Origin of the sequence: Mycobacterium sp., assembly GCF_035697385.1 — a bacterium.
In the GTDB taxonomy this organism is placed as follows: Bacteria; Actinomycetota; Actinomycetes; order Mycobacteriales; family Mycobacteriaceae; genus Mycobacterium.
Genome location: NZ_DASSCY010000191.1, coordinates 1 through 44,759, shown reverse-complemented (window position 1 = coordinate 44,759; position 44,759 = coordinate 1). Strand labels below are relative to the sequence as shown.

40 protein-coding genes are annotated in these 44,759 nt (G+C 66.5%); 18 read left to right on the top strand and 22 right to left on the bottom strand.

The features are described 5' to 3' along the window. On the bottom strand, positions 1-632 hold a 632-nt coding region (locus tag VFH65_RS15550; protein ID WP_353322617.1), incomplete at its 3' end, for a glycosyltransferase. Positions 633-667: 35 nt separating this feature from the next. Between VFH65_RS15550 and VFH65_RS15545 the strand changes: the two genes are divergently transcribed. Both VFH65_RS15545 and VFH65_RS15540 read left to right on the top strand, forming a co-directional pair. Further along, positions 668-1,441, top strand: a complete 774-nt coding sequence (locus VFH65_RS15545; protein ID WP_353322616.1) for a class I SAM-dependent methyltransferase — start codon at positions 668-670, stop codon at positions 1,439-1,441. Positions 1,442-1,483: 42 nt separating this feature from the next. Beyond that, positions 1,484-2,971 carry an aldehyde dehydrogenase gene (locus VFH65_RS15540; protein WP_353322614.1) on the top strand — a complete coding sequence of 496 codons (1,488 nt, stop codon included), beginning with the start codon at positions 1,484-1,486 and terminating at the stop codon, positions 2,969-2,971. A 10-nt stretch (positions 2,972-2,981) separates the two neighbouring features. On the opposite strand, the gene VFH65_RS15535 is transcribed toward VFH65_RS15540, so the two are convergent. Beyond that, positions 2,982-4,817 (bottom strand): acyl-CoA dehydrogenase, encoded by a 1,836-nt coding sequence (locus tag VFH65_RS15535; protein WP_353322612.1) that lies wholly within the window; start codon positions 4,815-4,817, stop codon positions 2,982-2,984. 25 nt (positions 4,818-4,842) lie between these two features. After that, a complete protein-coding gene (locus VFH65_RS15530; protein WP_353322611.1) occupies positions 4,843-5,112 on the bottom strand; it encodes a hypothetical protein in 270 nt (89 codons plus the stop codon). Positions 5,113-5,564: 452 nt separating this feature from the next. On the opposite strand from VFH65_RS15530, the gene VFH65_RS15525 reads away from it, so the two are divergent. Beyond that, positions 5,565-6,140 (top strand): TetR/AcrR family transcriptional regulator, encoded by a 576-nt coding sequence (locus VFH65_RS15525; RefSeq protein ID WP_353322609.1) that lies wholly within the window; start codon positions 5,565-5,567, stop codon positions 6,138-6,140. On the opposite strand, the gene VFH65_RS15520 is transcribed toward VFH65_RS15525, so the two are convergent. The 3 genes from VFH65_RS15520 to VFH65_RS15510 are packed head-to-tail and all read right to left on the bottom strand — an operon-like array spanning position 6,137 to position 8,482. Then, positions 6,137-6,658 (bottom strand): dihydrofolate reductase family protein, encoded by a 522-nt coding sequence (locus VFH65_RS15520; RefSeq protein WP_353322608.1) that lies wholly within the window; start codon positions 6,656-6,658, stop codon positions 6,137-6,139. The genes VFH65_RS15525 and VFH65_RS15520 overlap by 4 nt on opposite strands. Position 6,659: 1 nt before the next feature. Next, positions 6,660-7,580 (bottom strand): helix-turn-helix domain-containing protein, encoded by a 921-nt coding sequence (locus VFH65_RS15515; RefSeq protein WP_414688431.1) that lies wholly within the window; start codon positions 7,578-7,580, stop codon positions 6,660-6,662. A gap of 47 nt (positions 7,581-7,627) precedes the next feature. Beyond that, the gene (locus tag VFH65_RS15510) at positions 7,628-8,482 is read right to left on the bottom strand and encodes an arylamine N-acetyltransferase family protein (protein ID WP_353322605.1); all 855 of its coding nucleotides are present in this window, start codon (positions 8,480-8,482) and stop codon (positions 7,628-7,630) included. A gap of 61 nt (positions 8,483-8,543) precedes the next feature. Between VFH65_RS15510 and VFH65_RS15505 the strand changes: the two genes are divergently transcribed. Then, positions 8,544-9,116, top strand: coding sequence for a hypothetical protein (locus tag VFH65_RS15505; RefSeq protein WP_353322604.1), 573 nt, complete (start codon positions 8,544-8,546; stop codon positions 9,114-9,116). Here VFH65_RS15505 and VFH65_RS15500 read toward each other — a convergent pair. Both VFH65_RS15500 and VFH65_RS15495 read right to left on the bottom strand, forming a co-directional pair. Continuing rightward, positions 9,113-9,448, bottom strand: coding sequence for a hypothetical protein (locus VFH65_RS15500; protein ID WP_353322602.1), 336 nt, complete (start codon positions 9,446-9,448; stop codon positions 9,113-9,115). The genes VFH65_RS15505 and VFH65_RS15500 overlap by 4 nt on opposite strands. A gap of 14 nt (positions 9,449-9,462) precedes the next feature. Next, entirely contained in the window at positions 9,463-9,660 is a 198-nt protein-coding gene (locus tag VFH65_RS15495; RefSeq protein ID WP_353322600.1) for a hypothetical protein, read from the bottom strand. Between the two features lie 156 nt (positions 9,661-9,816). On the opposite strand from VFH65_RS15495, the gene VFH65_RS15490 reads away from it, so the two are divergent. Continuing rightward, a complete protein-coding gene (locus VFH65_RS15490) occupies positions 9,817-10,491 on the top strand; it encodes a winged helix-turn-helix transcriptional regulator (protein WP_353322599.1) in 675 nt (224 codons plus the stop codon). Positions 10,492-10,495: 4 nt separating this feature from the next. Here the strand turns inward: VFH65_RS15490 and VFH65_RS15485 are convergent, their stop codons facing one another. Together VFH65_RS15485 and VFH65_RS15480 are read right to left on the bottom strand one after the other, a co-directional pair. Then, a complete protein-coding gene (locus VFH65_RS15485) occupies positions 10,496-11,275 on the bottom strand; it encodes a crotonase/enoyl-CoA hydratase family protein (protein ID WP_353322598.1) in 780 nt (259 codons plus the stop codon). Positions 11,276-11,297: 22 nt separating this feature from the next. Beyond that, positions 11,298-12,800, bottom strand: a complete 1,503-nt coding sequence (locus tag VFH65_RS15480; protein WP_353322597.1) for a protein kinase family protein — start codon at positions 12,798-12,800, stop codon at positions 11,298-11,300. 208 nt (positions 12,801-13,008) lie between these two features. On the opposite strand from VFH65_RS15480, the gene VFH65_RS15475 reads away from it, so the two are divergent. Genes VFH65_RS15475 through VFH65_RS15465 form a run of 3 tightly spaced genes read left to right on the top strand, consistent with a single transcriptional unit; the run spans position 13,009 to position 16,759 of the window. Then, positions 13,009-13,818, top strand: a complete 810-nt coding sequence (locus tag VFH65_RS15475; protein WP_353322596.1) for a lysophospholipid acyltransferase family protein — start codon at positions 13,009-13,011, stop codon at positions 13,816-13,818. Between the two features lie 6 nt (positions 13,819-13,824). Then, on the top strand, positions 13,825-15,486 hold the full coding sequence (gene fadD12 / locus VFH65_RS15470) for an acyl-CoA ligase FadD12 (RefSeq protein WP_353322595.1): 1,662 nt from the start codon (positions 13,825-13,827) through the stop codon (positions 15,484-15,486). Continuing rightward, complete coding sequence (locus tag VFH65_RS15465) at positions 15,479-16,759, top strand: alpha/beta hydrolase (protein WP_353322594.1); 1,281 nt, start codon at positions 15,479-15,481, stop codon at positions 16,757-16,759. Before fadD12 ends, VFH65_RS15465 begins: the two co-directional genes overlap by 8 nt. Here the strand turns inward: VFH65_RS15465 and VFH65_RS15460 are convergent. After that, positions 16,746-18,164 carry a WS/DGAT/MGAT family O-acyltransferase gene (locus VFH65_RS15460; protein ID WP_353322593.1) on the bottom strand — a complete coding sequence of 473 codons (1,419 nt, stop codon included), beginning with the start codon at positions 18,162-18,164 and terminating at the stop codon, positions 16,746-16,748. The two genes, VFH65_RS15465 and VFH65_RS15460, sit on opposite strands and share 14 nt — an antisense overlap. Positions 18,165-18,187: 23 nt before the next feature. Next, positions 18,188-19,390 carry an alpha/beta hydrolase gene (locus tag VFH65_RS15455; RefSeq protein ID WP_353322592.1) on the bottom strand — a complete coding sequence of 401 codons (1,203 nt, stop codon included), beginning with the start codon at positions 19,388-19,390 and terminating at the stop codon, positions 18,188-18,190. A gap of 163 nt (positions 19,391-19,553) precedes the next feature. Here VFH65_RS15455 and VFH65_RS15450 point away from each other — a divergent pair, with 163 nt between their 5' ends. Then, positions 19,554-21,716: an acyl-CoA dehydrogenase gene (locus VFH65_RS15450; protein ID WP_353322590.1), complete on the top strand. Its 2,163-nt coding sequence runs from the start codon at positions 19,554-19,556 to the stop codon at positions 21,714-21,716. A gap of 31 nt (positions 21,717-21,747) precedes the next feature. On the opposite strand, the gene VFH65_RS15445 is transcribed toward VFH65_RS15450, so the two are convergent. After that, complete coding sequence (locus tag VFH65_RS15445) at positions 21,748-22,578, bottom strand: AraC family transcriptional regulator (RefSeq protein WP_353322589.1); 831 nt, start codon at positions 22,576-22,578, stop codon at positions 21,748-21,750. A 91-nt stretch (positions 22,579-22,669) separates the two neighbouring features. Between VFH65_RS15445 and VFH65_RS15440 the strand changes: the two genes are divergently transcribed. Genes VFH65_RS15440 through VFH65_RS15430 form a run of 3 tightly spaced genes read left to right on the top strand, consistent with a single transcriptional unit; the run spans position 22,670 to position 24,934 of the window. Continuing rightward, entirely contained in the window at positions 22,670-23,551 is an 882-nt protein-coding gene (locus VFH65_RS15440; protein ID WP_353322588.1) for an NAD(P)-dependent oxidoreductase, read from the top strand. After that, complete coding sequence (locus VFH65_RS15435; protein WP_353322586.1) at positions 23,548-24,021, top strand: pyridoxamine 5'-phosphate oxidase family protein; 474 nt, start codon at positions 23,548-23,550, stop codon at positions 24,019-24,021. The genes VFH65_RS15440 and VFH65_RS15435 overlap by 4 nt, the downstream gene beginning before the upstream one ends. Positions 24,022-24,031: 10 nt before the next feature. Beyond that, entirely contained in the window at positions 24,032-24,934 is a 903-nt protein-coding gene (locus VFH65_RS15430) for an alpha/beta hydrolase (protein ID WP_353322584.1), read from the top strand. On the opposite strand, the gene VFH65_RS15425 is transcribed toward VFH65_RS15430, so the two are convergent. From VFH65_RS15425 to VFH65_RS15415, 3 genes are all read right to left on the bottom strand, one after another. Further along, positions 24,931-26,232, bottom strand: a complete 1,302-nt coding sequence (locus VFH65_RS15425) for an amidohydrolase family protein (RefSeq protein ID WP_353322583.1) — start codon at positions 26,230-26,232, stop codon at positions 24,931-24,933. The genes VFH65_RS15430 and VFH65_RS15425 overlap by 4 nt on opposite strands. Next, on the bottom strand, positions 26,226-27,341 hold the full coding sequence (locus VFH65_RS15420; protein WP_353322581.1) for a CoA transferase: 1,116 nt from the start codon (positions 27,339-27,341) through the stop codon (positions 26,226-26,228). Before VFH65_RS15420 ends, VFH65_RS15425 begins: the two co-directional genes overlap by 7 nt. Positions 27,342-27,435: 94 nt before the next feature. Then, positions 27,436-28,449, bottom strand: coding sequence for a MaoC family dehydratase (locus VFH65_RS15415; protein WP_353322580.1), 1,014 nt, complete (start codon positions 28,447-28,449; stop codon positions 27,436-27,438). Positions 28,450-28,470: 21 nt separating this feature from the next. Here VFH65_RS15415 and VFH65_RS15410 point away from each other — a divergent pair, with 21 nt between their 5' ends. Both VFH65_RS15410 and VFH65_RS15405 read left to right on the top strand, forming a co-directional pair. Next, positions 28,471-29,628, top strand: coding sequence for an acyl-CoA dehydrogenase family protein (locus tag VFH65_RS15410; protein ID WP_353322578.1), 1,158 nt, complete (start codon positions 28,471-28,473; stop codon positions 29,626-29,628). Continuing rightward, on the top strand, positions 29,628-30,356 hold the full coding sequence (locus VFH65_RS15405) for a GntR family transcriptional regulator (RefSeq protein WP_353322577.1): 729 nt from the start codon (positions 29,628-29,630) through the stop codon (positions 30,354-30,356). Before VFH65_RS15410 ends, VFH65_RS15405 begins: the two co-directional genes overlap by 1 nt. A 195-nt stretch (positions 30,357-30,551) precedes the next feature. Here VFH65_RS15405 and VFH65_RS15400 read toward each other — a convergent pair whose 3' ends face one another. Further along, a complete protein-coding gene (locus tag VFH65_RS15400) occupies positions 30,552-31,427 on the bottom strand; it encodes an enoyl-CoA hydratase/isomerase family protein (RefSeq protein ID WP_353322576.1) in 876 nt (291 codons plus the stop codon). Then, positions 31,424-32,950: a fatty-acid--CoA ligase FadD4 gene (fadD4, locus tag VFH65_RS15395; RefSeq protein ID WP_353322574.1), complete on the bottom strand. Its 1,527-nt coding sequence runs from the start codon at positions 32,948-32,950 to the stop codon at positions 31,424-31,426. Before fadD4 ends, VFH65_RS15400 begins: the two co-directional genes overlap by 4 nt. Positions 32,951-33,133: 183 nt before the next feature. Here fadD4 and VFH65_RS15390 point away from each other — a divergent pair, with 183 nt between their 5' ends. After that, complete coding sequence (locus VFH65_RS15390; RefSeq protein WP_353322572.1) at positions 33,134-34,792, top strand: GMC family oxidoreductase; 1,659 nt, start codon at positions 33,134-33,136, stop codon at positions 34,790-34,792. On the opposite strand, the gene VFH65_RS15385 is transcribed toward VFH65_RS15390, so the two are convergent. The 3 genes from VFH65_RS15385 to VFH65_RS15375 all read right to left on the bottom strand — a co-directional run bounded on the left by VFH65_RS15385 (position 34,743) and on the right by VFH65_RS15375 (position 39,069). Further along, positions 34,743-36,569 (bottom strand): phosphoenolpyruvate carboxykinase (GTP), encoded by a 1,827-nt coding sequence (locus tag VFH65_RS15385; protein WP_353322571.1) that lies wholly within the window; start codon positions 36,567-36,569, stop codon positions 34,743-34,745. The genes VFH65_RS15390 and VFH65_RS15385 overlap by 50 nt on opposite strands. A 209-nt stretch (positions 36,570-36,778) precedes the next feature. Continuing rightward, the gene (locus VFH65_RS15380) at positions 36,779-38,266 is read right to left on the bottom strand and encodes a hypothetical protein (protein ID WP_353322569.1); all 1,488 of its coding nucleotides are present in this window, start codon (positions 38,264-38,266) and stop codon (positions 36,779-36,781) included. Then, complete coding sequence (locus VFH65_RS15375; protein WP_353322568.1) at positions 38,263-39,069, bottom strand: hypothetical protein; 807 nt, start codon at positions 39,067-39,069, stop codon at positions 38,263-38,265. Before VFH65_RS15375 ends, VFH65_RS15380 begins: the two co-directional genes overlap by 4 nt. A 316-nt stretch (positions 39,070-39,385) precedes the next feature. Here VFH65_RS15375 and trmB point away from each other — a divergent pair, with 316 nt between their 5' ends. From trmB to VFH65_RS15360, 3 genes are read left to right on the top strand one after another with little or no spacing between them, the layout of a single operon-like run. Continuing rightward, a complete protein-coding gene (gene trmB, locus VFH65_RS15370) occupies positions 39,386-40,165 on the top strand; it encodes a tRNA (guanosine(46)-N7)-methyltransferase TrmB (RefSeq protein WP_353322567.1) in 780 nt (259 codons plus the stop codon). Then, the gene (locus VFH65_RS15365) at positions 40,162-40,848 is read left to right on the top strand and encodes an NYN domain-containing protein (RefSeq protein WP_353322566.1); all 687 of its coding nucleotides are present in this window, start codon (positions 40,162-40,164) and stop codon (positions 40,846-40,848) included. Before trmB ends, VFH65_RS15365 begins: the two co-directional genes overlap by 4 nt. A 45-nt stretch (positions 40,849-40,893) precedes the next feature. Further along, positions 40,894-43,986, top strand: a complete 3,093-nt coding sequence (locus VFH65_RS15360; RefSeq protein ID WP_353322565.1) for an MMPL family transporter — start codon at positions 40,894-40,896, stop codon at positions 43,984-43,986. Here VFH65_RS15360 and VFH65_RS15355 read toward each other — a convergent pair. After that, positions 43,983-44,759, bottom strand: a 777-nt coding sequence (locus tag VFH65_RS15355) for an AI-2E family transporter (RefSeq protein WP_353322564.1), incomplete at its 5' end; no start/stop codon positions are given. The two genes, VFH65_RS15360 and VFH65_RS15355, sit on opposite strands and share 4 nt — an antisense overlap.

The following is a 44,759-nucleotide window of genomic DNA, read 5'->3' as shown; positions in this document are numbered from 1 at the left end:
ACCAACCTTGACAGCACCGCGACTTTTGGCGTCGCCGACCGGTCCGCCGCCAGCGTGTGAGCCGGCGCCTCGTCAAGGCCGTTGCGCACCACGGCGATGTGGTTCGGGTTCACCCCGAGGCCGGTGAGATCCCTTGCCGATGGCAGCGACACGGTGACGTACTGGTTGCGACGGTGCAGCCATGGTGACAACCGCGACTCGACGAACCAACCGAAACGAGCCATCGCGGGCCCCGCTACCGGCCACTGCTCGCGGTGGCAGTGGTGCACGAGTACAGCGACGCGGCGGCCGTAGGCCAGGCGCGCCAGGAACGGGATTCCGTTCTGGGTGTCGATCACGACGTCGGGCCGGACCTTCCGCAGCGGTCCGAGCCCGATGCGCGCGAGGACCATCGCCAAGCCCGCCCAGATGTAGACCGAATAGGAGCCGCCCGCGCGATGGACCCGCACACCGTCGGTGACCTCGTGTCGCGGCACGCCCGGATACCGCGCGGTGCGCAGCGTGACCTTGATGCCGGACTCGGCGAGCTGCGCGCCGATGCGCTGAAGGTAGGCCTCGCTGCCGCCACCCTGAGGGTGGCCGGTGTCGCGCCAGCACAGCAGCAACACGGAACGGACGGGTCGGCCAGACATCCGTGCCAGCGTAGCCGCTGCGTATGGTCGGCTTGATGTCCGCTACCGAGCTTTTCGCGCGGCGTGCGACGTTGCCGCGGTCGCTGCGGCTGCTCAGCGAGTTCCGCTTCGAGCAACGCGACCCCGCCCGGTTCTACGGATCGCTCGCGAGGGACACCGCCGCGATGGTCGCCGATCTGTGGCGCTCGGCGAATGGAACGTCGCCGGCGGGCCGCACGCTGCTGGACGTCGGCGGCGGGCCCGGTTACTTCTCCGCCGCTTTCGCCGACGCCGGGATCGACTACATCGGCGTCGAGCCCGACCCAGCCGAAATGCATGCCGGACCGGGCGTGACCGACGGCTCCACCTACGTCAGGGCGTCGGGCATGGCGCTGCCGTTCGCCGACGCCAGCGTGGACATCTGCCTGTCGTCCAATGTCGCCGAGCACGTGCCGCAGCCGTGGCGGCTGGGCCGCGAGATGCTGCGAGTCACCAAACCCGGCGGCTTGGTGGTGTTGTCCTACACCGTGTGGCTGGGCCCGTTCGGCGGCCACGAAATGGGGCTGACGCACTATCTCGGCGGTGCCAGAGCGGCCGCGCGGTATGCCCGCAAGCACGGCCATCCACCGAAGAACAACTACGGCTCGTCATTGTTCGACGTGTCGGCTGCCGACGGGCTGCAGTGGGCCGCGTCCACCGGAGCATTGATCGCCGCATTTCCCCGCTACCACCCGCGATGGGGTTGGTGGATGACGAAAGTGCCGGTGCTCAGAGAGTTCCTCGTGAGCAATCTGGTGCTGGTCTTGCGGCCGCCAGCACCTGTTGACTGAAACAGGTTCTCGTTTCGTCGATCGCTAGGTAGGGTGGCGCACATGACGCAGGGCATCAAGGATCAAGCGACCGCCTACAAGACGGAGTACGACAAGCTGTTCATCGGCGGCAAGTGGGTGGAGCCGTCGACCTCCGAGGTCGTCGATGTGTATTCACCGGCGACCGGCGAGAAGGTCGGCCAGGTGCCGCTCGCCGCCGAGGCCGACGTCAACGCGGCCTGCGCGGCCGCACGTAAGGCGTTCGACGAGGGCACGTGGGCCGAAACGCCTCCAGAGGAACGGGCCGCGGTGATCGGCCGGGCGGTCAAGCTGGTCGAGGATCGCGCCGACCTATTCAAGCATCTGCTCAAGCTCGAGACCGGCCAGCCCGCGACGATCGTCGACATGATGCAGTACGGCGCGGCGGTGTCGACGCTGCAGTACTACGCCGGTGCGGCCGACAAGTTCGCCTGGACCGAGATCCGCGACGGCATCTACGGCCAGACGCTGGTGCGTCGTGAACCCATCGGCGTCGTCGGCGCCGTCGTCGCCTGGAACGTGCCGCTTTTCCTGGCCGCCAACAAGCTGGGCCCCGCACTGCTGGCCGGCTGCACGGTCGTGCTCAAGCCGGCCGCGGAGACGCCGCTGTCGACCAATGCGCTCGCCGAGGTGTTCGCCGAGGCCGGCCTGCCCGAGGGCGTGCTGTCGATAGTGCCCGGCGGCCCGGAGACCGGCCGCGCGCTGACCGCGAATCCTGAACTCGACAAGTTCACCTTCACCGGCAGCTCCGCGGTCGGCAAGGAGATCGCCAAGCTCGCTGCCGAGAAGCTGAAGGCCTGCACGCTGGAACTCGGCGGCAAGTCGGCGGCCATCCTGCTCGAGGACGCCGATCTGGACGCGACGCTGCCGATGCTGGCGTTCTCCGGCGTGATGAACTCCGGTCAGGCCTGCGTCGCCCAGACCCGCATCCTCGCGCCGCGCTCGCGCTATGACGAGGTCGTCGAAAAGGTGGCCGGTTTCGTAGCCGCGATGCCCGTCGGCCTGCCCGACGATCCCAACGCCGCGATCGGTCCGCTGATCTCGGAGAAGCAGCGCGAGCGCGTCGAGGGCTACATCAAGAAGGGCATCGAGGAAGGCGCTCGGCTGGTCACCGGCGGTGGCAGGCCCGAGGGTCTCGAGACCGGCTGGTTTGTCCAGCCGACGGTGTTCGCCGACGTGGACAACTCGATGACCATCGCGCAGGAGGAGATCTTCGGCCCGGTATTGGTGGTCATCCCCTACGACACCGAAGACGACGCCGTGCGCATCGCCAACGACTCGGTGTACGGCCTGGCCGGCAGCGTGTGGACGACGGACAACAAGAAGGCGTTGGAGATCGCGTCGAAGATCCGCACCGGCACCTACGCGGTCAACATGTACGCGTTCGATCCCGGCGCGCCCTTCGGCGGCTACAAGAACTCGGGCATCGGCCGCGAGAACGGACCGGAGGGCATCGAGCAGTACGTGGAGCACAAGAGCGTGCTGCTGCCATTCGGCTACACACCGGAGTAACAGGCGCGAGCTAGAAGGCTTCCTCGCGCAGGTCCATGATCGTCAGGTCGACGCTCTCGACGATCTTGCGTTCCGCGGTCAGTCGCGGCAGTACGTTCTTGGCGAAAAAGGTTGCCGCGGCGACCTTTCCGTCGTAGAAAGCGTGTTCGCGGTCGCCTTTATCGCCGTCGAGGGCGGCCAGTGCGATCTCGGCTTGCTCGAGCAGCAGCCACCCGATGAGCAGGTCGCCGACGGCCAGCAGGAACGGAACCGACTCCAGCCCAAGGCGATACACTTCGCGGGCGTCGCGCTGCGAATTGACCAGGTAGCCCGTCAAGGCAGCCACCATCGCCTGCAGATCGGCGAGCGCAGTGGCCAACAGGGTGCGCGCATCGGCTAGCTCGGGCCTGGCCGTGTCGCTGCCGAGGAACTGCTGAATCCGGCCGACCACATGCTGCAGGGCCACGCCCTTGTCACGGGCGATCTTGCGGAAGAAGAAGTCCTGCGCCTGGATCGCCGTGGTGCCTTCGTACAGTGAATCGATCTTGGCATCGCGGATGTACTGCTCGATCGGATAGTCCTGCAGGAAACCTGATCCGCCGAACGTTTGCAGCGATTCGGTCAGGCACTGATACGCGCGCTCGGAGCCGACGCCCTTCACGATCGGCAGGAGCAGATCGTTGACCCGGTGTGCCATTTCGCCGTCGGCGCCCGACACGATGCTTGCGACGGCGACGTCCTGGTGGGCAGCGGTGTAGAGGTAGAGGGCCCGCAGCCCTTCTGCGTACGCCTTCTGGGTGAGCAATGCCCGGCGCACGTCGGGGTGGTTGACGATCGCGACGCGGGGCGCCGCCTTGTCGGTCATCTGGGTCATGTCTGCGCCCTGTATGCGCGTCTTCGCGTAGTCCAATGCGTTCAAGTATCCGGTGGACAGCGTGGCGATTGCCTTGGTGCCCACCATCATTCGCGCGTATTCGATCACCTTGAACATCTGCACGATGCCGTTGTGGGTGTCGTTGACCAGCCAGCCGACGGCAGGAGATCCGTGCCGGCCGAACGTCAACTCACACGTGGCGGAGGCCTTCAGCCCCATCTTGTGCTCGAGACCCGTGACGTAGACCCCGTTGCGATCACCGGGCTCACCGGTCTGCGGATCGAACAGAAGCTTCGGTACCAGAAACAGGCTCAAGCCTTTCGTTCCCGGCCCGGCACCTTCAGGGCGGGCCAGCACCACATGCATGGTGTTCTCGAACAGGTCGTCGCTGTCGCCGTTGGTGATGAACCGCTTGACGCCGTCGACGTGCCAGGTGCCGTCGGGCTGTTGGATTGCCTTTGTCCGCCCAGCGCCCACGTCCGACCCTGCATCCGGCTCGGTGAGCACCATCGTGGCCGCCCAGTTGCGCTCGATCATCAGCGACGCCCAGTGGCGTTGTTGTTCGTTGCCGATGTCGTACAGGATGTCGGCCATTTTCGGGCCGGCCAGGTACATGAACGCAGCGGGCTGAGCGCCGAGGGCGAACTCGTTGATCGCCCACTCCACCACCGAGGGAGCGGGCACTCCGCCGATGTCCTCGACCATGCCGACGCGGAACCAATCCCCGTCGTACCACGCCCGGAACGACTTCTTGAACGACTCGGGCAGGGAGACGGTGTGCGTCGCCGGGTCGAATGTCGGCGGATGGCGGTCGGCGTCGGCGAAGGCTTCCGCCAGCGGCCCTTCAGCCAGTCGCGACGCCTCTTCGAGCATTTGGCGGACGGATTCGCCGTCGAGGTCACCGAACTCGCCGGTGGCCAGCGCCTTCTCGAGATGGAGCACTTCGAAGAGGTTGAACTGCAGGTCGCGCACGTTGCTCTTGTAATGGCCCATGAGTTTGCGCCTTCCGCTGCCTTGGCTACGGGCTGACCGTGGGGCTATGGCCGACAGACGAACGCGGCCTGGTGGGCCGCGGCTGGTTCTGCGCGAAGCCGGTGCAGGTGCCGAAGTGTCCGCCAACGCATGGGACGCCGTTCATCGTCGGAACCGGCCCGCCGGACACCACCGTCGGCGCCCCGTTGTATCCCGGGTTGTCCGCCGGGTCAGCGTTCGCGATGGGAGACGAAATGAGCGCCGCGACGCAGAGGCCGGCCAGCACAGACCGACACAATTGCGGATGTCCCGTCATGCCAACCCGCTTTCCTAGGCCTGACCCGAGCCTACGGCTCGGATCCGGGCTGAGCTGGCAACTTGCGATTATGCATCGAACCATAATCGGGCTGATGACGGCCTTGGAGCGTGGGGGCGATTTACGCCCGTTCACCAGGTGTTTACCTAGGGCAGCGTGTGACCCGGAATACATTTGTTGTGCACGTGTGTTATCAGTTCTATGCTCCAAAGCATAGAAAGCGAGGCGCACGATGTGGATCGTTGAGGTCAACTTCGCCGGGCGTCAGTTCACGCACGAGGTGCACGGTCGCGGTCGACCGAAGTTCCGCTTCAGCCCGCGCGGTATCGGCTGGCGTTTGTCGCAGCTCCGTGATCAGCGCGCGGCCTGAATTCACCGAACCGGCTGGAGGGTTCGTTCTGTCCGCAAACGCGACCAAATCGCAGTCCAAGCGAGGCTCGACCCGCACCAAGATGCTGGTCAGTGCCGCCGAGGTGTTGCGCGAGCGGGGCGCCGCTGGCGTCACGATCGACGAAATTCTGGCCCGCAGCGGTGCGCCGCGCGGATCGGTCTACTACCACTTCCCCGAGGGCCGAAATCAGATCCTGACCGAGGCTCTGCAGTACGCCGGTGAGGCGATCACGGAGGTCATCGACGAGGCCGCCACAAAGGGCGGGTTGTACCTCGTACGCCGCTTCGTCGAATTCTGGAAAGATCTCCTCGTCGAAAGCGACTTCACCGCAGGTTGTCCCGTCGTCGCCGCGGCGATCGGCTCGGCCGATGAGGAACCCCAGCTGAGTACCGTCGCCGGCAGCATCATCAGCCATTGGCGCGACGCACTCACCCGCGCGTTCGTCGCCGACGGCTTCGACGAGTCCGACGCCGCCTCCCTGGCCATCATGTGTATCGCCTCACTCGAGGGCGCCGTGGTGTTGTGCCGGTCCACACGCCTCGTCGATCCATTGCTCGATGTCGCAGGCCAGCTCGAATTCCTGATCAAGTCAAGGGAATTCGTCCGCCGTTACGGGCTACCAACGGTTGAGCGTTAAGCCTTGCGCCACCGCGCGCAGACGAATTCGCGGTTGACGGCCGATTCGGCCAGCACCCATTCCGAACGGATCGGCAGCACCCGCGAACCGGCGCCAAGCGAGCACGGCGCATAGCTGACGATCATCTCGTCGATCAAGCCCGCGGTCGCGAACTGGGCGGCCACATCTCCCCCGCCGACGACCCAGACATCCTTGCCCGCCGCCGCGGACACCAGCTTCGGATGCAGCTCCTCGACGTTGCCGTCAAACGTCTGCACCGGATGCCCCTCGACGATGATCTGCGGGCGGTGCGTCACGACCCACGACGGCTGCTCGTACATCCACTTGCCGGGATGGTTCTTGACGATCCATTCGTAGGTCGCCGAGCCCATGACCACTGCGCCAATGGATTTGATGAACGTGTCGTAGTTGAACGGCCCATCCTTGTCGATATCACGGGACGTGAGCCAGTCCAGGCTGTCGGCCTCGTCGACGATGTAGCCGTCCAGGCTGGACGCGGTGTAGTACACGGTCGTCATGTCAGCTCCTCCTCATCCAGTCGAGTGGGTCCCCCATGTCGGTGCGCACCCCGTGGCGCGCCAGCATCGCGCGAGCCAGCCCACGGCGGTGGGCCGAATAGGTCAGCACGTGCGCGACGATGCCGTACAGCTGAAACGACTCCGGCGGGTCGCAAAGCGCGTCGATGACGGTGTCACCAAGCCGCCCCTCGGCGGTGTAGTCAGAAACCATTGCACTCCAACGGTTTCCGATGTCATCGTGTAGAGCGCCCAGTTGTTGGGGTGTCGTCGACTCCGGCAGGGTGCCGTCCCGTGCCGGGAAGTCGCAGCCCTCGATCGTGGCCAGCCACACCTCCTTCGTCCACACGATGGCACCGAGCACCGCCCCCACGCTGGGTTCGGGACCGTCCCATTCGAGGATCACCTGCCCGGGTGAAATCTCCTCGGCCCATTGACCTTTCGACAGCTGGGCGGCCTGGCCGAGCAGATATGCGGTGTCGGCGACGTCGTGCGCCACCATCAGTTGAGAAATGTCAGGCTCCTTGGTGTCGCCGTCGCTGTCGAGCCACAGCGACTCCGGTGGATGGAAATGCAAGCCATTGGGCGCCGTCAACCGGAATTGCACGTCGGCCGCCCGCGACGGCGGCACCCCGAAGGTGCGGCGGAACGCGCGGGAGAACACCTCGGCCGAAGACCAACCCTCGTCGGCAGCCACCGCGGATACGCTCTGTCCCTGATGCAGCCGCCACGCCGCGCGCTCGAGCATGATGCGCCGGCGCAGCGCCGCAGGCGACTCGCCGGTCAGCCGTCGCACTTCCCTGGAGAAGTGGAACTCCGACGCGTAGCTACTGCGTGCCATGTCAACGACGTCGGCGTTGTCGGCGTCGACCACCGCATCGAGCAGTTCCCGCAGCCGGTCGCGGCGTGATCCCTCGCTCACGATCACCGAGTATCGTCGGCCGCCCGGCAGATGGACATGACGATTCCTGCTCAGGTGTCGAGGACCTCGTTGACCCGCGCCTCCAGATCCACCCGATCGCCGAGATCGGTCAGGTCGATGCCGAAGCGGTTCGTCAGTGCGTCAAGCACTTCGGTGGCACTGTCGAATCGGATCCGCTCGGTCTGGCCGCCGCGGTGAATGGCCAGATGGCGTCCGCGCAGATTCCAGCGGGCGTCGTCGGTCGCACGTGCTGCCGACAGGCCGACGACGAACACCGACTTCGGGTGCGTCGAGACATACCAACTTCCGACCTCGAGGTCGATCCGCGGCTGCGGACAAGTGGTGAACGTATAGAGCGCCTGCCACTCACCACGGATTTCGGCCTCCAGCAGTAAATCGTCGCCGTGCTCGCGCAGCCGGTACGGCTCGTGGCGGGTTTGTTGCACAGGTCCTGCTTCGAGCCGGATCGGGGAGGTCAGCGTCTGCCCGCCAAACCCCACGTCGACAAGGAATCGCCCCTCGACGCCTGGCACCGTTACCGACAGCACCTGGTGCGTCTGGGCCGGTAGCGGGCCGTTGGGGTTCATCCACACCACCCGGCCTGCGAGCCGCTCGACCCCATAGCCCAGCCCTTCGAGGACGTAGCCCATCAGGCCGTTCTGCTCGTAGCAGTAGCCGCCGCGGCGGCGCTGCACCAGCTTGTCCGTGAGCGCGGGGGCACTCAGATCGGCGACCGGGATGCCCATCAGCGGGTCGAGGTTCTCGAACGGGATGGCTTGGTTGTGGGCGGCCAGCAGCGCGTGCAGCGTCTCAACCGTCGGCGCCGCCGGTCCCGAGTAGCCGACGCGGCCGAAATACCCGGCCAGATCGGTGGTCGAGGTGTCGGTGCCCGCATCGATAGTCATGGGCCCATCCTGCGACCTCAACGCGGGTTCAGGTCAACTTCTGCGGTGGGACACTGGACGCATGGTGGCGCATTTGACCGAAGATCTGCGCGAGGATCTGCTGGCCCGGTGGTCGGAGTCGCACAGGAAGCACCACACCGTCACGCATCTGCACGAGATGCTCGACGCGATCGGTGAGCTCGCCGATGCGGGCCTTGTTTTCGACCGAGAGGCGGTCGAGCTGGCCACCTGGTTCCACGACGCCGTCTACGAGATCGGCCGCGACGACAACGAAGAACGCTCGGCCGAACTGGCGCGCGACCTGCTGGCGTCATCGCCGATCCGCGACGAGGTGGCGCGTCTCGTACTGGTGACCAAGACGCACAAGGTTGCCGACGACGACATCAACGGCGCCGTGCTGTGCGATGCCGATTTGTCGGTGTTGGGCAGCGTCCCGAGCCGATACCGCGCATACGCCGACGCGGTGCGCGAGGAGTACGCCGACGTTCCCGACGAGGTGTTCAAACCCGCTCGGGCACAAGTGCTTACGGCGTTGCTGGACGGGCCGCTGTTTCACACCGAAGCCGGCCGCTCGCGGTGGGAAGAATCGGCTCGCCGCAACGTCGCCGAGGAGATTCGCGAACTCACCCGCTAGGGGCGACCGCGCGATGGCGACTGCGACGCCACCCCGTGCCTCAATGGTGTGCCCGGTTCTGCGGCCGTCGACTCCTGGACCGGCGAACCACCGGGAGTTCCGGTGACGCCGGGCGCCTTCGTCGGATCACCGGAGGACGGCTCGGCGCCGCCATGCAGTTCCTTCAACCGCGCGTGCAGCAGTTCCAGGACCGGTATGCGGTTGCCGTGAGCTTCCTCGTGGTCGAACAGCGTCCGCACCTGAGGTTCCTCCAGAGAGCGAATACGATGCCGCAACTCGGTGAGGGGCAACTGGTCATAATCCGCAAGCGGCAGTTCCTCGCTGTGTGCCATGCCGTATCTCCTCCTTATAAGTGGGGCAGGCCATCGACCGGCTGCGCGATCCCGTCTGCGCGTCGGCTGCGCAACTGGACGGCCAAGGCAGCAACCGCGCCAAGTCCGACGAGCACCAGCGTCGGCCACATCGACATCTGCAGTAACCACAAACGCCGTTGCGCCTTGACGATTCGTTTCTGGGCATGCCGCGCCCGGGTGAGCGTCTTCATGACTAACGGTTGCCCACAACGGCGTCGCGGAAACACCCCGGGGGCCGCTCTAGTCGCGAATGTGTAGCGGAATAGGTCAAGAATCTGCACTAGCCAGAGGTGGGGATGGTGCGGTCTACTATCCCTACGTTTGCTGTACCTGGGGAGGGAGTCACAGTGGCGGGATACGGTCAGTTCTGTCCGGTGGCCAAGGCCATGGAATTGCTCGACGAGCGGTGGACCGTGCTGGTGGTTCGCGAGTTGCTAGCGGGGAGCACACATTTCAACGATCTGCGGCGTGGGGTGCCCAAGATGTCGCCGACGCTGCTGTCCAAGCGGCTGCAGACCTTGACCCGCGCCGGCGTGGTGGAGCGGTCCGAGGTTGATGGCCGCACCGTCTACAACCTCACCCCGTGCGGGCGCGAACTCGTCGGCGTGGTCGAAGCGCTCGGTGCGTGGAGCGTGCGCTGGATGAGCGATCTCGTCGAGAAGGACCTCGACCCCAGCGTGTTGATGTGGGACATCCGTCGCACGATGCCGATCGACCAATGGCCGCGGTCGCGCACCGTCGTGGCCTTCCGGTTGACGGGCGCGCCGCCCAAGGCGTCGTCGTGGTGGCTTGTCGTCGCCAACGGCAACGCCGAGGTCTGCGATTTCGACCCCGGCCACGACGTGGCTGCCACAGTTTCCACCAGCCTGCGCACACTCACACAGATCTGGCGCGGTGATCAGTCCTGGCAGCGGGCGATGATGTACGGCTCGGTCGATGTCGACGCCCCGACCGACGTCAGACGTGCAGTGCCCGCCTGGATCGGTCAGTCGACCTTGGCGGCGGTGCCGAGGCCGGCCTGACCGATCAGGTGCCGGTCCACTTCGGCGGGCGCTTCTCTGCGAACGCGATCGCGCCTTCCTTGGCGTCGTTGCTGCCGAACACCGGCAGCAGGATCTGCATCTGCTCGGCGAACATGGTCTCCGGGCTCCACCCGCGTGAGTCGACGATGATCCGTTTGGTCGCGGCCACCGCAAGCGGGCCGTTGGCGGTGATCTTCTCGGCGAGTTCGATCGCGGCGTCCAGCGCCGACCCCGGCTCGGCGAGCACGTTCACCAGCCCGAGTTCATGGGCTCGCTGGGCGGGCAGGTTTTCGCCGGTGAGCGCGAGTTGCATCGCGATCGCGTACGGGATGCGTTGAGGCAGGCGCAGCAGGCCACCGCCGCCGGCGACTAAACCGCGCTTCACCTCGGGGATGCCGAACGCCGAGTCTTTCGACGCCACAATGAGATCGGTGGCCAGCGCCAGTTCGGTCCCGCCGGCCAACGCGTAGCCCTCCACCGCCGCGATCAGCGGCTTGACCGGCGGACGCTCGGTGAACCCCATTCCGCGGCCCTCGACGACGACGTTCTCTCCACGGGCGAACGCCTTGAGGTCCATGCCTGCGCAAAAGGAGCCGCCCGCCCCGGTCAGCACGCCCACCGAAAGGCCGGTGTCTCCGTCGAGGCGGTCCATCGCGTCCGCCAACCCGCGGCTCACCGCGGCGTTCACGGCATTCTTGGCCTCGGGTCGGTTGATCGTGATGATCAAGATCCGGTCGCGCTGCTCGACGAGGACAGGGGACTCGGTGCTGTCTGCTTGGCTCACGCCGTGATGCTAACCGCCGACCTCACGCGGGCGGCGACGCCGCCTGCAGGCCGACCTCCGACATCGCGCACCGGTTGTTGCCGTCGGCGGATCCGAGCTTGGAAATCCACACCAGCACGTTCGAAACCGGGGCCGGATCCGTGATCGGGATGCGGTTCTGGCCGGGTCGCACTTGTGTCGGCGGCGTGAGTTCGGTGGTCTCGGCCAGCGTCTTCGGTTGGTCGCTTTGCGCCGCGCGGATCTGCACGACGGTGCCGACGCAGTCCAGGTCGACGGTGACCACGCCGGGCGGCGTTGGCTTTTCCAGCTTCAAGAGCAGCCCGACGCCCGACTTGAATTTCGGGAATGGATCCGCGTCGTAATACCTGTCGGTCGACCAAGCGGTGCCCGGATTGTTGTCGATCGCCGCGCCGGCCTCCTCGGGACTGTCGGGCGATCCGTCTGGCGAGAACACCGAGGCCGCCGCCGGCTGCACCCGCTCTCCGCCTTTATCTACGGTCTGCTCCGGCTGCGGTGCCGACGATGTCGGGGCCATTGGGTTCAAACCCAGCTTTTCCGGATCCATCGCCACTGGGTCGTCGTGCTCACCGAGCATGCTGTTGAGCGACGATGCCAGCGCTATCACTGCGACGACGATGATCGCCGCCGCTGTGCTCATGCCGACGCGCATGACGGATCGACGGGCCGCTGCGGCTTGTTCGTCCGGCCCGAAGCTACGAAAGCCTGCGTAGTAGCCGGGCGCAGGCACGTCGAGTGGCGGCATGACCCGACAATCCGACCCGTCGGTGGCGTCCGCGGCAGCCTGCCGAAGGAGCGTGAGAAGTGTTGCCGCGCTCGCTATTCCACCTTCTTCACGCAACAGACCCGTCACGGTGGTGGAGACGAGGAATGGTATCTGCGGATCAATCACGCAGGGTTCCGCGGGACGGCCCTCGGAGTCGAACTGGGCGGGCGCCCATTCCGTCACGTCGCAGGCCGGCCAGCAGTTGAGCAGCAGGGCATACAGCGCGCAGCCGATCCCACGCAGATCGGTCCGCGGCGTCGCCTCGAGCATGCTGGCCGGGAACGCCAACACCACATGACCGTCAGTGGTCACCCGTAGCCGGCTCGGGTGGTCGACGGAAAGCACGAGTCCCGCTCGATGCGCCTCCTCCGCGGTTGCGGCCAGAAACTGCATAGCCGTTGCGGCCGCGACAGGCGATGGTCCGGTATCGGCGATCTGCCGCAGTGTGCCGCCGGGAATCCATTCACAGACCACGACCCCGAAACTGCCGGTGTGAAGTACGTCGAGCACGCGTGCGACGCCGCGCTCTCCGATGCCCTTGAGCCGGACGGTGCGCGCCAGGATTTCGTGGACGAACTCGACCGGGAGCTCGCCGTCGGGGTCGACGAGGGTCAACGCCACGTGCTGACCCGACGCGGCGTCGACCGCCTGCCAGAACTGCAGCCGCGGCCGGCCTCCATGCCACGCGAGCAGGCGGTAGCGGCCCCCGGCGATGGCGGTTCCAGGGAGAAACTCCGTCATCGCTGGACCTCGCCTCATCAATGGCCGTCGTCCCGCCCGGCCGCGACGCCGCGCCGGGGGACGTCCCTCCCGGTGATCTGCCCAACGACATAGCCCCGCACCCGGCGTTCTAAACCGCAAAAGCGTCGCGACCAGCTCGGTGGCGGGGAAGGATGGCCCAGGTACCATCTAAAACTAGAACACGTTTCAATTCGACCCAGGGGGACCTATGGCCGCGGCCGATATCGAGCCATCGGAGCTGACCAAGTGGGATCCGAGCCTGACCCAGCGCGTAATGGGAATTACCCGGCCGTTCCTGCGGCGATACTTCCGCTCGGAGGTGCGCGGCCTGGACCACATGCCGCCGGGCGGCGCGTTGGTGGTGTGCAACCACTCCGGGGGCATCCTGCCGATGGATGTCCCGATTCTCGCCGCCGAGTACTACGAAGAGCACGGTTATGACCGGCCGATCTACACCCTGAGCCACGACATGCTCATGACAGGCCCGACCGGTGACTTCTTCAAGCGAATCGGCTATATCAGCGCCAACCACGCGAATGCCGACGAGGCGCTGCGCTCCGGTGGCCTCGTCGTGGTGTTCCCCGGCGGCGACTACGACGTGTACCGGCCGACGCTGACCGCCAACAAGATCGACTTCGGTGGTCGCACCGGCTACGTCAAGGCCGCCCTGAACGCCGGGGTGCCGATCGTGCCCACCGTGGGAATCGGCGGACAGGAAACGCAGATCTTCCTGTCGCGCGGCACCTGGCTGGCCGAGCGTCTCGGGCCGATAGCGCGGCTGGCCCGCGCCAAGATCGTGCCGATCTCATTCGGCTTCCCGTTCGGGCTGAGCGTCGTCGTTCCCCCCAACGTTCCGCTGCCGTCCAAGATTGTCATGCAGGTCCTGCCGCCGGTAGACATCGTCGCCGAGTTCGGCGAGGACCCCGACATCGACGAGGTCGACGCCCACGTGCGGCACGTCATGCAGCGGGCGCTGGACAAACTGGCCAAGGAGCGCCGGCTCCCCGTGGTGGGCTAGCCGACGATGGCACTGGACCGACTCAACCAAGCGCTGGGCCTGGTCGCCACCATGAGGCGTGCCGGGTTGATCGCGCCGATGCGGCCCGACAAGTACCTGCGCATCGCCGCCGCGATGCGGCGCGAAAACATGGGCATCACTTCGGGTTTCGCCAGCTCCGCGCAACGATGCCCCGATCGTCCCGGCCTCGTCGACGAACTGGGCACGCTGACGTGGCGTGAAATCGACCAGCGGGCCGACGCATTCGCCGCCGCACTGCAAGGATTAAACGAAACCCGCGCTCGGCCGGATGTCGCCGCTGGCGCGGCTCCGCTAGTAATCGGCATCATGGCCCGCAACCACCGCGGCTTCGTCGACGCGTTGATCGCCGCCAACCGGATCGGTGCCGACGTGCTGCTGCTCAACACGTCGTTCGCCGGGCCCGCTTTGGCCGAGGTAATCAATCGTGAAGGCGCGGATACATCCCTGGCAATCATCTACGACGAGGAGTTCACCTCCACCGTCGACCGTGCGCTCACCGACAGCCCGGACACGACGCGCATCGTGGCCTGGACTGATACCGATGGCGACGTGTTGACCGTCGAGAAGCTGATCAGTGAGCACACCGGCAAGCAGCCTCAGCGCGCCAGCTCAAAGAGCCGAGTCGTCCTGCTCACCTCCGGCACCACCGGAACTCCCAAGGGCGCCAGGCATTCCGGCGGTGGTCCCGAGGTCCTCAAGGCCATCCTGGACCGGACTCCGTGGCGGGCAGAAGAACCCGTCGTCATCGTGGCGCCGATGTTCCATGCGTGGGGTTTCTCGCAGCTCGCGTTCGCGGCGTCGATGGCTTGCACGATCGTGACCCGTCGCAAGTTCGATCCCGAGGCCACCCTCGAGTTGATCGACCGTCACCGCGCCACCGGGCTGTGTGTGGTCCCGGTGATGTTCGACCGGATCATGGAACTGCCCGACGACGTCCGGGCCCGCTACAGCGGCCGGTCGCTGCGGTTCGCCGCCGCATCGGGCTCGCGGATGCGGCCCGACGTCGTCATCAAGTTCATGGACCAGTTCGGCGACGTCATCTACAACAACTACAACGCCACCGAAGCAGGCATGATCGCCACGGCCACGCCACAGGACCTTCGGGCCGCGCCCGACACGGCGGGCAAACCCGCAGAAGGTACCGAGATCCGCATCCTTGACGCCGATTTCCGTGAGGTGCCGACCGGTGAAACCGGCAGCATCTTCGTGCGCAACTCCACCCAGTTCGACGGCTACACCTCAGGGAAGACGAAGGACTTCCACGAGGGGTTCATGTCATCGGGTGATGTCGGCTACGTCGACGAAGCGGGCCGGCTGTTCGTGGTCGGCCGCGACGACGAGATGATCGTGTCGGGCGGAGAGAACGTCTACCCGATCGAGGTGGAGAAGACGCTGGCCGCTCACTCCGACGTCACTGAGGCGTCGGTGATCGGGGTGGACGACGAGCAGTTCGGGCAGCGGCTTGCCGCATTTGTGGTTTTGAATGACGGTGCTGCGGCTACACCGGAAGAACTTAAACAACACGTTCGAGAGAGTTTGGCGAATTACAAAGTGCCCCGAGAGATTACGATCCTCGACGAGCTGCCGCGCAATAGCACCGGCAAGATCGTCCGCCGCGACCTACAAGCCCGCGTCAGCGGTGGGTAGGCGCCGCTTTCCGCTGCTGCGTGCGGCCGCGGAACTTCTCAACGCCGCCAACGGCGCGCAGCCAGTCGGGCGTGAGGGATACATCACCCTTCCCGTGTTCGCGTTCGGCTGGCCCACCACCGAGATGTCGCCGCTGTACATGGCCGGCTCGATGCTCGATGCACTGCGCCGTGGCAGGCGCGGCGACTTCAAGGGCTGGCGTGGCCGAATCGCGTTGCTGCTCACCGCGATCGCCTGGGCGCTGCTGTGGCTGACTCACCGCCGAAATGTGCAGTCGCGGCCGTACTTCGAGGAGCCACTGCGCGAGGCGCTGGGCGATGACTACGAAAGAATCGCCGCGAAATCGCAGCCGGCTAGGCGTCGTGTCCGCGTCGGTGTGTGGCCCAACGAACTGGTGCGTCGCCGCTATGTCGAGAAGGCGAGCATCGTGCAATACGGTCCGCACCGTCGGGTGAACCGCGCCGACATCTGGAAACGGGCCGACCTGCCGAGGGACGGGCGTGCCCCCGTGATACTTCAGGTGCCCGGCGGCGCATGGGCGATCGGCATGCGGCGGCCACAGGCCTACCCGCTGCTCAGCCACCTGGCCGAGCGCGGCTGGGTATGTGTGTCGATCGACTACCGGGTGAGCCCTCGTCATACCTGGCCGGACCACATCGTTGACGTCAAGCGCGCGCTGGCCTGGATCAAGGAGAACATCGCCGACTACGGCGGCGACCCGGACTTCGTCGCAATCACCGGCGGATCGGCAGGCGGTCACCTGGCTTCACTGGCGGCGCTCACCTCCGACGACCCGCAGTACCAGCCAGGATTCGAGGATGCCGACACGTCGGTGGTGGCCGCTGTGCCGATCTACGGCCGCTACGACTGGTTCACGGCCAAGGGGTCCGGCCGCAAGGAGTTCATCGGCTTGCTGCAGAAGTTCGTGGTCAAGAAGCGGTTCGTCGACAACAAGCAGGTGTACCTCGACGCGTCACCGATCAAGCGGTTACGCCCTGATGCACCACCGATTTTCGTTCTGCACGGGCAAGACGACTCCATTATTCCTGTCCAGGAAGGCCGTGAGTTCGCCGAGGCGCTGCGCGAGGTCTCCCAGTCAACCGTCGCCTACGCCGAGATCCCGCACGCCCAGCACGCATTCGACTTCTACTACGGGTCACCGCGGGCGCACTACACGGCCCAAGCCGTCGAGACGTTCCTGTCCTGGGTGCACGCAAAGAAGCGTGCTGTCGCGTCGAATGGCCACTCGGCGGTGGACGCTACTGCGCCATAGCGGATTCGACGACCGTCAGCTCCTCGGGAAGTCCTGCGGCCTTACGGATTTCGATGAACGCCTCGATCATCGCGTCCGTCAGCTCGTGCGGGTCTTCCAGTGTGGACCCGTCGGACAGCACCGAGATGTTGAGCTGGTCGACATAGCTCCACACCGTGATGTTGAGACCACTGCCCGTGGTCAGCGGACCCACGGAGTAGAGCTCGGTGACCAGTGCGCCACCGACCCGGCCCGGTTCGCGCGGACCGGGCACATTGGAGATCGGCAGGTTCAGCACCTTGTTCTGGCCGTCCTTGTTGGCCAGCCAACGGAACACCGCCTCCGCCGGGGCCGGCGGGAAATACGCCGACCACCGGCTCACCAGTTCCGGACCGATCAAGTTGTGACTCTCCTTGGCGGACAACGCGGCTTCGCGGGCGTTGCGCACCCGATCCAGCGGATCCTCGCAGTCGGTGGGCAGCGCCACCAGCACGCCGGTGAATCTGTTGCCCGAGATCCGGTCCGGCGAGAAATCAAAGCTCACCGGCACGGATGCCAGCAGGGGATGGTCGGCGTGGCCGTCGTAACGCAGCAGGAGTCGCCGCAGTGCGCCGGCCGAAATCGCCAGCACCATGTCGTTGATGGTGACACCCAGGTGCTTGCCGGTGTGCTTGACATCGGCGAGCGCCAGCGTCGCCGTGGCGAACTTGCGTACGGGATCGACCTTGTGGTTCATGAAGGTCGGCGGCGGGGTGAACGGACGGGTCAGCTCGGGCGACAGCTTCCGTGAGCTGCGCCGCACCCGGGCCATCCCCTGCGCGGTGTAGCGGACCACGCCCGGCAGCCGCCCGAGTTGCCGGAGGTGGTCGGCGAACGCCGTCCGCACCAACTCGCCTTGGGTCGGCGCCGGGTCCGTCGCATAAGAATCCCGGTCGATCGGCGGGCCCTGTCGCGGATCCATCCCGCGCGCCAACAGATTGGCCGAGGCCACACCGTCGGCCAGCGCGTGATGGATCTTGCCAAGCACAGCGATGCGGCCATTGGCCAGGCCCTCGATGAAGTACATCTCCCACAGCGGACGGTTGCGATCCAGCGGCGTGCTGGCGATCTTGCCGACCGCCTCGTCCAGTTGGCGGCGGCCGCCCGGGCTGTCCACTCGGTACGGCCGGACGTGATACTCGAGGTCGACCTCGCAGTTCTCCCGCCACATCGGGTGATGCATCTTGAGGGGAATCTCGACCAACTCGTAGCAGAACGGCTCCAGCTTGTGTAACCGCCCGCGGATCACCTTGCGGAAATCGTCGATACCGAACTTGCGGGTGCCCAGGTCGGAGATGTCGATCACTGCAAGCTTGAGGGTGTGCATGTGCACATCCGGCGTCTCGCTGTACAACAGCACAGCGTCCCACCCGCTAAGCCTCTTCACCTCTACCTCCTACGTGGAGGCGTCTATACAACCTCTTTTGCCCCGGCGACGGTCCGGTTTCGGTGAATCTGGTTGAGGAACAAGCCGATTGCGGTCGCCATCGAGCCGGTGCGGGCCCCGTCGATCATGTCGAAGGCGTGACCGGCGCCCGGCAACTCGGCATAGCTCACCACTGACTGCGACACCGCCCGCAGTCGCTCGACGAAGCTGCGGGCCTGCTCGACGGGAATCACCGAGTCGCCGGTGCCGTGGATGACAAGGAACGGCGGCGCCTTGGGATGAATCCGCGCGATCGGCGAGGCCTTCCGGAAGATCTCCGGGTGACGGGACATCTTGCGCTTGACGACGACCCGCTCGAGGAAATCCATGAACCGGGCGCGTTCCGCGGTGGAGCGGTCCTCCCAGTCGTAGCGACCATAGATGCCGACGACAGCGTCGACCGAGGTGTCGGAACCCTCCGGCAGTTCGGCCTGCATCTCTGGGTCGTTGACGGTCAGCCCGGCCAGGGCGGACAAATGCCCACCGGCCGACGTACCTGCTACCGCCACGAAATTGCGGTCGCCACCGAACTTGTCGACGTTCGCCCGGGCCCACGCGATGGCGGCCTTCACGTCGGTGATGTGGTCGGGCCAGCGGTGGTGCGGAGCCACCCGGTAGTCGATGGACAGGCACACCCAGCCCATCTCGGCCAGATGCGACATCAGCGCGTAGCCCTGCAGCATCCGGCTGCCGTGAATCCAGGCCCCACCCGGGACGAAGATCAGCACCGGCGCGGGCTCGGCGGGCAGATCTTTGCGCCGCCATACGTCGAGCAGCTGTGACGGATGACTGCCGTAGCGCACCGATGAGCGGTACACGCTGCGGCGATGCTCCCGAAGCTTCCACAGCGGCGGGGCGCCCTCTGGGGCGGGCCACTCGATCGCCAGGTCCTCGGCGCGCACGATGCCGCGCAGCGCGGCATCGACCACGTTGTGGGTGGCGTCGCGCTCCAATCGGCGCACCTCAGCGTTGCCGGGGCTAAGCCAGGACTTCGCGGTGGCTTCCAGGAATTCCGGCATGTGCCGGTATCCCCAGATGCCCATGGCGGTCATACCGCCAAGGGGCTCAAGGTGTTTCCCGATAACTGGGAGCGAAGCCGATGCGACGCTCATCGCCAGCATGTAATCAGTAGGACCGGCACGCAGCAACCACCTGGCGCGCGCCCACATGTCCGGTCGTACCGTCATTTCGCGACTGTACCCCGCGGACGGATTCTCAAACGACAACATTCCGAAGATGTCTACTCATGACATTTTCAAGATCAGCTGTGACCTGCGTCATATGTACTGCTTCCGGGTCCTGCGCGATAGCTTTACTTGACGACCGTCAAACGTAAAGAGGACTTCCACCGTGAGTAAGTCAGCACTCGCCATCACCGAGGAACACAACGACCTGGCCGACGCCGTGTTCGGGCAGTTGAACCGCCTGAACAGCCGCGCTGCCGCGCGCTCGACGCTCGAGGGCGGATCTGCACATCCCGCCGACGTATGGTCGGCGGCCACCGATCTTGGATGGACCGGGCTGGCCATCGCCGAGGAACACGGCGGTTCGGGTTACGGCCTGGCCGAATTGGCAGTGGTTCTGGAGGCGCAGGGCCACGAGCTGTGTCCAGGACCGTTCCTGCCGAGCGTGTCCGCGGCGGTGGTTCTCGACCGGTGTGCGCCGGATTCGCTTCGCGCACAATTGCTTCCGGGACTCGTCGATGGCAGCACCATCGGTGCCGTCGCGTTGTCCGGCAGCGTCACGATCGGTTCCGACCTGGTGGTCACCGGCGAGAGCCCAGCCGTGTTGGGCGCCCCCGACGCCGACCTGTTGGTGGTCGCGGCCGGAGAAGACCTCGCAGTGCTCGATGCCGGCGCCGAGGGCGTCACGATTACGTCGCTGACCGCGCTGGACACCACTCGCAGCGTCGGGTCTGTCGAGTTGCGCGGGGTGAATATCGCCGAGGATCGTGTGCTGCGTGGTGCCGCGCGAAAGGCGCGCACGGTCTTCCGCATCCTGGCATCCGCCGAAGCGGTGGGGACCAGCTGGGCGACGCTGGAGATGGCCGTCGAATACGCCAAGGTGCGCGAACAATTCGGCAGAACCATCGGCACCTTCCAGGCGGTCAAGCACCACGCAGCCAACATGCTGGTGAACGCCGAAGAGACCACTGCCGCAACGTGGGACGCGGCCCGCGCCGACGACCTCGACAGCGCCTGGTTCGCAGGCGCGGTCGCCGCATCGCACGCCATCCGCACCCAAATCTTCAACGCACAAAACAACATTCAGCTGCACGGCGGCATCGGCTTCACCTGGGAACATGACGCCCACCTCTACCTGCGCCGGGCCCGCACGCTGGCCGCACTCATGGAAGACGGCGCCGACCCGCTGTTGGACGTCGTCGAAGCGCAGCGCAGCGGCCAAGCCCACGGTGCGTCGTTCACGCTGCCGCCGGAGGCCGAGGAGCACCGCAGCAAGGCCCGCGAAGCCGTCGCAACAATCAGGTCCCTGCCCGACGACAAACAGCGTGACTTCCTTGTCGACTCGGGGTATCTGGTGCCGCACTGGCCCAAACCGTGGGGCCGCGCCGCCAATGTGCTCGAGCAGCTTGTCATCGAGGAGGAGTTCTCCGGGATCGAGCGGCCGGACATGGGCATCACCGGGTGGGTGGCGCTGACCATCGCCCAGGCCGGAACCGATGACCAACGCGAGCGTTGGGTGGAGCCGGTGCTGCGGGGTGAGGTGATGTGGTGCCAGCTGTTCTCCGAGCCCGGCGCGGGCTCCGATGCCGCCGCTGTGCGCACCGTGGCGAAGAAAGTCGACGGTGGGTGGCGGGTGACCGGCCAGAAAGTGTGGACGAGCCTGGCGCAGTTGTGCCAGTGGGGATTGGCCACCGTGCGCACCGACCCCGACGCGCCCAAGCATGCGGGCGTGACGATGATGGCGATCGATATGAAAGCCCCTGGCGTGACGGTGAATCCGCTGAAGGGCATCACCGGGGACGCCCATTTCAACGAGGTCTTCTTCGACGACGTTTTCGTCCCCGACGAGGACGTGGTGGGAGATGTGAACAAGGGCTGGCTGGTGGCCCGCGCGACGCTGGGCAACGAGCGGGTGTCCATCGGCGGCGGTTCCGGCGGTACCGTCGGCTTCAGCCCGGATCACCTGATCAAGCTGCTCGACGCCTCGCCGTCGCCTGCGAACTACGTGCGGCGGGCCGGTGAGTGCATTGCCGAGACGCATACCTTGCGGCTGCTCAACCTGCGCCGGGCGAGCCGGGCCATTGCGGGGGCCGAGCCGGGCCCGGAGGGCAACGTGACCAAGCTGCTGGTCGCCGAGTCCGGTCAGCGGATCACGGAGTTGGGTATGGAGTTGGCGGGGCCGGCGGCCGTGGTGGAACAAGCTCCGAAGCTGACGCGCAGCTATCTCGGAAACCGGGCGATGACCATCGCAGGAGGCACGTCGGAGATCACCCGAAACACGATCGCGGAGCGGATTCTCGGCCTGCCGCGCGATCCGCTGCTCAAGTAGGAGGAAACACAGTCAGTAACAACGTAGGTCGCTAGGTTGACCGCTTTGATGCCGCGGATCGGTAGCGACCTGGCCGTACCCCGTAGCTTCGGTGAAACGCCGCGCTGAACGCGTACGGGTTGGCATAGCCCACCCGTGCTGCGACGGAGGCCAGCGGAGCGTCGGTCTTCTGCAACAGGTCAGACGCCAAGCACAGCCGCCAGCATGTCAGATAGCCCATCGGCGACTCTCCCAGCGCGCGGCTGAACCGCCGCGAGAGCGCCGAGCGCGACGAACCCGACTGCTGCGCAAGCGATTCCAACGTCCAGGACGCGCCAGGGTGGTCGTGGATAAGTTGCAGAGCGCGGCTCACCACCGGATCTCTGTGGGCGGAAACCCACGCGGGCGAGACGTCCGGGTTGGCCTCCATCCATTCCCGGATCGCCGTTACGGCAAGCAGATCCAGCACGCGGATCACGACGGCGTCGCGCCCTGCCCTCATCGCGTCGCTCTCCTCGGTGAGAATGGCTGTGAGAGCGGCGGTTTGCGCGTTCGGGCCTGCGACGATCACGTCCGGCAGACCGGTCAGCGCTCGGTCGCACACGCTACCGCCCACGTCATACGCGCCAACCAGGATGTGCTTCGGACGAGCCTGCGCGGCGTCACCGTGCAGATCCACCTCCGCCGTCGCGACAATGACATCGCCGGACGCGAACGGCCGGCGACCCGACGGACCGCTCACCCATCCGCCGCCACCCAACGGCACGACGACCATCAGAGCCGACCCGTCGCCAAGGTCCACCTGCCAGTCATCGGAGTCGACCTGGATGTGGCGTGCGCGGGGGCAGGCGTCCTCGAACAGCGTGGCAAGTGCGTCGGGCATGGCCTCAGCGTAGCTGTCGTGGGACGAATACGTATCGTTCGGAGCAGAACAAGCATTGTTCGTCCCGCCTTGCGGCGGTTCAGTGGTGAGCATGGCAGAAGAACACACCGTCGGGATCGTCGGCACGGGCGCCCTGGGCTCCGCGCTGGCCGCCGCCGCACTCGATAGCGGCATCACGACATCCGTATGGAACCGCACTCCCGGCAGAGCCCGCGCCCTCGTCGAAGCCGGCGCGACGCTGCGGCCGACGGTCGCAGACCTTGTCGCTTCGACGGCCGTCGTGGTCATCACCGTCAGCACCTATGACGACGTGCGTTCGGTGCTGACCGAGGCCGGTCAAAGTGTACGAGGCCGAACGATCGTCAACCTGTCGTCAGGGACGCCGTCGGACGCGGTGGCCGTCGCCGAGAACGTCGGTAGCCGTGGCGGCCGCTACCTCGACGGTGCCGCCATGAGCGGCACCCGATTGGTCGGGGATGCGTCGGCGAAGTTCTTCTACAGCGGCGACGGCGACGCATTCTCCCGTTACCGAGAAGTGTTGGAAGCCTTCGGTACTCCGCTGTTCCTCGGCACCGACCCCGCCGCAGCGTCCGCATACGACACGGCGATTCTCGGAATGATCCTGGGCTTCCTCACCTCGTCGTACCAAGCGCTGGCGTTACTGCAACGACAGGACATCGACGTCGAGCACTTCCCGTCGGTGGTGCGCGACTATTGGCCCTTCGTCGTCGGCCTCTTCGATCGGCACACCACCCAGATCCGGACGAACGCGATCACGGCCGACGACGGAACCATCGACGTCTACGTCGATGCCATCCGCCATGTGATCGACACCGGAGCCTCCCTTGGCATCGACACATCGCTGGCCGAGGCGATCTCCGGGCTGTTGCAGCGCACCTCGGACAACGGCCACGGCGCCGACGGCCTGCCCTACCTCGCACAGACCCTCAACGCGATCGGAGCACCCCTATGACAGCGTTCGAAGACATCCGTGCCGACGTGTCGTCGATCATCTCCGACACCGTCTACACGACGATGACGACCGTCGACCGCAAGGGACGCCCGCGTTCCCGAGCCCTGATCGTCGTGTGGCAACTCGACCTGCCCGAGCCGGTCGGCTGGCTGGGCACCTACAAGACGCCCATCAAGACCGCACATCTCGAGCACAATCCTCACGTCAGCACGGCGTATTGGAGTCGCAGAGAGGATGCCGCCTACCTCGACAGCGTCGCGCGCTGGGACGACGACCCCGAGACCGCGCAGGCGGTGTGGGACATGTACCGGCGTGGCAGCCCCCGCGGGGTCGGCTACCGGCCCAGCCAATTCTGGAAGGGCCCCGACGACCCGGAGTTCAGTGTGTTGCGCCTGGATCCGTGGCGCGTACAAGTGCTGCCCGCGCGTGATCTGATGGCCGGGAAGCCGTCACGGATCTGGCGCAGGTAATACTGGCTAGGTGCCATCCAGCGATTTCCATCCTGACCTGCGCCGCATCGCTCGCTTCATCCCCAAACAAGTGGTGACACCCGTGACGCTCCCGATCTTGCGGATGGGCACCCGGCTGATGGGCCGTCACATCCCCGATGATGTCGAGGTGCTGACCCTGGCGTCCGGTGTCGGTGTGCGGCTGTACCGACCCACCAACGCGACGGGTGTGGGTCCGGCGCTGCTCTGGATCCACGGCGGCGGCTACGTCATCGGCAGCGCCGCGCAGGACGACGAGTTGTGTCGCCGGTTCGCCCGCGAAGTCGGCGCAACGGTGGCGTCCGTCGACTATCGGCTGGCGCCCGAAAACCCCTATCCCATACCGCTGGAGGACTGCTACTCGGCGTTGGCGTGGCTCGCCGGGCTCCCCTCGGTCGACCCGGCGCGAGTGGCGATCGGCGGGGCCAGCGCCGGCGGTGGGCTGGCCGCGGCCCTGGCCTTGCTCGCCCGTGATCGCGGCGAAATCCCGTTGGCGGCACAGCTATTGGTCTATCCGATGCTCGACGACCGCACCGTGGACCGGCAGGGCCTGGACAACCCAGGGCATCGGCTGTGGAATCAGAGCAGCAACAGGTTCGGCTGGGATGCGTACCTCGGCGATGCGGACCGCGACGTCGCCGTACCAGCGCGGCGCGAAGACCTCAGTGGATTGCCGCCGGCGTGGATGGGTGTCGGCTCGCTGGACCTTTTCCACGACGAGGACGTTGCCTACGCCGAGCGGTTGAAGGCCGCCGGCGTGCCATGCGAGGTCCAGGTGGTCTCCGGCGCCTTCCACGGCTTTGACGCGATCGTCCCGAAAGCCGAAGTATCGCAAGCGTTCTTCAACGGCCAGTGTGCTGTGTTGCGCCAGGCGTTCGCACCCGCCGCTGCCTAGCGTTCGTAGACGACCTCACCGGCGATCACCGTCGCGGAGACCATCCCTGCGGCGAGCTCGCTGAGGACCTCGGCCGGCGAGGCGGCGAGCACGACCAGGTCGCCCGGCTGGCCGGCCTCGATGGCGCGGGCCGCTGTTGGGCTGCTGGCGGTGCCGAAGAACATCGTCAAAGCCTCACGCGCAGAGACACATTCGCCGGAGCCTAACACAGCACCGGTGGCCGTGGTGCGACGGACCGCCGCCCGCATGACCGCCCATGGATCGGCTTCGCCGAACGGCATGTCGGTGGACAGTGCAACCGGCACACCGGCCTCCTTCAATGAGGCCACCCGCCACAACTCATGATGCTCGTCGGCGCTGACGTCGGTGAGATATTGATCGCCGCGCTCGGCGACGAAGTTGGGCTGCGTCACGACGGTGACGCCAAGGGCAGCGAGGTCCGCGACGGCGTCGTCGGGTACCACGGCGGCGTGTTCGATGCGATCGTGCGGGTGACCACCAGCCGACTGCAGGGCCGAGAGGGTGACGACGAGCTGCGCCGCGGTCACGCAATGCACCGCGACGGGCGCGTCTTGGGCGTGTCGCTGCACGATGAACGCGGTCAGCTCGTCGAGGTCGAGGTCGGTGTCGTGCAGGATCCGCTTGCCGGGGGCCAGGCAGTGCACGCGCTGGCGTAGTTCGCCGTGCCGATGCGCTTCGATCAACTTGACGATGTCGCCGACCTCGAGATCAGGTGTGGCGTCGGTGACGCCGGTGACGCCGTACTTGGACAGCTCTCGGCTGACCTCGGCGAGGCCGGTTTCGTTGCGCTGCAAGGTATCCGACCAGCTGCGGTCGGCGCTGTGCAGCCGCCCGTCGGGATGATCGGCCAAACCGACCCGGGCAAGGCCTGCCGAGTTCAGCGTCCACAGCACACCACTGCGGTGCTGAACCCGCACGGGCACCGACGGCGACAGTTCGTCCAGCACGGCACGATCCAGCGGGCCTGCGACCGCTTCGTGATACCCCACCGCCCTGATCCACCCGTCGCCGCGGACCTCGGCGTGAGCCAGTGCGCGGGCTAGGTCTTCGCGGTTGTGCACCTCGGCGGGACCCACGCGCGTCGACGTCAGTGCGGCGGCCGCCGAGTGCAGATGGACGTGGTGGTCGTGCAGGCCAGGGATGACCGTTGCGCCCGCGGCGTCAAGCACCTGCTCACCGTGTTGGGGGGTGAGCCCGTCGGCGACTTCGCTGATCCGCTCGCCAAGTCGGATGTCGGTCGTGGTGCCGTCGAGCAGCGTCGCACGTTGAATCAGCATGAAGTCAGCCGTCTTTCGGCCACCAACCGGTCGACGGCGGCGTTGTCGTCGCCAAGAGGTGATGCAGGCACGCGCGGCTTCGGTGTTGTGGCACATCGTGTTTCGGGTTGCAGCGGCTGGGCCGCGTAGGTGGCGGCGACCGCGGCCATCGACATCTCGATCAGCTCACCACCGCCGCGGTTCAGCGACTGCGCGACCGCCAGCGCGGCATGCAGACCGGTCAGCGGGTCGGCGATGGCATCGCCGCAGAACTCCGGGTCATCCTGCGCGCTGCGGACCAAGCCGCCGGACACTGCGGCGTCGTCTCCGAAAGCGACCCAGTCGGCGCACTCACCGTCGGTGCCGTGGCCGGTGATTCGCAACCAGACCCTGCCGTCGCGCGGTGCGACGTCTGTCGGCCCCACGCCGCGGCGAGCCAGCGCGGCGGGGCGCGAGGACTCGATCACCACGTCGGCGGCTTCGAGCAGCCGTCGCAGCGCCGTGGGCTCGTCGAAATCGGCGGCGTACGAGAGCTTTCCGCTGTTCATCCAGTCGAAGAACTCGACAGGACCGGCCCGCGTGCCGTCAGGCCTATTCGGGCTCTCGACCTTGACGACGGTGGCGCCTGCTCGCGCCAGCAGCTGCCCGCACAGCGGGCCCGCCCACATGGCGGACAGGTCGACGACCAACAGCGTCGACAGGGCACGCGGCGAAGCAGGCGCTCCCAGTCGACTGATCTGTGGTGGGGCGGCGGGCGTTTCGCCGAGGGCAGCGACGGGCAGGCCGAGTAGGCGCGCGCGGGCGGTGACATCGGAGGCGTCGTGCTCGGAGATCCAGCGCTGTACGGCTCGCCACGGATCGCCGCCGACGGCATCGGATTGCACCAGCGCCGGGACGGCGTCGACGTCGTCTGGCCGAGAGAGCGTCAGGGCGCACCACCCGTCACGGCTGGCCATCAACCTCGTCGCGCCGCCTGCCGAGATGCGGCCCGCGGGCGTCAGCCCCAGCAGCGCGGCGCGGCCGGCGATGACTTCCTCTGCGTTGACAGAGACACCGGTGAGCCTGCGATAGGCGTCGGCCACCTGCCGGGCCTGCGACAGCACGGCGACAGGGATGACCAACGACGTCACACGCTCATTGTGCGTTCTGTCCGCTTTCTACCCGCGAGCAGACGCAGAATCGCACGGTTGCCCCTCGGGTAATGCGATTCTCTGTCTGCTCGCGCTAGAACTGGAGGGCCGTGAACCGCCAGTCCAGCACTTGGCGGTCGGTTTCCCCAACGGCGTACACCAGCGACCTCAGATTCAGCACACCGCCTCGGCCGTCGGGCAGCGCGGATGCCCCGTCGACGTGCAGCTCGCTGTAGAGGGTGTCGCCCTCGTGCACCGGGCCGGTGTGGTCACAGGACTCCCAGCCCAGCACCGTGACCAGGTTGGGCAGCAGCCTTGTTGCCTGCGCCATCGCCAATCCGATGGTATGCCCGCCGTACACGAGCCGCTGGCCACCAACCCGCCAATCATGGTGCGTCGCAGCTATATTCAGGGTCAGGCGAGCAAGCTCAGGCGCGCCGGTCACCACGTCTGCGGTGCTGTGCAAGACCGTACCTGCGATGTCGGCGTCGAATCCGGAGCCGGGCACCTTCTCGCGATAGGCGTCGGCGTCCCAGTCCGCGGTCGGGTCGTGGGTTGGTGCGGGATCGCTGCCGATCGTCGACAGATCGTCGGCACGGCCCGTATCGGCGGCCCCGTCGCGCAGCGGCAGCATCGCGCAGCGATAGAAGTCCAGCACCAGCCGACCGATCTGGTCGACGGTCGTCATGCGCAGCGCCGCAAGGCCGGTGGGCGCGCGCCCCGGCTTGGCGGAGTTCTGCAACAGGGCGACCACCTCGGTGCGGGTGAACAGCGAATCGCCGATCATCGGGAACCGGTGAAACCGCAGCCCCCGGTAGAACAGGTTGGCCTTGACTCGCTGTGTCGCCAGCGTGCTCTGGCCGATCGCGACATCGCAGACGAGGGCCGGATGTGCCAGCGCAGCCGTCGCGCCGGTGACGACATATGCGAGCTGAGCGTCCAGGGCCAGCCGCAGCCGATCGCCGAGGATCGACTGATGGACGGCCGCCGCTCCCGCCGTCAGAGTCATCGAGGGCGCGGAGTCGAAGACCTGGCCCACCTCGAGTTCATCGAAATAGGGGCCGCCGGGAATATGGCCGTACAAAGTCACAACTGCCCATGCTGGCATTGTGGACCGCAAAGTGTCAATATGGCCGTACATATGTTGAACGCAGAAGAGACCATGCTGGTCGAGACGGTACGGGCATTCGTCGACCGCGACGTCAAGCCCACAGTGCGCGAGGTCGAGCACGCCAACGAGTATCCAGAGGCGTGGATCGAGCAGATGAAGCAGATCGGCATCTACGGTCTGGCGATCCCGGAGTCCTACGGCGGCTCACCGGTGTCGACGCGGTGCTACGTGCTGGTCACGCAGGAACTGTCGCGGGGCTGGATGAGCCTGGCCGGCGCGATGGGCGGGCACACGGTCGTCGCGAAGCTGCTGGATTTGTTCGGCACCGAGGAGCAGAAGCGCACCTATCTGCCCGTACTGGCGACCGGCGAGGTGCGCGCGACCATGGCGCTGACCGAACCGGGCGGCGGTTCGGACCTGCAGAACATGAAGACCACCGCGGTGCGTTCCGGCGGCGAACTGGTGATCAACGGGTCCAAGACATGGATCAGCAATGCCCGCCGGTCGGGGTTGATCGCGCTGCTGTGCAAGACCGACCCTGCCGCACGCCCCGCACACAAGGGCATCTCGGTGGTGCTCGTCGAGCACGGCGACGGCCTCACGGTGTCGCGAGACCTGCCGAAGCTGGGCTACAAGGGCGTCGAGACGTGCGAGCTGACGTTCGACGATTGCCGTGTTCCGGCGTCGGCGGTTCTGGGTGGTGAACCGGGCAAGGGTTTCGCGCAGATGATGAAAGGCCTTGAGACAGGCCGCATTCAGGTGGCCTCCCGCGCGCTGGGGGTGGCCACGGCCGCACTTGAGGACGCTCTGCGATACGCCCAGGAGCGGGAGAGCTTCGGCCAGCCGATCTGGAAACACCAAGCCGTGGGCCATTATCTGGCCGATATGGCCACCAAGCTCACCGCCGCCCGCCAGCTGACGCTGTACGCGGCCGACCGCTACGACGCCGGTGAGCGCGCGGACATGGAGGCGGGCATGGCCAAGCTGTTCGCCTCCGAGACGGCGATGGAGATCGCGCTGAACGCGGTCCGGATCCACGGCGGCTACGGCTACTCCACCGAATTCGACGTCGAACGCTATTTCCGGGACGCGCCGCTGATGATCGTCGGTGAGGGCACCAACGAGATTCAGCGCAATGTGATCGCCGGACAGTTGGTGGCCCGCGGCGGCATCTGATGAAGACCGAACCGGCGTATCAGACACTGCGCGAGCAGCTTCGCGACGAGATAGCCGCCGGCCAATACCGCGACGGCGTCCGGCTGCCCACCGAATCCGAACTTGTGGCGCGCCATGGGGTTTCGCGGCAGACGGTGCGGCGGGCGTTCGTCGATCTGGTTGCCGAGGGCGTGGTGTACCGGGTGCCGGGCCGCGGCACCTACGCCAGCGAATCGGGTCGGCGTTACCTGCGTCAGCTCGGCTCGATAGAAGACCTGATGAGCCTGTCCGACGACACCACCATGGAGGTGCTCCACGGGCTGCGGCGCCGAGTCGACGTCGATGCCGCGAGCCGGCTGCGGCTGGACGATGACATCGTGTACTCGGTGGTGTTCCGCAGGCTCCATGACGGGGTGCCGTTCGTGTCGACGACCGTCCACCTGGCGCCGACGGTCGCCCAGGCGGTGCAGGGCGCGCCGGATCTAGCCGACGGTGCGGTCGGCACCAACACCGTCATCGGCCTACTCGAGCCGCATCTGGCAGATCCGATCGCCGAAGCGGCGCAATCGATTACCGTGGCATCGGCCGACGAGGCGATCGCCGATGCGGTGGGCTGCATGTCCGGTCATCCGATGCTGCGGGTGGACCGGCTCTACTCCGACACCAGGGGTTCGCCTGTCGAGCTGTCGGTAAGCCACTTTCTTCCCGAGCAGTACACCTACAGGGTGACGTTGCGCAGGTCGGGCTGAGTGTTCGGGCAGAAGCCGCCGCGCGTTATCCGCTGCCGCCGCAGGAGCCGCCGCCACCGCAGCGGCCCGATTGACTGCCCCCGTCACCCGCCGCTCATGAACCGAGGCTACGCCGGTTTCCTGCCGTCGCTGCGTCCATTTCTGCATGAGGGTCGTTTGCCGGACCGATCCATAGCGCTGGTGCAGAAATCGCGATCAGATCTGGTCGACCAGCCCCCACCGCAGGGCCGTCGCCGCGTCGATCCGCTCGCCGGACAGCACCAGATATGCGGTGCGCCAGCGGCCGATTCGGCGGGTAATGCTCACCGTGCCGCCCGCGCCGGGAATCAGTCCGAGGCTCAGCTCCGGCAGGCCCAGGACCGCATCCGGATGAGCCTGCACCCATCCGCAAAAGGCGGCCATCTCGAGCCCGCTGCCCAACACCTGGCCATGCACTTCGGCGCGGCAGCCGCGGCCAAGCCGGGCGGTCAGCTCGTCGAGCACCAGCGCAGGGCTGTGGCGGGTACGGGCGAGATGTGCGCTCGCCGGGTCGGCGAAGGAGCCGAACTCGGCGAGGTCACCGCCGCTGCAGAACGACGGGCCGTTGCCCGACAAGACGACCTCGGTGACCGACGGGTCGAGGCGCGCCACCTCAAGGGCCTCCAGCAGCGCCGCGCGGGCATCCGTGGAGAACGCGTTGTGCCGCTGCGGCCGGTTGAACCTGACCAGCAGTCGATCGCCGTCACGCTCAGCGACCCCCGGGTCGGCGATGTCGGGCAGTTGCGCCGGTCCACGCTCGGCCAGCCAGCGCGCGAACTCCTGCCCCGCCTGCAATGTGGAATACGCCAGGGACTCCGTGATGACACCGGCATATGCAGGGCCCGCAGTGTCGACCGCGCGCAGAACGTCGTCGCACACCGCGGCTGCCTGCGGCCACCGCTCGCACCGCTCGGTGAGATCGGCAAGCGCATCCGTGACCGAAGCAACTGTCACGCAACGCTTGTCGTCGGAGTCGTCCTCGGTAAGGGTGAGAGTCGCTTCGTCGGACGGTGAGCCGACCGCGACGACGACCCCCCCTGCGAGTTCTCTCACGAGTACTTCTTAATCAGCTCCTGCTTGTACAGCTTGCCGGTATCGGTACGCGGCAGCTGCGCTTCGAAGGAGATCGACCGCGGACACTTGTAGTGCGCCAAGCGCTGACGCAGCCACGCCGATAGCTCCTCCGCGAAGTCGTCGGTGGCGTCGGCCGGATCCAGCGTCTGCACCACACCCTTGACGCGTTGGCCCATTTCGTCGTCAGGGATGCCGAACACGGCGGCGTCCAACACCTTGGGGTGAGTGACGAGCAGGCTTTCGGCCTCCTGCGGGTAGATGTTCACACCGCCCGAGATGATCATGTGGTGCTTACGGTCGGTGAGGAACAGATAGCCGTCCTCGTCGAGATAGCCGACGTCGCCGACGGTCACCCAGCCGTGCCGGTCGCGGGACTCTGCCGTCTTCTCCGGGTCGTTGTGGTAGACGAACGCCACCGGACCCATATCGAAGAAGATCTGACCGGCCTGCCCGGCAGGCACGTCGTCACCGTTGTCGTCGACGACGTGCGCGACACCGAACAGCGGCTTGCCCACCGAGCCAGGATGTTTGAGCCAATCGTCGGCGGAGATGAACGTGATGCCTGCGCCCTCCGAGGAGGAGTAGTACTCGTCGACGATCGGCCCCCACCAATCGAGCATCTGCTTCTTGATGTCGACCGGACACGGCGCCGCCGCGTGCACGACCCGCTTCAGGCTGGAAACGTCATACGAATCACGCACGGAGTCAGGCATTTTCAGCATCCGGACGAACATCGCCGGGACGAACTGGCCATGCGTGACGCGGTAGCGCTGGATGGCTTGCAACGTCTGTTCGGGATCGAACTTCTCCATCACCACCACCGTGACGCCCATCGCGTGCGCGCTCATCGTCCACAGGCATGGCGCGGTGTGGTACAGCGGAGCCGGGCTGATGTAGATCGAGTCGCCGTCGATGCCGATCGCCATGAGCAACGCCGAAAGCATGTTCGGCATCTCGGTAGGCGGCAGATGTGACAGCTCACGGCGAATTCCCTTGGGCCGCCCCGTAGTCCCGGACGAGTACTGCAACAGGTCGCCTTCGAGCTCGTCAGCGATCGGGGTGTCCGGCTCGTCGGCGACACATTCGGGATAACGCGCCCAGCCGTCGAGGTCGTCGTCAGCGATCATCAGAAGATCCGGCAGGCCGTTGGGAAGGTGCTCGGCAAGCCCCTCGCACACCTTCACCATCGCGCTGGACCCGATCACCGCCTTGGCGCCGCTGTTGTCGACGATGTAAGCCGCCTCGGGCGGGGTGAGATGCGTGTTGATCACCGCGTAGTACAGGCCGCTGCGCCGCGCCGCCCACATCACCGTGTGCAGGTGCTCGTTGTTCTCCATCAGCACCGCGACGGTGTCGCCCTCGGTCAGGCCGGCGCGCCGGAATCGATGGGCAAGCCGATTGGCCCGCGCCTCCATCTCGGCGAAGCTGACCTGCTTACCCGACGGGTGCAGGATGACGGCGGGCCTGTCGGGATGCGCTTCGGCGTGCTCGCGGATCTGCATGCGCTGACTTTACGACGCCCGGACTTGACGGCTGTCAAGTAGGTCCACGTAGCGGCTGTCCGCTATCTGCTGCACAGTTGCTGTGCGGAGTTGACACTCAGTCGTTATCGCGATTTATCGCGCACCTCCATCCGGCTGGTTATATTGCTTGAACGCATATAGCAAATGACCGGGGATGTCCGCATGGCAACGTTCGACTACATCGTCCTCGGCGCGGGGTCGGCCGGCTGTGTGCTGGCCAACCGCCTTTCGGAGAATCCCGCGAACTCGGTGCTGCTCGTCGAGGCGGGCAGACGGGCGCGCAATCCGTACTTCCACATTCCCAAGGTCGGCGGACGCCTCTTCGACAAGGAGCGGTACGTCTGGCAGTACCAGACCCTGCCATTCGGCACCAACAACGTTTACGAAGTCTGGCCGCGGGGCAGGGTGATCGGCGGGACCAGCGCCATCAACGGCATGGTCTACAACCGAGGCGAGCGCGCCGACTACGACGAGCTCACCCGACTCGGCAACCGGGGCTGGGGGTGGGACGACATCCTGCCGATCTTCAAGACGATCGAGGACAACGCCCTCGGTGCGACGCCGACCCGCGGAGTGGGTGGTCCGCTGCACATCACCGCGCCGAGTGGACACGACCTGATCTGCGACGAAATCGTCGCCGCCGGAACGAATCTCGGACTGCGTCACGTCGAAGACATCAACGAGTCCGACGATGAACGGATCGCTCTCGCGTTGGCGACGATCCATGGTGGCCGCCGGGTCAGCGCGGCGACGGCGTTTCTGAACCCGGTCTTGCATCGCGACAATCTCACGCTCGCCGCCCACACCCTCGCCGAACATCTGCGATTCAAACGCGGTCGGGCCGTCGGCGTGGTGCTGCGTAGCGGAGACAATCGCTATGAGGTCGACGCGCGACGCGAGGTCATCGTCTGCCTCGGCGCGCTCGGCTCGCCAAAACTGTTGCAGCTGTCGGGAATCGGACCCAAAGATGTCCTCCCCTCCGCAGCCGTGCCCGTGTACCTGGAGCGTGAGAATGTCGGCCGCCGGATGCGCGACCACAGATGCCTCGTCAACACCTACCGACTCAACGAGGATCTCGGCCACAACCGGAGCCTGTCGACGCCGGCCGCCAAGGCGTGGACTGTCCTCAAATACTTCGCAACCGGAGAAGGACTGCTGGCCCGCCCGGCCGGCGGAGAAGTCATCGCGCTGTTCAAGACCCGACCCGACAGCGATCGAGTCGACGGTCAGATGCTGGTCGCCCCGATGAGCCTGGCCGAGCGTCGCGGCCGCGGGCGAGCGCGGGTCGATCGATTCCCCGGCATCTGCGCCATGGGTGAAGTTCTGCGCCCGACATCGGAGGGCTCCCTATCGATCATCTCGCCGCACCCGGCAAGCCCCATGATGATCAACCCGAACTTCCTCACCACGGACTACGACCGCAAGACGGGCGCCGGTGTGCTGCGCACCATGCGCCGGCTGTTCCTGCAGTCGCCGATCGCCGACCACATCAGCCACGAGACCGCGCCCGGTCTTGACGCGCAGACCGACGACGAGTTGATCGACGCCGCGCTGAACAGCGGGTCGACGGGCCAGCACGCGACCGGCACCTGCGCGATGGGCCCGAACGACGACGACATCGTCGACGACCGGCTGCGGGTGCGCGGCGTCGACGGCCTCCGCGTGATGGACTGCTCGATCTGGCCCACCATGATCTCGGGCAATCCGAACGGGCCTGTCATGGCGATGGCCTACCGCGCCGCCGAGTTGATTCTCGACGGCGACCGGGCGGTCAGTCCGCTTCGGCCAGGCGGTGCTTCAGCGCGTCGAACTCGTCCTTGATACCGGTCGGCAGCTTCTCGCCGACGAACTCGAACCACTCCTCGATCAGCGGCAGCTCCTCGCGCCACTCATCGGGGTTGACAGCCAGCGCCTCGTCCACGTCAGCGGCATCCACCTCGAGGCCATCGAGGTCGAGGTCGGCGGCGGTGGGCACGATGCCGATCGGCGTGGTCTTGCCGTCGGCCTTGTGCTCGATCCGCTCGATGGCCCACTTGAGCACGCGGCTGTTCTCGCCGAAGCCTGGCCACAGGAAGCGGCCGTCGTCGCCGCGGCGGAACCAGTTCACGAAGAACACCTTCGGCATCTTCGACTCATCGGCGTTCTTGCCGATGTTGATCCAGTGCTGGAAGTAGTCGCCGACGTTGTAGCCGAGGAACGGCAGCATCGCCATCGGGTCGCGTCGCACCGTGCCGACCTTGCCTTCGGCGGCCGCGGTCTGCTCCGAGCCGAGCGTGGCGCCGATGAACACACCGTGCTGCCAGTCGCGGGCCTCGGTGATCAGCGGCACCGTCGTCTTGCGGCGGCCACCGAACAGGATCGCCGAGATCGGCACGCCCTGCGGGTCGTCCCACTCAGGCGCCAGCGTCGGGCACTGCGAGATCGGGGTGCAGTACCGGGAGTTGGGATGGGCAGCCTTGACGTCGGAATCCGGCGTCCACTCGTTGCCCTTCCAGTCGATCAGGTGCTGCGGATCGCCCTCGAGGCCCTCCCACCACACGTCGCCGTCGTCGGTCAGCGCGACGTTGGTGAAAACGGTGTTGCCCGCGTCGATCGTCTTCATCGCGTTCGGGTTGGAGTCCCAGTTGGTGCCCGGCGCAACGCCGAAGAAGCCGAACTCGGGGTTGACTGCGTAGAGTCGGCCATCCTTGCCGAACCGCATCCAGGCGATGTCGTCGCCGACGGTTTCGGCGCGCCAACCCGGAACGGTCGGCTGCAGCATCGCAAGGTTGGTCTTGCCGCACGCCGAGGGGAACGCGGCGGCGATGTAGTAAGCCTTGTTCTCCGGCGAGATCAGCTTGAGGATCAGCATGTGCTCGGCGAGCCAGCCCTCGTCGTGGGCCATCGCCGACGCGATGCGCAGCGAGTAGCACTTCTTGCCCAGCAGCGCGTTGCCGCCATATCCCGAGCCGTAGCTCCAGATCTCGCGGGTTTCGGGGAAGTGGGTGATGTACTTCGTGTCGTTGCACGGCCACGGCACATCGGCCTGGCCCGGCTCCAGAGGAGCGCCGACCGAGTGCAGGCACTTGACGAAGAAGCCGTCGGTGCCCATCTTGTCGAGCGCCGCCTGGCCCATCCGGGTCATGGTGCGCATCGAGATGACGACGTACTCGGAGTCGGTGATCTCCACGCCGAGCTTGGGATCCTCGGCGCCGAGCGGACCCATGCAGAACGGCACCACGTAGATCGTGCGGCCGCGCATGCAACCCCGGTAGAGGTCGGTCATGATGCCGCGCATCTCGGCCGGTTCCATCCAGTTGTTGGTCGGACCCGCGTCGATTTCACGCTCTGTACAGATGTAGGTGCGCGACTCCACGCGCGCCACGTCCGAGGGATCAGACAGCGCCAGATACGAATTCGGCCGCTTCTCGTCATTCAGACGCCGAAATGTGCCGGCTTCGACCAATTGCTCGGTGAGTCGAGCGCACTCCTCCTCGGAACCGTCGGCGAACACCACCCGATCGGGCTGTGTCAGTTCGGCGACCTCCTGGACCCAGGCGAGCAGCCCCTTGTGCTTAGTCGGTGCGGTGTCCAGACCCGGAATGGTCGCTGCGGTCATCAAAATCTCCTGTGTACGTTTCTGCCAGGCACCGGAGCCGAGAACGCCAGCCCATAAGCTATGCAGCGTCGCGGTCATCCCCTGTACAGAGGTTAACGTGGGTGACATACCCGCGGTTAATCGGATGTATGTCCGATCACTCACAGGAACGATTCAGTAAATCGGTTTCTATTGGTTTATCGATTCAGTAATCCGCGCAATCCGGTCCTTCAATTCGGCGACTCCGTTTTCTCGGCGGTCAAAGCACCATCCGATCCATTTCTGGGTTCGGTTGCCGGCGCACCGTAGAGCTCCTCGTGCACGGCCGCGACAGCTTTCTGCAACGACGGCAGCCGACGATCCCGAACCGCGGCGGCCCTGGCGGTGGCGATCGCGTGCTCCCGCAGCTCTGCATCGATGGCTGCGATGCGGTCGGCGGCCGTCGCGCTTTCTGCTTCATCGCGCGCGGTCAGTTCGGACGTGAGTGCCGTCTCGGCGGTCAACACCCTGGTGGCGACGCGCTCTTCTGCCGAGGACCGCAGCGCAGTGGTGACGTCGGTGATCCAGCGGTCAAGCACCGCGCGGTCGTGGAGCAGGCCACGGATGCCGACCACCCAGACCATGAGCAGCACGCCCACCACCACACCAGCCACCAACCCCGCGACGGTCAGGCCAGGAGCCAGCCCGGCAAACAGCCGGGTCACCACGAGCGCCACCCCGAGCCCGAACCCCGCACCGAGGATCGTCATCAGCTGCGTTTCCAGTCGCCGCGATTTCAGCGGCGGCGCGCCGAACTCGGGCTGTGACGGGGCCGCGGGCGACGGAGGCGCGGGAAGGTCGAGTTCTGCCGCCATATCGCCGAGGTGTGTGGTGATGCCCTCGTCCACCTCGTCGACGACTTGCTCCGCCCGGGTCCGCACATAGCCCTCGAACTGGCCGAGCCGGCGCCGCCCCATGTTCGACGCGTCCTCCTGCAATTCGGCACGCACCGACGTGCACCTGTTGCGCGCGAAATAGGTGAGCTGCACCCGTGCCTGCTGTGTCTGGCTGCGCAGGGCGATGGCGCGTTCAGTCTTGGCCAGCCGGCGCTCGCGCACCGTGGAACTGCGCTGTTCCCGCAACTCGGCGATCCGCGCGTTGCGACCCACGCCTTCGGCTTCCTCCTCGTAGCGCCGCATGACGGTCTGTAGCCGGGTTTCCCACGCACGCAAGCGATTTCGACGAGCCAGCCTGGCATCGCCGAGGTGGCCGAGCCGTTCCGCCAGCTCGTCGATCTTCGGGTCGCCGAGATCGGGTGCAGCAGCCACCCCAATCCACGGGACGTCCCGGTAGCGGGAGTCGTGCGCAATCAGCGCCTGCCTGTCGGCTGCCAGCACGTCGCGCCAGTTGCGATGCACATCGATCTTAGACACGACCCCGATGACGAGGTCGGTGTTGGCGGCGGCAACGTCAAGCAGCGCACAGTCCGACTCAGTCAGCCGCGCGACCGCCGACACGACAAACACCACTGCGAGAGGAGCTTCGATGACGGATAGCTCGCCCGTCTCGACGAAGGTGACATCGGGCAACCGCTCGCGGAGCGCCCCAAGCAGGCTGCTGGTGCCTGCCAGCCACGGGCCGGTGACCAGCACGACGTCACGGCTCTGCACTCCGGGCGAGCTCAGACCCGGCTCGATGGCCGCGATGAGCGCGTCGGCCGATGCGATCGGGTCGCTCATCGAACCTGCCTCAGCAGACGCAGCGATCCCCGACTGATGTCGGCGCCGCAACTGCGGTGGAGCGCATTGACCGGACCGTGGCTATAGCGCCGCCAATGCACCGCGCGACGCCGATGCGATTCCGCGTCGTCGCCGGTGTCAACCCTGGCTCCGGCGGCCTCGACCACCTCGACCGCGGCCGTCATCACCGCGAGCACAGTCGCATCGGTCGAGAGGAACTCCGTCAACCGTGAGTCGCCGGATTGTGCTGCGAGCCTGTGCAATTCGGTTACCGCCTGCCGCACTCGCCGATACCGTACCGGGGCCCCCGCGGCGTCGAGGTGGGCGACGACGCGGTCGGTCTGGCTGAGCCGGCGCAGCAGTGCCGCAACTGCGGCTGCGTCGGATCCATCGGCGATCGCCACCACGGCGTGGGCGATGCCGAACCGGTCCAGTGTGTCGAGCAGACGCCGGCGAACCTCATGCGGCAGCGGATGTGGGCTCTGCACGAAGGCGTCGGTCGACGTCAGATCGGCGGGCTGGCGGACCAGTGAGTGCAGCGCGGCCATCAGCTCGCCGTCGAGATCCGCGGCGGCAAGCAGGGCGACCATCGGCACGGTCGGTACCCCGGTCGATGCCCGGTATGCGGCGGCACGGCGGTGGGCCAGCGTCAACGGCCCGCCTGCGCCGAAACCCGTGAGGTCGGCCTTGTTCAGCACAGCCAAGGTGGGCGGGTCGGCGCGCAGCATCGCCCGGTCTTCGGGCTTGAGCGCCTCGGCGATCACCACCAGATGCAGGTCCGCGGCGGAGTCGTCGGGTGTCACGGCGACACCAACCGATGTCAGAGCGGCCGTCACAGTGCCGCGACCCACACCGTCGCGACCACACACCGCAACGCGCAGCGGAGCAGAGACACGCCTGATGATCGGTGTCAACCGCGGATTACCGTTCTGCTCAGCGAATCGAGTCAGCGCATTGACGAAAATGTGGTGGCCTTCCGTTTTCCCACCCGAATGTTGGCACCTCGCCGGGGTAAAGCGCGAGCGCGGCTTTGGCCGTCTGTGGACAGGCGCTTGCCTTACCAGCCGAAGGCAACTGTTGGGTATCAATCTGTACCACGATGCGGGTACTCAAGCCTCGATGAGCGACCATGGACGGATGCATGCGCCCCGGACCGATGTCGCCGGCGGTCCGGCTCCGGACGAGGCTCCCTCCACGCAGCAAGTACATCCCCGAGTGACCAGCTTCCGTACCCGGCGGACCACGCTTTCCGGCGGCCAACTGGCGACGTGGGACCGGCTGTGGCCCGAGCTCGGTATGCATGCCGTTGACAGCGATGGGCCCGCCCCGCGGCTCGACACCGAGGCGTGGTTCGGGCGTTCCGCCCCGGTCGTGCTCGAGATCGGCTGCGGCGCCGGTACGTCGACGCTGGCGATGGCGCAGGCCGAGGCGCACCTCGACGTGGTCGCCGTCGAGGTGTACCGCCGCGGGCTGGCGCAGCTCCTCACCGGCATCGACCGCGAAGGCGTCACGAACATCCGGCTGGTCCGTGGCGACGGCGTCGACGTGCTCGAGCACATGTTCGGGCCGGACTCGCTGACCGGCGTGCGCATCTTCTTCCCCGACCCGTGGCCGAAGGCGCGCCACCACAAACGCCGGCTGATCCAACCGGCGACCGTCAGTTTGATCGCTGACCGGCTGCGCCCAGGCGGGGTGTTCCACGCGGCGACCGACCACGCCGGATACGCCGAGCACATCGCCGAAGTGGGCGACGCCGAACCACGTCTGCGCCGCATCGCCGAGACCGCCGACACCGAAGCCCTGCCGATCTCGGTCGAGCGGCCCGTCACGAAATACGAAGGAAAGGCTCGGCACGTCGGCAGCGCCGTTGCCGAATTGCTCTGGGAGAGACGGCCATGAGCCTCACCGAAGACATCCACCAGCTTGATGTGCCGCCGCCCCCCGCGGCGCCGACGGAGTCCACCGCGCGGGTCCTGCTGGTGTGGGATGCGCCCAACCTCGACATGGGCCTTGGTTCGATCCTCGGCGGCCGCCCGACCGCCGCGCACCGGCCCCGGTTCGACGCGCTGGGGCGGTGGCTGCTGGCTCGCACCGCCGAACTCTCTTCCGAGCGCGCCGACGTCACATTGGAGCCGGAAGCCACCGTCTTCACCAACATCGCCCCAGGTAGCGCCGACGTCGTTCGCCCATGGGTCGAGGCATTGCGTAACGTTGGTTTTGCGGTTTTCGCCAAACCGAAGATCGATGAAGACAGCGACGTCGACGTCGACATGCTCAACCACATCGGGCTTCGGCGCGGCCAAGGTCTGGCCGGTGTACTGGTGGCCTCCGCCGACGGACAGGCGTTCAAGCAACCGTTGGAGGAGATCGCCCGCGACGGCATTGCGGTCCAGGTGCTGGGATTTCGCGAACATGCCAGTTGGGCGTTAGCGTCGGATACCTTGGAGTTTGTCGACCTGGAGGACATTCCTGGTGTTTTCCGGGAACCGCTACCGCGAATCGGCCTAGATTCGCTGCCCGAGCAGGGGGCTTGGCTGCAGCCGTTCCGGCCGCTGTCCTCGCTACTGACCTCGCGCCCATAACAACTCGATATGCGCGGGTCGCAAAGGACTTAGTAAGGAGCTAACGTGTTCGCCTGGTGGGGTCGAACGGTGTACCAATTCCGATACATAGTGATCGGGGTCATGGTCGCACTGTGCCTTGGTGGCGGCGTGTACGGGATCAGCCTCGGCAGCCACGTCACGCAGAGCGGCTTCTACGACGAAGGTAGCGAGTCGGTGCACGCGTCCCTACTCGCCGACGCGGCGTACGGACGCGACACTTCGGGCCACATCATCGCGATCTACACCGCCCCCGACGGCAAGACGGTCGACGACCCAGAGTTCAAGCAGAAGATCCTCGACAACCTGGCACAGGTCGAAAAGGACCACCCCGACCAGATCCTGCGCTCGATCGGCTACTTCAAGAGCCCCGACGTGCTCAAGAACATGGCCGACGGGGACAAACAGCACGCGTTCATGTCGGTCCAGCTCAAGGGCGACAACGACGACGCGATCCTGAACAACTACAACAAGAACGTCGGCGAGGACGGCAAAACCGTCAAGGAAGCCCTCAACATCGACGGCGTCGACGTTCAACAGGCCGGCCTGCAGCCACTCGCCAGCGAGCTGACCGGAACCATCGGCGACGATCAGAGACGTGCCGAGGTAGCGGCCATCCCGCTGGTATGCGTGGTGCTGTTCTTCGTGTTCGGCGGCGTGGTCGCGGCCGCCCTCCCCGGCATCATCGGCGGCCTGACCATCGCCGGCGCGCTCGGGATCATGCGGCTCGTCGCCGAATTCATGCCGGTGCACTTCTTCGCCCAGCCGGTGGTGACGCTGATGGGGCTCGGCATCGCCGTCGACTACGGCCTGTTCATGGTCAGCCGGTTCCGTGAGGAGATCGCCGAAGGCTATGACACCGAGGCCGCCGTCCGAAGAACGGTGATGACCTCGGGCCGCACGATCATGTTCTCCGCGGTGATCCTGGTCGCATCGTCAGTGCCGCTGCTGCTGTTTCCGCAAGGGTTCTTGAAGTCCATCACCTACGCGATCATCGCCTCGGTCATGCTCGCGGCGATCCTGTCGATCACCGTGCTGGCCGCCGCGCTGGCCATCCTGGGGCCCAACGTCGACGCGCTCGGTGTGCGCACGCTGCTGCGGGTGCCGTTCTTCCGTAACTGGAAGCCGATGCGGATCTACCTGACCTGGCTGGCCGACAAGACGCAGAAGACCAAGACTCGCGAAGAGGTCGAAAAGGGCTTCTGGGGCAAGCTCGTCAACCGCGTGATGAAGCGTCCCATCGCGTTCGCCGCACCCATCACGATCGGGCTGATCCTGCTGGTGATTCCGCTGGGACAGCTCGCGCTCGGGGGTATCAGCGAGAAGTACCTGCCGCCGGACAACTCGGTGCGCCAGGCCCAGGAGGAATTCGACAGGACCTTCCCCGGCTTCCGCACCGAACCGCTGACGTTGGTGATCGAAAACAACGACGGTCAGCCGGTCACCGACCAGCAGATCGCCGAGATCCGCAACAAGGCGATGACCATCCCCGGGTTCATCGAAAGCGACGACGACCCGGCGAACATGTGGAAGGAACGCTCGTACCTCGACGGTGCCTCCAAGGATCCGTCGGTGCGGGTGATTCAGAACGGCCTTGTCGAACGGAACACGGCATCCGACAAGATCGAGGAACTCCGGGCGATCCCGCCTCCGCGCGGCCTGACCGTGTCGGTGGGCGGCACGCCTGCGCTGGAACAGGACAGCATCCACAGCTTGTTCGACAAGCTGCCGTTGATGGTGGTCCTGCTGATCACCACGACGACCATCCTGATGTTCCTAGCGTTCGGATCGGTGGTGTTGCCGATCAAGGCCGCGCTGATGAGCGCGCTGACGCTGGGCTCCACGATGGGCGTTCTCACATGGATGTTCGTCGACGGGCACGGGTCCGGCCTGATGAACTACACGCCGCAGCCACTGATGGCACCGATGATCGGCCTGATCATCGCGGTGATCTGGGGCCTGTCGACCGACTACGAGGTGTTCCTGGTGTCCCGCATGGTGGAGGCCCGCGAGCGCGGCATGTCCACCACCGAGGCGATCCGCATCGGCACCGCGACCACCGGCCGGCTCATCACCGGCGCGGCCTTGGTCTTGGCCGTCGTCGCGGGTGCGTTCGTGTTCTCCGATCTGGTGATGATGAAGTACCTGGCCTTCGGCCTCCTCATCGCGCTGCTACTGGACGCGACCATCATCCGGATGTTCCTGGTGCCCGCGATCATGAAACTGCTCGGCGACGACTGCTGGTGGGCGCCGCGCTGGATGAAGCGCTTGCAGGAACGCCTGGGCCTCGGTGAGACCGAATTGCCCGACGAACGCAGACGCCCGGCGGTGCGGGACTCCGGAGAAGACGAACGCGCTCTCGTCGGTGCGGGTGCTCCAGCCGCGCCGCGACCGCGGCCGCCGCACGACCCGACCCATCCTGCCGCCGAGGGTCCGCGCCCTGGTGCGACGACGCGGATCCCGACCCCGCCGCGGGCGAACGCCCCGTCGGTGGCAGGCACCAGGCGGATCCCGACAAGTCCGCGCGGCGCATCGGGCAGGGCCGAGGCCGACGAGCCGCAGACCACGCGGCTGTCCATGGCCAAGAACGCGGTCCGCAACGTGGTCAGCAACGCCACCGGAGCCGGCCAGCGGACCAACCGGCCCGCGCCGCCGCCTGCGCAACCGCCACGCGACCCGCAGGCGCCGCGCGAGGAACGTGAGATCGAGTCGTGGCTGGGCGAATTGCGGGGAACGGCACCGGCCGCCGGTAAGCCAGTGCCGCCGCCACCACCGTCGACCCCGCCCGAAGGCAGGGGACCCCGCCGGGAGGCAGGGGAGGGACGGCCGTCAGCGGATGCGACGCGCGCGATGCCCGTGGGGACCCCGCCGGAAGGCTGGGTACCCCGCCGGGAGGCAGGGGAGGGACAACGCCCACGTCAACCGCGGCCCCAGCCCGCCCAGCCGGGCAACGAGCCGACGACGGCGATTCCGACTCCGCGCAAACTGGGGACCCCGCCGGAAGGCAGGGGAGATCCGGAATCGACCGAGAAGATCAACACCCGCGAGGACGACGAGCGTAAGCGCCGCGGCGGCGGGATGAGCGCCCAGGATCTGCTGCGTCGCGAGGGTCGGCTCTAAGCCTTCTCGGCGTCGGTTATCTCGTCGGCTTCCGCCTTGACCCGTGGGCCTTCCTCGGATTCCAGCGCATCCTGTTCGGCCGCGGGCTCTTTGGCCAGCAGCACGCGCACCGCGCTGTTGAGGATCGCGACGGTCGGCACCGCCAGTAGTGCGCCGATGATGCCGGCCAGCACGGCGCCGCCTGCGATGGCCAGCACAATGGCCAGCGGATGGATCGACACCGCGCGGCCCATCACCAGCGGCTGCAGAATGTGGCCCTCCAGCTGCTGCACCGCGATGACCAGTCCGAGGGTGATCAGCGCATAGATAAAGCCTTTGGCGAGTAGTGCAACGACCACCGCGAGGAAGCCGGCGACAACGGCACCGACGAGCGGGATGAACGCACCGAGGAACACCAGCGATGCCAGCGGAAGTGCCAACGGAACGCCCATGATCGCAAGGCCGGTGCCGATGCCGACCGCGTCGACCAACGCGACAAGGAATGTCGCGCGAACGTAGCCGATCAGCGAATGGAAGCCGGCCCTGCCGGCGTCGCGGACCCGTTCCCTCACGGGCTCGGGGAAGACCTTCGTGACGAACGCGAAGATGTGGCGCCCGCCGAGCAACAGGAAGATCAGTGTGAACAACACCAGCAGAGCGCCGGTGACGATCTCGGTGATGGTGCCCGCTGTCGACAGGGCTCCGGTGGTCAGCTTCTCCTGGTTGTTTCGCAGCGCCTCGATGGCGGAGTTGCCTGCCTGGTCGATCTGCTCCCTGCTGAGGTGTAGTGGGCC

Bases quoted from the DNA above. Each gene is read 5' to 3' on its own strand.
- VFH65_RS15405 (WP_353322577.1), top strand. From the start codon at position 29,628: ATGAAGACCGAACCGGCGTATCAGACACTGCGCGAGCAGCTTCGCGAC.
- VFH65_RS15525 (WP_353322609.1), top strand. From the start codon at position 5,565: ATGCTGGTCAGTGCCGCCGAGGTGTTGCGCGAGCGGGGCGCCGCTGGC.
- VFH65_RS15435 (WP_353322586.1), top strand. From the start codon at position 23,548: ATGACAGCGTTCGAAGACATCCGTGCCGACGTGTCGTCGATCATCTCC.
- VFH65_RS15365 (WP_353322566.1), top strand. From the start codon at position 40,162: ATGAGCCTCACCGAAGACATCCACCAGCTTGATGTGCCGCCGCCCCCC.
- trmB (WP_353322567.1), top strand. From the start codon at position 39,386: ATGAGCGACCATGGACGGATGCATGCGCCCCGGACCGATGTCGCCGGC.
- VFH65_RS15385 (WP_353322571.1), bottom strand. From the start codon at position 36,569: ATGACCGCAGCGACCATTCCGGGTCTGGACACCGCACCGACTAAGCAC.
- VFH65_RS15410 (WP_353322578.1), top strand. From the start codon at position 28,471: ATGGCCGTACATATGTTGAACGCAGAAGAGACCATGCTGGTCGAGACG.
- VFH65_RS15440 (WP_353322588.1), top strand. From the start codon at position 22,670: ATGGCAGAAGAACACACCGTCGGGATCGTCGGCACGGGCGCCCTGGGC.
- VFH65_RS15530 (WP_353322611.1), bottom strand. From the start codon at position 5,112: ATGACGGGACATCCGCAATTGTGTCGGTCTGTGCTGGCCGGCCTCTGC.
- VFH65_RS15540 (WP_353322614.1), top strand. From the start codon at position 1,484: ATGACGCAGGGCATCAAGGATCAAGCGACCGCCTACAAGACGGAGTAC.
- VFH65_RS15520 (WP_353322608.1), bottom strand. From the start codon at position 6,658: ATGACGACCGTGTACTACACCGCGTCCAGCCTGGACGGCTACATCGTC.
- VFH65_RS15500 (WP_353322602.1), bottom strand. From the start codon at position 9,448: ATGGCACACAGCGAGGAACTGCCGCTTGCGGATTATGACCAGTTGCCC.
- VFH65_RS15390 (WP_353322572.1), top strand. From the start codon at position 33,134: ATGGCAACGTTCGACTACATCGTCCTCGGCGCGGGGTCGGCCGGCTGT.
- fadD12 (WP_353322595.1), top strand. From the start codon at position 13,825: ATGGCACTGGACCGACTCAACCAAGCGCTGGGCCTGGTCGCCACCATG.
- fadD4 (WP_353322574.1), bottom strand. From the start codon at position 32,950: ATGCAGATCCGCGAGCACGCCGAAGCGCATCCCGACAGGCCCGCCGTC.
- VFH65_RS15535 (WP_353322612.1), bottom strand. From the start codon at position 4,817: ATGGGCCATTACAAGAGCAACGTGCGCGACCTGCAGTTCAACCTCTTC.
- VFH65_RS15480 (WP_353322597.1), bottom strand. From the start codon at position 12,800: ATGACGGAGTTTCTCCCTGGAACCGCCATCGCCGGGGGCCGCTACCGC.
- VFH65_RS15425 (WP_353322583.1), bottom strand. From the start codon at position 26,232: ATGCTGATTCAACGTGCGACGCTGCTCGACGGCACCACGACCGACATC.
- VFH65_RS15445 (WP_353322589.1), bottom strand. From the start codon at position 22,578: ATGCCCGACGCACTTGCCACGCTGTTCGAGGACGCCTGCCCCCGCGCA.
- VFH65_RS15455 (WP_353322592.1), bottom strand. From the start codon at position 19,390: ATGACGGTACGACCGGACATGTGGGCGCGCGCCAGGTGGTTGCTGCGT.
- VFH65_RS15495 (WP_353322600.1), bottom strand. From the start codon at position 9,660: ATGAAGACGCTCACCCGGGCGCGGCATGCCCAGAAACGAATCGTCAAG.
- VFH65_RS15475 (WP_353322596.1), top strand. From the start codon at position 13,009: ATGGCCGCGGCCGATATCGAGCCATCGGAGCTGACCAAGTGGGATCCG.
- VFH65_RS15415 (WP_353322580.1), bottom strand. From the start codon at position 28,449: ATGCCAGCATGGGCAGTTGTGACTTTGTACGGCCATATTCCCGGCGGC.
- VFH65_RS15545 (WP_353322616.1), top strand. From the start codon at position 668: ATGTCCGCTACCGAGCTTTTCGCGCGGCGTGCGACGTTGCCGCGGTCG.
- VFH65_RS15505 (WP_353322604.1), top strand. From the start codon at position 8,544: ATGGTGGCGCATTTGACCGAAGATCTGCGCGAGGATCTGCTGGCCCGG.
- VFH65_RS15510 (WP_353322605.1), bottom strand. From the start codon at position 8,482: ATGACTATCGATGCGGGCACCGACACCTCGACCACCGATCTGGCCGGG.
- VFH65_RS15380 (WP_353322569.1), bottom strand. From the start codon at position 38,266: ATGAGCGACCCGATCGCATCGGCCGACGCGCTCATCGCGGCCATCGAG.